Origin of the sequence: Staphylococcus sp. Y174-1, from assembly GCF_049897865.1 — a bacterium.
Lineage (GTDB): Bacteria > Bacillota > Bacilli > Staphylococcales > Staphylococcaceae > Staphylococcus > Staphylococcus saprophyticus.
On sequence record NZ_JAFCXB010000005.1, the window covers coordinates 1 to 56,732 of the forward strand.

Annotated in this window: 64 protein-coding genes, 4 pseudogenes and 2 riboswitches; of the genes and pseudogenes, 34 read left to right on the forward strand and 34 right to left on the reverse strand. The window is 32.1% G+C overall.

Going from position 1 to position 56,732, the window contains the following annotated elements:
- Window positions 1–124 (forward strand): annotated as a pseudogene (locus tag ACP7BT_RS11970) (IS6 family transposase); the annotation flags it as partial.
- A gap of 62 nt (window positions 125–186) precedes the next feature.
- On the opposite strand, the gene ACP7BT_RS11975 reads toward ACP7BT_RS11970, so the two are convergent.
- The gene (locus ACP7BT_RS11975; protein ID WP_002484378.1) at window positions 187–1,182 is read right to left on the reverse strand and encodes a YeiH family protein; all 996 of its coding nucleotides are present in this window, start codon (window positions 1,180–1,182) and stop codon (window positions 187–189) included.
- A 125-nt stretch (window positions 1,183–1,307) separates the two neighbouring features.
- On the opposite strand from ACP7BT_RS11975, the gene ACP7BT_RS11980 reads away from it, so the two are divergent.
- Window positions 1,308–2,129, forward strand: coding sequence for a LysR family transcriptional regulator (locus tag ACP7BT_RS11980; RefSeq protein WP_002484379.1), 822 nt, complete (start codon window positions 1,308–1,310; stop codon window positions 2,127–2,129).
- Between the two features lie 378 nt (window positions 2,130–2,507).
- Here the strand turns inward: ACP7BT_RS11980 and ACP7BT_RS11985 are convergent, their stop codons facing one another.
- The 4 genes from ACP7BT_RS11985 to ACP7BT_RS12000 form a co-directional block, all read right to left on the reverse strand.
- Window positions 2,508–2,600 carry a type I toxin-antitoxin system Fst family toxin gene (locus ACP7BT_RS11985; protein WP_152609413.1) on the reverse strand — a complete coding sequence of 31 codons (93 nt, stop codon included), beginning with the start codon at window positions 2,598–2,600 and terminating at the stop codon, window positions 2,508–2,510.
- Between the two features lie 179 nt (window positions 2,601–2,779).
- On the reverse strand, window positions 2,780–3,268 hold the full coding sequence (locus ACP7BT_RS11990) for a hypothetical protein (RefSeq protein WP_041079819.1): 489 nt from the start codon (window positions 3,266–3,268) through the stop codon (window positions 2,780–2,782).
- Window positions 3,269–3,622: 354 nt separating this feature from the next.
- Window positions 3,623–4,816, reverse strand: a complete 1,194-nt coding sequence (locus tag ACP7BT_RS11995) for a hypothetical protein (protein ID WP_041079820.1) — start codon at window positions 4,814–4,816, stop codon at window positions 3,623–3,625.
- Between the two features lie 990 nt (window positions 4,817–5,806).
- Complete coding sequence (locus ACP7BT_RS12000) at window positions 5,807–5,986, reverse strand: helix-turn-helix domain-containing protein (RefSeq protein ID WP_307877664.1); 180 nt, start codon at window positions 5,984–5,986, stop codon at window positions 5,807–5,809.
- Window positions 5,987–6,244: 258 nt separating this feature from the next.
- Between ACP7BT_RS12000 and ACP7BT_RS12005 the strand changes: the two genes are divergently transcribed.
- Window positions 6,245–6,682 (forward strand): GNAT family N-acetyltransferase, encoded by a 438-nt coding sequence (locus tag ACP7BT_RS12005; protein ID WP_041079821.1) that lies wholly within the window; start codon window positions 6,245–6,247, stop codon window positions 6,680–6,682.
- A gap of 453 nt (window positions 6,683–7,135) precedes the next feature.
- On the forward strand, window positions 7,136–7,357 hold the full coding sequence (locus ACP7BT_RS12010) for a hypothetical protein (protein WP_041079822.1): 222 nt from the start codon (window positions 7,136–7,138) through the stop codon (window positions 7,355–7,357).
- 300 nt (window positions 7,358–7,657) lie between these two features.
- Here the strand turns inward: ACP7BT_RS12010 and ACP7BT_RS12015 are convergent.
- Window positions 7,658–7,966: pseudogene (locus tag ACP7BT_RS12015) on the reverse strand (protein rep); the annotation flags it as partial.
- 10 nt (window positions 7,967–7,976) lie between these two features.
- Window positions 7,977–8,759 (reverse strand): annotated as a pseudogene (locus ACP7BT_RS12020) (replication initiator protein A); the annotation flags it as partial.
- A 715-nt stretch (window positions 8,760–9,474) separates the two neighbouring features.
- Between ACP7BT_RS12020 and ACP7BT_RS12025 the strand changes: the two are divergent.
- Both ACP7BT_RS12025 and ACP7BT_RS12030 read left to right on the forward strand, forming a co-directional pair.
- On the forward strand, window positions 9,475–9,675 hold the full coding sequence (locus ACP7BT_RS12025) for a hypothetical protein (protein ID WP_041079823.1): 201 nt from the start codon (window positions 9,475–9,477) through the stop codon (window positions 9,673–9,675).
- Window positions 9,676–9,829: 154 nt separating this feature from the next.
- Window positions 9,830–10,213 (forward strand): YxeA family protein, encoded by a 384-nt coding sequence (locus ACP7BT_RS12030; protein ID WP_041079824.1) that lies wholly within the window; start codon window positions 9,830–9,832, stop codon window positions 10,211–10,213.
- 98 nt (window positions 10,214–10,311) lie between these two features.
- On the opposite strand, the gene ACP7BT_RS12035 is transcribed toward ACP7BT_RS12030, so the two are convergent.
- From ACP7BT_RS12035 to ACP7BT_RS12045, 3 genes are all read right to left on the reverse strand, one after another.
- Window positions 10,312–10,476, reverse strand: coding sequence for a hypothetical protein (locus ACP7BT_RS12035; RefSeq protein WP_100217411.1), 165 nt, complete (start codon window positions 10,474–10,476; stop codon window positions 10,312–10,314).
- A gap of 196 nt (window positions 10,477–10,672) precedes the next feature.
- Window positions 10,673–11,086, reverse strand: a complete 414-nt coding sequence (locus ACP7BT_RS12040) for a YxeA family protein (RefSeq protein ID WP_041079825.1) — start codon at window positions 11,084–11,086, stop codon at window positions 10,673–10,675.
- Between the two features lie 54 nt (window positions 11,087–11,140).
- Entirely contained in the window at window positions 11,141–11,476 is a 336-nt protein-coding gene (locus ACP7BT_RS12045; protein WP_052463671.1) for a DUF4870 domain-containing protein, read from the reverse strand.
- A 203-nt stretch (window positions 11,477–11,679) separates the two neighbouring features.
- Between ACP7BT_RS12045 and ACP7BT_RS12050 the strand changes: the two are divergent.
- The 5 genes and pseudogenes from ACP7BT_RS12050 (at window position 11,680) to ACP7BT_RS12070 (ending at window position 15,004) form a co-directional block, all read left to right on the forward strand.
- Window positions 11,680–12,024 (forward strand): annotated as a pseudogene (locus tag ACP7BT_RS12050) (DUF4260 domain-containing protein).
- A gap of 40 nt (window positions 12,025–12,064) precedes the next feature.
- Window positions 12,065–12,463, forward strand: a complete 399-nt coding sequence (locus tag ACP7BT_RS12055) for a hypothetical protein (RefSeq protein ID WP_041079828.1) — start codon at window positions 12,065–12,067, stop codon at window positions 12,461–12,463.
- Window positions 12,464–12,504: 41 nt separating this feature from the next.
- Window positions 12,505–13,119, forward strand: coding sequence for an FMN-binding negative transcriptional regulator (locus ACP7BT_RS12060; protein ID WP_041079829.1), 615 nt, complete (start codon window positions 12,505–12,507; stop codon window positions 13,117–13,119).
- A gap of 200 nt (window positions 13,120–13,319) precedes the next feature.
- Complete coding sequence (locus ACP7BT_RS12065; protein ID WP_041079830.1) at window positions 13,320–13,508, forward strand: hypothetical protein; 189 nt, start codon at window positions 13,320–13,322, stop codon at window positions 13,506–13,508.
- A 197-nt stretch (window positions 13,509–13,705) separates the two neighbouring features.
- Complete coding sequence (locus tag ACP7BT_RS12070) at window positions 13,706–15,004, forward strand: peptidoglycan recognition protein family protein (protein WP_041079831.1); 1,299 nt, start codon at window positions 13,706–13,708, stop codon at window positions 15,002–15,004.
- 71 nt (window positions 15,005–15,075) lie between these two features.
- Here ACP7BT_RS12070 and ACP7BT_RS12075 read toward each other — a convergent pair whose 3' ends face one another.
- The 3 genes from ACP7BT_RS12075 to ACP7BT_RS12085 all read right to left on the reverse strand — a co-directional run bounded on the left by ACP7BT_RS12075 (window position 15,076) and on the right by ACP7BT_RS12085 (window position 16,892).
- Complete coding sequence (locus ACP7BT_RS12075) at window positions 15,076–15,489, reverse strand: GNAT family N-acetyltransferase (protein ID WP_041079832.1); 414 nt, start codon at window positions 15,487–15,489, stop codon at window positions 15,076–15,078.
- A 24-nt stretch (window positions 15,490–15,513) separates the two neighbouring features.
- On the reverse strand, window positions 15,514–16,023 hold the full coding sequence (locus ACP7BT_RS12080; protein ID WP_041079833.1) for a hypothetical protein: 510 nt from the start codon (window positions 16,021–16,023) through the stop codon (window positions 15,514–15,516).
- Between the two features lie 458 nt (window positions 16,024–16,481).
- Window positions 16,482–16,892, reverse strand: a complete 411-nt coding sequence (locus ACP7BT_RS12085) for an Lrp/AsnC family transcriptional regulator (RefSeq protein WP_041079834.1) — start codon at window positions 16,890–16,892, stop codon at window positions 16,482–16,484.
- Window positions 16,893–17,002: 110 nt separating this feature from the next.
- Between ACP7BT_RS12085 and ACP7BT_RS12090 the strand changes: the two genes are divergently transcribed.
- On the forward strand, window positions 17,003–17,410 hold the full coding sequence (locus ACP7BT_RS12090) for an alkylhydroperoxidase (RefSeq protein ID WP_041079835.1): 408 nt from the start codon (window positions 17,003–17,005) through the stop codon (window positions 17,408–17,410).
- 44 nt (window positions 17,411–17,454) lie between these two features.
- Here the strand turns inward: ACP7BT_RS12090 and ACP7BT_RS12095 are convergent, their stop codons facing one another.
- The 3 genes from ACP7BT_RS12095 to ACP7BT_RS12105 all read right to left on the reverse strand — a co-directional run bounded on the left by ACP7BT_RS12095 (window position 17,455) and on the right by ACP7BT_RS12105 (window position 20,386).
- The gene (locus ACP7BT_RS12095; RefSeq protein WP_041079836.1) at window positions 17,455–18,759 is read right to left on the reverse strand and encodes a TrkH family potassium uptake protein; all 1,305 of its coding nucleotides are present in this window, start codon (window positions 18,757–18,759) and stop codon (window positions 17,455–17,457) included.
- A gap of 139 nt (window positions 18,760–18,898) precedes the next feature.
- Window positions 18,899–19,645: a poly-gamma-glutamate hydrolase family protein gene (locus ACP7BT_RS12100; protein WP_011303947.1), complete on the reverse strand. Its 747-nt coding sequence runs from the start codon at window positions 19,643–19,645 to the stop codon at window positions 18,899–18,901.
- A gap of 366 nt (window positions 19,646–20,011) precedes the next feature.
- Window positions 20,012–20,386, reverse strand: coding sequence for a VOC family protein (locus ACP7BT_RS12105; RefSeq protein WP_041079837.1), 375 nt, complete (start codon window positions 20,384–20,386; stop codon window positions 20,012–20,014).
- 200 nt (window positions 20,387–20,586) lie between these two features.
- Here ACP7BT_RS12105 and ACP7BT_RS12110 point away from each other — a divergent pair, with 200 nt between their 5' ends.
- From ACP7BT_RS12110 to merA, 3 genes are all read left to right on the forward strand, one after another.
- Window positions 20,587–20,973: an SRPBCC domain-containing protein gene (locus ACP7BT_RS12110; RefSeq protein ID WP_241091753.1), complete on the forward strand. Its 387-nt coding sequence runs from the start codon at window positions 20,587–20,589 to the stop codon at window positions 20,971–20,973.
- Window positions 20,974–21,145: 172 nt separating this feature from the next.
- Window positions 21,146–21,580, forward strand: coding sequence for a redox-sensitive transcriptional regulator HypR (gene hypR / locus ACP7BT_RS12115; RefSeq protein WP_037539144.1), 435 nt, complete (start codon window positions 21,146–21,148; stop codon window positions 21,578–21,580).
- Window positions 21,567–22,889, forward strand: a complete 1,323-nt coding sequence (gene merA / locus ACP7BT_RS12120) for a hypothiocyanous acid reductase MerA (protein WP_037539143.1) — start codon at window positions 21,567–21,569, stop codon at window positions 22,887–22,889. The genes hypR and merA overlap by 14 nt, the downstream gene beginning before the upstream one ends.
- 79 nt (window positions 22,890–22,968) lie before the next feature.
- Here merA and ACP7BT_RS12125 read toward each other — a convergent pair whose 3' ends face one another.
- The gene (locus ACP7BT_RS12125) at window positions 22,969–23,148 is read right to left on the reverse strand and encodes a hypothetical protein (protein ID WP_002484285.1); all 180 of its coding nucleotides are present in this window, start codon (window positions 23,146–23,148) and stop codon (window positions 22,969–22,971) included.
- A gap of 306 nt (window positions 23,149–23,454) precedes the next feature.
- Between ACP7BT_RS12125 and ACP7BT_RS12130 the strand changes: the two genes are divergently transcribed.
- A complete protein-coding gene (locus ACP7BT_RS12130; protein WP_041079838.1) occupies window positions 23,455–23,874 on the forward strand; it encodes a GNAT family N-acetyltransferase in 420 nt (139 codons plus the stop codon).
- Between the two features lie 41 nt (window positions 23,875–23,915).
- Here the strand turns inward: ACP7BT_RS12130 and ACP7BT_RS12135 are convergent, their stop codons facing one another.
- Complete coding sequence (locus tag ACP7BT_RS12135; RefSeq protein ID WP_037539142.1) at window positions 23,916–24,140, reverse strand: hypothetical protein; 225 nt, start codon at window positions 24,138–24,140, stop codon at window positions 23,916–23,918.
- 293 nt (window positions 24,141–24,433) lie between these two features.
- Window positions 24,434–24,533: riboswitch (guanidine-I (ykkC/yxkD leader) on the forward strand.
- A 52-nt stretch (window positions 24,534–24,585) separates the two neighbouring features.
- Between ACP7BT_RS12135 and ACP7BT_RS12140 the strand changes: the two genes are divergently transcribed.
- The 4 genes from ACP7BT_RS12140 to ACP7BT_RS12155 all read left to right on the forward strand — a co-directional run bounded on the left by ACP7BT_RS12140 (window position 24,586) and on the right by ACP7BT_RS12155 (window position 27,777).
- Window positions 24,586–24,912, forward strand: a complete 327-nt coding sequence (locus ACP7BT_RS12140) for a DMT family transporter (protein ID WP_041079839.1) — start codon at window positions 24,586–24,588, stop codon at window positions 24,910–24,912.
- Complete coding sequence (locus tag ACP7BT_RS12145) at window positions 24,912–25,226, forward strand: DMT family transporter (protein WP_002484281.1); 315 nt, start codon at window positions 24,912–24,914, stop codon at window positions 25,224–25,226. The genes ACP7BT_RS12140 and ACP7BT_RS12145 overlap by 1 nt, the downstream gene beginning before the upstream one ends.
- 380 nt (window positions 25,227–25,606) lie before the next feature.
- Entirely contained in the window at window positions 25,607–26,233 is a 627-nt protein-coding gene (locus ACP7BT_RS12150; RefSeq protein WP_002484280.1) for a LysE family translocator, read from the forward strand.
- 212 nt (window positions 26,234–26,445) lie between these two features.
- A complete protein-coding gene (locus ACP7BT_RS12155; RefSeq protein WP_041079840.1) occupies window positions 26,446–27,777 on the forward strand; it encodes a PepSY-associated TM helix domain-containing protein in 1,332 nt (443 codons plus the stop codon).
- A 366-nt stretch (window positions 27,778–28,143) separates the two neighbouring features.
- Here the strand turns inward: ACP7BT_RS12155 and ACP7BT_RS12160 are convergent, their stop codons facing one another.
- Together ACP7BT_RS12160 and ACP7BT_RS12165 are read right to left on the reverse strand one after the other, a co-directional pair.
- Window positions 28,144–28,476, reverse strand: coding sequence for a DUF4889 domain-containing protein (locus tag ACP7BT_RS12160; protein WP_041079841.1), 333 nt, complete (start codon window positions 28,474–28,476; stop codon window positions 28,144–28,146).
- A gap of 103 nt (window positions 28,477–28,579) precedes the next feature.
- Window positions 28,580–28,945 (reverse strand): DUF4870 domain-containing protein, encoded by a 366-nt coding sequence (locus ACP7BT_RS12165; RefSeq protein WP_041079842.1) that lies wholly within the window; start codon window positions 28,943–28,945, stop codon window positions 28,580–28,582.
- A 139-nt stretch (window positions 28,946–29,084) separates the two neighbouring features.
- Here ACP7BT_RS12165 and ACP7BT_RS12170 point away from each other — a divergent pair, with 139 nt between their 5' ends.
- Entirely contained in the window at window positions 29,085–29,663 is a 579-nt protein-coding gene (locus ACP7BT_RS12170) for a histidine phosphatase family protein (protein WP_041079843.1), read from the forward strand.
- Window positions 29,664–29,706: 43 nt separating this feature from the next.
- Here ACP7BT_RS12170 and ACP7BT_RS12175 read toward each other — a convergent pair whose 3' ends face one another.
- The 5 genes from ACP7BT_RS12175 to ACP7BT_RS12195 form a co-directional block, all read right to left on the reverse strand.
- Entirely contained in the window at window positions 29,707–29,922 is a 216-nt protein-coding gene (locus tag ACP7BT_RS12175; RefSeq protein WP_011303933.1) for a hypothetical protein, read from the reverse strand.
- 310 nt (window positions 29,923–30,232) lie between these two features.
- The gene (locus ACP7BT_RS12180; protein WP_041079844.1) at window positions 30,233–30,853 is read right to left on the reverse strand and encodes an NDxxF motif lipoprotein; all 621 of its coding nucleotides are present in this window, start codon (window positions 30,851–30,853) and stop codon (window positions 30,233–30,235) included.
- A 605-nt stretch (window positions 30,854–31,458) separates the two neighbouring features.
- Entirely contained in the window at window positions 31,459–32,982 is a 1,524-nt protein-coding gene (gene ahpF / locus ACP7BT_RS12185; protein WP_002484275.1) for an alkyl hydroperoxide reductase subunit F, read from the reverse strand.
- A gap of 16 nt (window positions 32,983–32,998) precedes the next feature.
- Window positions 32,999–33,568, reverse strand: coding sequence for an alkyl hydroperoxide reductase subunit C (ahpC, locus tag ACP7BT_RS12190; RefSeq protein WP_002484274.1), 570 nt, complete (start codon window positions 33,566–33,568; stop codon window positions 32,999–33,001).
- Between the two features lie 480 nt (window positions 33,569–34,048).
- Window positions 34,049–34,378, reverse strand: a complete 330-nt coding sequence (locus tag ACP7BT_RS12195; protein ID WP_002484273.1) for a helix-turn-helix domain-containing protein — start codon at window positions 34,376–34,378, stop codon at window positions 34,049–34,051.
- Between the two features lie 402 nt (window positions 34,379–34,780).
- On the opposite strand from ACP7BT_RS12195, the gene nfsA reads away from it, so the two are divergent.
- The gene (nfsA, locus tag ACP7BT_RS12200) at window positions 34,781–35,536 is read left to right on the forward strand and encodes an oxygen-insensitive NADPH nitroreductase (protein WP_037539133.1); all 756 of its coding nucleotides are present in this window, start codon (window positions 34,781–34,783) and stop codon (window positions 35,534–35,536) included.
- 86 nt (window positions 35,537–35,622) lie between these two features.
- Window positions 35,623–36,198, forward strand: a complete 576-nt coding sequence (locus ACP7BT_RS12205) for a hypothetical protein (protein WP_002484271.1) — start codon at window positions 35,623–35,625, stop codon at window positions 36,196–36,198.
- Between the two features lie 174 nt (window positions 36,199–36,372).
- On the opposite strand, the gene ACP7BT_RS12210 is transcribed toward ACP7BT_RS12205, so the two are convergent.
- The 4 genes from ACP7BT_RS12210 to ACP7BT_RS12225 form a co-directional block, all read right to left on the reverse strand.
- A complete protein-coding gene (locus ACP7BT_RS12210) occupies window positions 36,373–37,752 on the reverse strand; it encodes an L-cystine transporter (protein WP_037539132.1) in 1,380 nt (459 codons plus the stop codon).
- A 264-nt stretch (window positions 37,753–38,016) separates the two neighbouring features.
- The gene (locus tag ACP7BT_RS12215; RefSeq protein ID WP_041079846.1) at window positions 38,017–39,054 is read right to left on the reverse strand and encodes a hypothetical protein; all 1,038 of its coding nucleotides are present in this window, start codon (window positions 39,052–39,054) and stop codon (window positions 38,017–38,019) included.
- A 121-nt stretch (window positions 39,055–39,175) separates the two neighbouring features.
- Entirely contained in the window at window positions 39,176–39,841 is a 666-nt protein-coding gene (locus ACP7BT_RS12220; protein ID WP_002484268.1) for a hypothetical protein, read from the reverse strand.
- 308 nt (window positions 39,842–40,149) lie between these two features.
- Window positions 40,150–40,566, reverse strand: coding sequence for a general stress protein (locus ACP7BT_RS12225; RefSeq protein WP_041079847.1), 417 nt, complete (start codon window positions 40,564–40,566; stop codon window positions 40,150–40,152).
- Between the two features lie 225 nt (window positions 40,567–40,791).
- Window positions 40,792–40,894: riboswitch (purine riboswitch) on the forward strand.
- A gap of 256 nt (window positions 40,895–41,150) precedes the next feature.
- On the opposite strand from ACP7BT_RS12225, the gene xpt reads away from it, so the two are divergent.
- The 4 genes from xpt to guaA are packed head-to-tail and all read left to right on the forward strand — an operon-like array spanning window position 41,151 to window position 46,065.
- Window positions 41,151–41,732: a xanthine phosphoribosyltransferase gene (xpt, locus tag ACP7BT_RS12230; protein WP_002484266.1), complete on the forward strand. Its 582-nt coding sequence runs from the start codon at window positions 41,151–41,153 to the stop codon at window positions 41,730–41,732.
- Window positions 41,729–42,997: a xanthine permease PbuX gene (gene pbuX, locus ACP7BT_RS12235; RefSeq protein ID WP_002484265.1), complete on the forward strand. Its 1,269-nt coding sequence runs from the start codon at window positions 41,729–41,731 to the stop codon at window positions 42,995–42,997. The genes xpt and pbuX overlap by 4 nt, the downstream gene beginning before the upstream one ends.
- Before the next feature lie 37 nt (window positions 42,998–43,034).
- Complete coding sequence (guaB, locus tag ACP7BT_RS12240) at window positions 43,035–44,501, forward strand: IMP dehydrogenase (protein WP_002484264.1); 1,467 nt, start codon at window positions 43,035–43,037, stop codon at window positions 44,499–44,501.
- A gap of 22 nt (window positions 44,502–44,523) precedes the next feature.
- On the forward strand, window positions 44,524–46,065 hold the full coding sequence (guaA, locus tag ACP7BT_RS12245) for a glutamine-hydrolyzing GMP synthase (RefSeq protein WP_002484263.1): 1,542 nt from the start codon (window positions 44,524–44,526) through the stop codon (window positions 46,063–46,065).
- Window positions 46,066–46,182: 117 nt separating this feature from the next.
- On the opposite strand, the gene ACP7BT_RS12250 is transcribed toward guaA, so the two are convergent.
- On the reverse strand, window positions 46,183–46,404 hold the full coding sequence (locus ACP7BT_RS12250) for a hypothetical protein (RefSeq protein WP_011303922.1): 222 nt from the start codon (window positions 46,402–46,404) through the stop codon (window positions 46,183–46,185).
- 226 nt (window positions 46,405–46,630) lie between these two features.
- Here ACP7BT_RS12250 and ACP7BT_RS12255 point away from each other — a divergent pair, with 226 nt between their 5' ends.
- Both ACP7BT_RS12255 and ACP7BT_RS12260 read left to right on the forward strand, forming a co-directional pair.
- Entirely contained in the window at window positions 46,631–47,308 is a 678-nt protein-coding gene (locus ACP7BT_RS12255; protein WP_037539130.1) for a hypothetical protein, read from the forward strand.
- Between the two features lie 135 nt (window positions 47,309–47,443).
- Entirely contained in the window at window positions 47,444–47,662 is a 219-nt protein-coding gene (locus ACP7BT_RS12260; protein ID WP_037539129.1) for a hypothetical protein, read from the forward strand.
- An 81-nt stretch (window positions 47,663–47,743) separates the two neighbouring features.
- On the opposite strand, the gene ACP7BT_RS12265 is transcribed toward ACP7BT_RS12260, so the two are convergent.
- Complete coding sequence (locus tag ACP7BT_RS12265) at window positions 47,744–48,082, reverse strand: hypothetical protein (protein ID WP_041079848.1); 339 nt, start codon at window positions 48,080–48,082, stop codon at window positions 47,744–47,746.
- Window positions 48,083–48,178: 96 nt separating this feature from the next.
- Window positions 48,179–48,553, reverse strand: a complete 375-nt coding sequence (locus tag ACP7BT_RS12270; RefSeq protein WP_041079849.1) for a hypothetical protein — start codon at window positions 48,551–48,553, stop codon at window positions 48,179–48,181.
- Window positions 48,554–49,016: 463 nt separating this feature from the next.
- Here ACP7BT_RS12270 and ACP7BT_RS12275 point away from each other — a divergent pair, with 463 nt between their 5' ends.
- From ACP7BT_RS12275 to cspD, 4 genes are all read left to right on the forward strand, one after another.
- Complete coding sequence (locus ACP7BT_RS12275; RefSeq protein WP_037539127.1) at window positions 49,017–50,291, forward strand: dicarboxylate/amino acid:cation symporter; 1,275 nt, start codon at window positions 49,017–49,019, stop codon at window positions 50,289–50,291.
- 144 nt (window positions 50,292–50,435) lie between these two features.
- Window positions 50,436–50,951, forward strand: a complete 516-nt coding sequence (locus tag ACP7BT_RS12280; RefSeq protein WP_041079869.1) for a VOC family protein — start codon at window positions 50,436–50,438, stop codon at window positions 50,949–50,951.
- 820 nt (window positions 50,952–51,771) lie between these two features.
- The gene (locus tag ACP7BT_RS12285) at window positions 51,772–52,215 is read left to right on the forward strand and encodes a VOC family protein (RefSeq protein WP_041079850.1); all 444 of its coding nucleotides are present in this window, start codon (window positions 51,772–51,774) and stop codon (window positions 52,213–52,215) included.
- 360 nt (window positions 52,216–52,575) lie between these two features.
- Window positions 52,576–52,776, forward strand: coding sequence for a cold-shock protein CspD (gene cspD / locus ACP7BT_RS12290; protein ID WP_011303913.1), 201 nt, complete (start codon window positions 52,576–52,578; stop codon window positions 52,774–52,776).
- Window positions 52,777–52,884: 108 nt separating this feature from the next.
- On the opposite strand, the gene ACP7BT_RS12295 is transcribed toward cspD, so the two are convergent.
- Entirely contained in the window at window positions 52,885–54,048 is a 1,164-nt protein-coding gene (locus ACP7BT_RS12295) for an MFS transporter (protein ID WP_041079851.1), read from the reverse strand.
- Window positions 54,049–54,164: 116 nt separating this feature from the next.
- Between ACP7BT_RS12295 and ACP7BT_RS12300 the strand changes: the two genes are divergently transcribed.
- Entirely contained in the window at window positions 54,165–55,055 is an 891-nt protein-coding gene (locus tag ACP7BT_RS12300; protein WP_041079852.1) for a LysR family transcriptional regulator, read from the forward strand.
- A gap of 62 nt (window positions 55,056–55,117) precedes the next feature.
- Here ACP7BT_RS12300 and ACP7BT_RS12305 read toward each other — a convergent pair whose 3' ends face one another.
- A complete protein-coding gene (locus ACP7BT_RS12305) occupies window positions 55,118–56,557 on the reverse strand; it encodes an MDR family MFS transporter (RefSeq protein ID WP_426303779.1) in 1,440 nt (479 codons plus the stop codon).
- Window positions 56,558–56,732 lie beyond the last annotated feature (175 nt).

Here is a 56,732-nt window from a genome sequence, read left to right on the forward strand (position 1 = left end):
TACAGCAAAGAATACTTTAAAAGGTATTGAATGTATTTACGCTCTATATAAAAAGAACCGCAGGTCTCTTCAGATCTACGGATTTTCGCCATGCCACGAAATTAGCATCATGCTAGCAAGTTAAGCGAACACTGACATGATAAATTAGTGGTTAGCTATATTTTTTACTTTGCAACAGAACCTAATCTAACCATAAAAACACTTCGCAACGATAAATGTTACAGTTGATAAACAAATAGATACAATAATGACAACTATTAATGGTTTGAAAGCACGATCTTTTAAGTCTTTAAAGGAAACATTTAATCCTAATGCAACCATTGCCATCAATAAGCATATAGTCGTGACATTATCGATAATTTGCATAACCATGTGTGGCAAGGGCACATAAGTATGGAATAGTGCCATCATGACAAAACCAAGTAAAAAGTAAGGTACATCAATATGTTTTTTTTCGGTCTCGCTATGCGATTTTATTCTCATAATTAGAATTAAAATAATACTCAGAGGTATTAATAAAAACACACGTCCCAGTTTTCCTAACAGTCCAATACTCAAAGCTTCTTGGCCTGAAAAATCCGAAGCAAGAATTACATGTGCAATTTCATGTAAACTTGTGCCTGACCAGACCCCAAATACTTCAGGAGATATTGTAAAAACAGAATATATCACAGTATATGCAAGTGAAAATATAGTGCCAATAAGTGCGACAATCCCGATACTAATCGCAGAATCTTTTTCTCGGGATTTTAATATTGGAGATATTGCTGCAATAGCCGCCGCGCCACATACCCCAGTGCCAATACCTAATAATAGCGTGAGGTGTTTATCCCCTTTAATGTATTTATTTAGTAACAACATTAATCCGATACTAAAAAGGATGACTCCAATATCGATTAATAACAAACCGCTACCTTTTCCAATCACATCATAAATATTTAACTTTAATCCATATAATATAATAGCTAATTTCAGTAACCGTTTAGATGAAAATTCGATGCCTGAACGATATGCTTCAGGGTAACCCTTAAAATGTCTATATAGAATCGCAATCAGTATAGCAATTGTTAAAGCGCCTATCTTATCTAAAAATGGTAGTTTTGAGCCTAATAAACTTATAACTGCGATGATAAATGTGAATAATAAACCATAAATAAATGCTTTACTTTTTAAGGACTTCACTTTTTAACTCCTCCTTTTATCAAAAGTTTAGCACCGCAAAGTTATAATGTGAAATAAATATTAAGTATATTACTCATAACGATTTTGTTATAATAGAGTGACTCAAATGTCAGGAGGCCTAGTTAATGGATTCATTAAAAGTTCTAACTGAAGTAGTTAAAACGCAAAGCTTTACTAAGGCTGCAGAAAATTTATATACTTCACAGCCATCAATAAGTCGTGATATTAAACGATTAGAACTGGAATACGATATAAAAATTTTCGAATTTAGACATTCTAAAATGTCTTTAACGAGTGATGGGGAGAAACTATTTCAATATGCTTTACAGCGTGAACATTTAGAACAAACCTTAAGACACGATTTGAAAATGCAGCCTGATACAATTTCGGGAGATTTAACGGTAGGGAGTAGTTACACGTATGGCGAATATCGATTGTCACAACATCTTACTGATTTAGCAAAAAAATATCCTGAATTATATATTCATGTGCATTTAAATAATTCTGACACAGTATTACAACATATTAAGAATAACATTATCGATTTAGGTATAATCGAAAAAGAGGTTCAAAGCAATATCATATACAGTAGACGTATTGCTCAAGATGAAATAGTATTAATTCGTAAAAAATCATCATATCCAAATAAAGCAATATGCTTTATCAGAGAACGTGGATCAGGTACAAGAGTCTATCAAGAAAATGCGTTATCACAAATGACTTCATCCTCTTATTTAGTAGAAATTAATAACACAAATCTAATTAAAAATATGGTCCATGCTGGTAACGGCTTTTCTATTATTTCTAAATCCACATTAACACCTTATGATTTAGAAAAACTAGAAGTAACAAACTTAGACATCACACGCTATTTCTATTTAGTCATGCATAAAGATAAGTATATTGATACGAAACTTAATGAAGTCATCAAAAATTTGGTTTCATAAATTTTGTTTTTTGTATTATTTATTCTAAATTTAATGGACGTTCCAATGACAATCTGTTTTATAAATGGCTAAATTTCTTTTTAGAGCGCATCCAAGAAAATATAAGCATCTAACTACATTTTTAAAATCTAATACTCAAAAAATAAATATAAAGTATAAACTCTCAATATATAACATTCATAATTTATCCTTTAAATTCTTGACAATTACGTCGAAAATATTAAAACGATACCTTGTAACTAATATCGTACATATGACTTTGCATTCCTCTACACTATGATGTTATAATACAATTAACGAATAGAAAGTCCATAGATATACACCGAGCCCCAACCTATTGCCGTAGGTTGGGGCTCTTTATGTGATATGGATAGTCGCCTATTTATTGTGCTGATTTAGCCAATAGGTAAAGCAAGCTACAATACATCCAGTTATCACAGGTGCAATAACCGTTACGAATAAAAAGTCCACAGATGCTCACCTCCTTCCATAGTAATTTCGCCTATGGAAGTTAAGGCGACTCCATTATTATACCATCTGTATCTTTTGAAGAATATGCACTTCCGATAAGTTATACTATGTAAAAATTCAATCTTACATTCTAGGATGGTCCTCACTTTATGCCTAATTTTAAGTACGTTTAGTATATTCTATATTTTATTTCTATTAATAAATTTTAATATTTTCATTCTGGCATTTTGCTTATTATATTTCTTCTCATTATCTTCTAATATTGATTCTATTAGTTGAATATATATTTTTCTAACGTTGCTTTTATTTTCTTGAGATACTTTTATACGTTGTGATTCGATAAAATCCCCTTTATATATTCCAAGTTTTTTAGCTTTTTCTGAAATATCACCAAACACATTTTTACTACGCATTGTATATTGTAATTGTTCTTTTCGACTTTCAATCAAACTTAGTTTATTCAGTCTTTCCTGAGTATCACCAGGGCGTTTAGGGACTAAATCAAAAACATTATTCAATTCTTTTATTTTCTTTTGTTCTGCATCATTTAAATCAATCATTTCGACAATATGGTACAAATCAGTCAATACCTTTTCATACATAGTAAGCTGTTTCTTACTAGATTCCTTTAAAAGCGTAAATAAATCAACAATTGCCAATGCCTTCATAAGATTTTCTCATAAGTCACTCTCATTAAGATTCAACAAATCGATATCTTTTAGATTATCCATAGATAAGTCATCCAAGTTAATTTTACTACTATAATTTTCATTTAAATTTTTAAGCATATCCGAAAATCTTTCATTAACCTCCAAGATATATCACTCCCACAACTAAATAAATTCCTTTAAATATTATTAAAGTTATTACTTCTCAAATAGATCAATAGATTAGTCTTTAATTTCCGGTCGTAAATCTAATTTTTCAGTTGTCTTCATTATTTTGTCTATATCTATATTATGAATTCGATTAATAATATGTGTTCGATCTTTATATCCATAATGCTCTACTCTATCAAGAACTCATTGTATTAAAAGTTTCACAGGTTCTTCAGGATAATAACTATTCCCCAAATATCGTTTAATTTCTTTTTCTGAATAATGGATAAAATTTTTCTTAGCAGTCAATCCTTCTAAGGAATAAAATAATAATTGTCTAGCTTTATTAAATTCATACCACTTGATAAAGAACTCTTTTGTAAATTGGAATGCTTTTTTTATACCAATTTCCTTTTGTGTCTTATTATCTAAATAGTAAAACATATAAGAATAACAATACTTAGGTATTAGTAGCATACTTTCTCTATCTGAGAAAAAATATAATTCAGATAACTCATTCAAATCATGAACTTCAGTATTATAAAGTATAAATTCCGCAACAGTTTGTGAATTCATATTATTCATTATTCTTAATGATCTATAAGATATTAAATCAATATTAATACTCAAACAGTCACATATTTTGGCAACACTTTCAATTTTAGGATTCTTGTTATTCATTTCCCATTGTAAATATTTATTACCTGGAACTGTTGTATACTTTTCAATATCTTGAATCTCTATGTTTTGTTGATTTCTATATTTACTTAGCAGCTGTAAACCTATTCTATTTTCATCATAATAGTCGTAATAATCATCTTCAAAAAGCTGCCTAATTTCACCTAACGACCCTTCAATGTTATGAATTAAATCCATCATATTAATAGGTTCTCTTTTATCATTAAAGTATGTGTGACCTGCTTGATCTTCCTCTAAAGTTATTGGTATTTCCCATTTACTTTTATGCTCAAATGAACTAAATAACTTTAACTTTTCTAAAAATTTTTCAGCTCTATAAATAATTGTATCGATACTTTCTTTACTTATATCTCTATATAAATAATCATAATACTCACGCATTATAAAATCATATTTCGGTAAAGAAACCCACTCATTACTTCGTACCAAATCAAAATATGGAATTATATCAGATAAATTTTGAAACGTCTTGGATATTCCCTTACTATGACCATGAAAATATTCCTCAATATTGAAATTAATGTTCTCAATCTCTTCTTTATTATAAGATTCCCATCCTTTGGATAGAAACTCTGAAATCGTAATATTAAAAAATGCGGCAAGATCATCAATGATATAAAAAGTAAATTCTTCCTGACCAGTTTCTAAACGCTCTATTTTCTTTTTTGAGTAATTAGTGAAAACGCTTTTTCTATTCAATGTCTTAGATAACTCTTTTTCGTTAGATTTCTATATTTTCTTTCTAAGTAAAGTTTCTTTCCTAAATCCATTTGAATACCTCCTATTATAGAAGAGTATAACTTAAATTTTTATAAAAATAAAATATTATATAAAAATCATGTTTTGACAACACGGTTTTACTAGATGACCTCTCATTCTCAAAAAATTTGATTACATTCTTTATATTTGAAAGGATCTTAAATCAGACTTTGTAAAACTCTTAATCAAAGCTTTTTATGATCTTAAAATATTCCTAAATTTAAGGAGTATTGGGAGTATTTTCTGTAAATCAGAGCAAAATTAAATACTCTATTATTTTATGAAAGGCTCTATAGAAGGATTTTAAATACTCTCTACTTAAGAAATGGTGGTACTAAATGAAAATATGGGAGTATCATTTTTGGATAAAGTATTTGCCCTTTTATAAAAACTTCTAAATCGTTTAAACATTGGCACATCAATGTTTAAAGTACTCCATTAATACACTTAAATAAAGTGAGTCATAAGTTCGAAACTCCAGCTATGCTGGATAACACCCTAGGTGGTACCGTTTCTCCTTATGCTCATTTCTCATAAAATTTTTAGAGAGTATAAAATAGAGGATATGTCTCAATAAAGAGTGTTTTTGAATTTGAATAACAACAATCTAAACATGTAACTTATTAAATAACAGGTGTGGTAACTCTTAAATCTTAGCGTAAAAATAACGTTTTCAATCTGATTTTAGCTACACCTAATCAAAAGATTTTTATAAGACTTCTAATCCTTTATGCTTTCCAAAATCGATTTCTTTTTCTTCGTAACGCCCTCCCTTTTTTTATAAAAATCATGAATTTTTTTCTTTAATTGATTTTTCTTTTTCCACTACTACCATCTCCAAATCTTCAATAATTTAATATCCTAAACGAATATAAACTATTATTTATTCTAGTTTAACTTTGTAGCTTTACATTCTTTTATATTATTTGATTATACAAATGAAATACGCAACTCTTTTCGTGTTACATCAGCAAGTAACCTCAGAAAAGACATTGTTGGAAGTACGTCTCCATTTTCAATAATTTCAATAATTGTTCGAGGTATGCTTAGTTTTTGAGCAAGTTGTATTTGTGACCATCCAATATTTTTCCTTAAATTAACAATAGCTATTGCTCAGTCTAATTTTTCTCCTTGCTCGTTGTATAACTTTTTTAATGTTGAATCGTTATTTATATCTGCTTGAATTAATTTAGAAATTAATTCCAATTAAGATCACTCCTTTTATCAATTATAATTAGACAAGAACGTTATTTCTATATAGTATCAAGACAAGAAGAAACTCGTTTTTAACTCGTTTCTAAAACCACAAAAAAACAGTAATAACAGAAAATATATATAATCAAAATACAATCAAAAAGGGGGATGTATATGAAATTTAGAAATATTCAAAATGAAGACTATACTGTTTGTGCTAAAAATTTAGTTTCAGCTTATGAGGGAGCTCCATGGTATAACAAATGGACTGAAAAAGAAGCATTACTTAGAATTGAAGCCACAATGAGCGGATTTAATTCTAAAGGATATGTAATCGAAGAAAATAATAAAGTAATCGCAATGTGTATCGGCAGAATAGATTATTATTTCAGTGGCATGAACCAATTTTGTATAGATGAATTTCATGTTATACCTGAATTTCAAAAAAATGGCGTAGGTAAAAAATTAATGAATTCTGTCTCTAATTCACTCAAACTTGATAAAATATATAAAATTTTTCTAATTACAGGTGGAGAACTAGCAGAAAATTTTTATAAAAAAAACGGCTTCATGAAATCAGAAGAAGGAAGCATGTTGGAACTCCAACTGTAGAATTATGACTAAAAATTAAAAAGTTGCTTTATTCCAATTGCTTTATTGACGTTGAGCCTCGGAACCCTTAACAATCCCAAAACTTGTCGAATGGTCGGCTTAATAGCTCACGCTATGCCGACATTCGTCTGCAAGTTTAGTTAAGGGTTCTTCTCAACATCAATAAATTTTCTCGGCATAAATGCGTGTTCTTTCTTTGTCTACTCGGTAGACCTAGTAGACCCGATTATTATTGCTAGTAGCTTTTTATTTTATATATCCAAGGGCGCACTTACATACCAAAATGGTATCGTGCTTAATTCAAAAATACGTGTGATATTCCAATACACTTTTAAATAAGTATATTTATAAACTTATTTAAAAGTGTACTTACAAATAGATTTTCTCGGCATAAATGCATGTTTACTGTAAAATTGATACTGATACAAATAAAAAATAAAAGGATAGTTGCAAATGGAAAATACATATATTAAAACACTAGAAACTTTAAAAGGTAAATGTAATTTAATAACAAATTCTGAATCTCTTTCAGACTTAAAAGACAGTGATATATTTTGGACTGACGCAATGTTATCTATGTTAGAAAATATGAAAAAAGAACAAGTAACAGTTGAAGAAGGAATTGCCTATTTAGAGAATATTATTCAAAAAAGTGGAAGTAATTATAAAAATTAAAAGTACAAAAATAAAATACCTTTATTTTGGATTTTAAGGGGGTATTTTGAAGATTAAAGGGTTATTTATATAGATTTATACCTAAAAGCTTATATACCTTCTTAAAACACAAATATGAGCTAAATAAATATATACTATTTTTAAAAACAAAAATTTGAGCAAAACCAGTGACTGATTTTTTTAGACACTGCCCAGTTACATGCAAATTTAAAAATTAACATGAAAATTGGGCAACCATGCCGGTTGAACGCTATAGTTCCCGCAGGGGTAAAAAGACATATAAAAACGCTAGCTTTTAAGCTAACGTTTCAAATCTTTTAAGTAATAATTTTGTTTTTCAAAATTCCAAATTGCCGTAATTGAATGTGCTTTTTCTTCTTCATCTGTTGTTTTATCTTCGTCACTTGTATTAATCAAATTTCCATCTTCGGCATCGTCTAAATTTAAAATTTTATGTTTTTGTTTAAGCAATCCACCATAACTCAACATACGTTTTCGGTATAAATCTTTTTCCAAGTCATTCACGATTTCTTGATTTCTTTCATCATCATCAGTTAAAAAATCAGATGACTTAACCGAATATTTAGAGGTTTCTTTGATTGCTATAAGATTATCTGAATTATTGGTTAAAGATATTATGTTGTTTCATGTTTTGACGACGCATATTAAGTGCGTGTATTTCTTCAAGTTCAGCTTTAATCGATTGCATCAAATAACCCTGCATAGCTTCAATCGTTTCATTTTTCTGTAGCAGCATCGCTTTAAAACGTTTCAACACACTTACAATTTCAAATTCAACATCTTCTAAACGATAATAGGTATCATGTGCATTATTAAATGATTTTTTTCCTTTGAGTAATACACTTTTAATAATTCGGATTTCTCTAATTTCAAATTTATTTAAATAATCTTGAAGTTGTTGTGGCAATTCTTCGAGAACTTGGAATTTAAGTGCATCATTATTAAATTCAGTTTGTTGATGATTTGTATGATTCGAATGATTGTGGTTTGTTGAATTGTTATATGTATCATTCATATCATGCGTATCATTATTCTCAGTCTCTATATAATCAGTGTTATTTAAATCAGTATCATTAGACTGTGAATTTGGAAGTTCCTTGGTACGACTGGCTTCAATATCATAATTTGGTTTTAATAAATATAATCTATTGGGTTTATTAAGGCCTACACGTTCTTGAGTTAGTAAATTAAAATTTACTAATTCTTTTTTCAATTTTATGATTTTTTGTTCTGCATAACCTAAGTACTCGCACAAATGTTTATTACTGAAAATAAAGTAAATGTTATTATTTTTATCTACCCATTCATTTTGGATGGATAATTCAAAACGATCTTTTAATAATGCATACATAATTTTGGCTTCTGCTGACATTTTAAAAAATTAATAGATGATGAATGGAGTTCGAGTATGTTTTATCCTGATACAATCATGCTAATCCTAACAATAATGGCATTATTATTTATATTGTATTGGTTTTCGGTTTAATACTTGATAAATCAGTTATTTATCTGTTTATTGCACTTTTCATTCATTCAATCCTTTTATTTAATATACGTTATTTTTGGAAAGGTCAATCTTTTGGAGATGCTTTTACATATTCTTTTGATTTTCTTACCATAATTGTAGTAATCATATTTGTTATCTATAAAATCAATAAAGGAAAAACTAATGAATAATTGGAAGAATATTAGTTGATTTTAAATATAGAAAATAATCAAAGGGGGCGTTTTGCAGTGAAATATAGAGTAATGAGTGGACTTAAAGATGGACTTTTTGTATTTATTGGTGTTGTACTCATTGCACTTTTCTTTAATTATACAGGGATACAATTTGGTCATAATAGGCTTTGAGGTAGTTTGGGCAATTTAAATGTGATTAATATATTTGAAGATAAATCATTAAATGGATTACTTATTTTAGGCGTAATATTAGGAATGATTGCCTTTATATTAGGGTTTGCTTCTCCAAAAATAATAAGTCTAAAGAATTTAAAGAGGAATAACAATTTCAAATAATGTTTATTTAACGAGCGTTGTAATTGATATTATAATTTACACGTAAAAATCGTGACTGATAAAAAGGTGAGGTGCTTTTTATGCCAAAATCACAACAATATTTATTGGGATTAACGTTGATCCTCTTTGTATTTAATATCATCATTCCTGTTGTGGGCGCAATGTTTAATGTAGATGCATTAGATTTTAGATCAATGTTAATCAAATGCACACAAGGGTTGTTTATCTTAGTTTTTGTAATTTTTACTTATAGACAAATTAAGCGTAAAGGCTTTAAATAATATTAAATTAGCCTGCTATCTTGCTATTAGATAGTGGGTTTTTTCTATAGATGACAACTTTGTCATATGATTTAGGATATATGTCATGTATATCAAACGAAACAGTATGCAATGAAGTGTTATGATTTCATTACATACAAAAGGAGGGTAAGTCATGAAAATCATATATACGATATTGTCGATCATTATAGTAATCTTTTTGGCGTTATTGGGGTGGAAATTTTACGCCGAATCACATACGGACAGTCAAAATGTCAGAGATTTAGCTGATTTTAATCCTTTAATTAAATCTGAAAAGTATTATGTTGAAACAAGTGCACCTAAAAGTGCTAAAGATTTAGGAGAAGGTACGCTTTATAAATATCAAGCAAAAGCATATGACGAAGATGGAAAAGAGAAAAATCTGGAATATACGGCTACTAAAAAATTAAAACAAGAGCGCTATTTAGAAATAAAATATAAAGTAGGAGAAGTGAAGAGTTTCGAGGAAGTCAGCTTCTCTGATATACCGAAAAAAGCGAGAGCACAACTGAAATAATTATATTGAATTAGAAACATAGGCTTCTATCAATTGAGTATAATAACCCTGTAGCTATTTAGCTATAGGGTTATTATTTACTTGTATATAGACATAAACTACTGTCTTTTCGTTTCGCTATATAAAATACCTACACCACAGCCGCTACTACCCAATTGATAATCAAATTGAACGATTTCAATATATGGATTTTCTTGTAAAAAATCATTCACCTTTTTGTTTAATCCCTTTTCAGTCATTGTATTAAAACAAATAAATTTCATAGTAAATCAGTCCTTTTCTAATTACTTTTGAATCTTTTCGTACAATGTCACTTTTAATCAATTGAAAGTATATGGCATTTTTTACTTATATTATAGTATACCCAGTAGAAAACAAAATTTAGCAACTTTATCTATTAATAAAATGAGGCTATCAATCATATCAAACCCAAGTAAGATTGATAACCTCATTCTATTATTACTGTTGCATTTCTAATTTTTTTAATGGCTTATGAGGGATTTTATCTTTAGATACTTCATTGTATGATTTCGCTTCTCCTAAGAATAAAGAAACTTTTAAATAAGCTCCTTTTTTTAGTTTCTTCATTCCATTAAAAGTAACTGTATGAGCTACTCCATCTTTATCGAAACCATCAGTCATATAAGTATATGCTCCGATTTGATTTTTACCATTTTTCTTAAGTGGATCACTTACTTGTACATAATAGTCCGTTTCTCTAATCAAAGGATTGAATTGAGCAGCCTCTCGTATATTAGTATTATGATAATTGCGTTCTGCATAAATTTTCCAAGCAAATAAAGCAAGGAAGATGAATGCAATGATAACAATGACTGTAGTGATCATAATGATGAATTTTTTAGAACGGGTCATAATAGAAACTCCTCTGAAATTCATTTTTGATATGTTTATTTGGATGCTTTGTAATTATTTTGATAAAAGCTTGATACCTCGAATTAAATTAAAGATAAATAGCATAACGACGATAATTGCAAAATGTAAACCTAGAGTGATAGAGGTATAGGAAATCGTCATAGGGTTATCAAAGGGTTTCTCATAGACTTCTTTAGAAAATATAAAAACGATACTACTTAAAAAATAAAAAATTGCCACACCTATATGGTTTAATAGTGCCTTTTTGGCATGTGTGGTTACTGGTTTTTGAGTGAATATCCAAACAATTATAGGAAATAAGATTGGCGCAAAAAATACACTAAAATAATTTAATGATGAAAGTACGTTTTGATTGTTATCATGATCCAAGATATTTCACCTCCGATAAAACAAGTAAAACACAAAAAAATAATGTAATAAACAATACATTGCTCAAGTGACAACATTGTAAGTCATATATAAATTTTATGTAAATTTATTAAAGATTATACATAGTTGTATATCTTTAGTTGTTGCCATAAACTATAATTATAAATTGATACGTATCAGTTTTTATGATTAGGAGATGTTACATGCGCAATTTAATAAAAGTGGAAAATGTCTTTGTTTTAATTCTAGTCATTAGTTTATATTTTATGTTTGATTTTTCTTTTTGGCTCTTTTTAATATTTTTATTAGCGCCAGATTTAACTGCCATTGGCTATGTATTTAATAAACGGATAGGTAGCACGGTCTATAATGTTGGACTTACGTATGTGTTGCCAAGTTTAGTAACGATATTATATTTATTGTTAAAATAACCCATATTACTCCAAATTGCGCTTATTTGGTTCGCGCATATAAGTATGGATCGGACGCTTGGTTATGGATTAAAGTACGCTTCAGATTTTAAAATAGCGACTATACAACAGCTTTGAAAATTCGTTTTCAATAATAAAAGATGGAGGCATAAGACATATGTTAGATAATCAATTATTAAAAACACAAATTGAAAATTTCTACCAAGATATCCTGATTAATTTGGATACTGAAAAAATAGAACATTATTTTGCAGCTGAGTATATCCAAGAAACAGAGCATGATACGTTAAATTTAACGGAATTTAAGTTGCATCTTCAAAAATTAAAAGAAGTGGTAAAGACTTTAACAATAGAGCAATTTAAAGATATGTTGATAGACGAACAACAACAAACTATATTTTTAAGATATGATGTTAGGGTAGAGAAAAAAGATAGTTCGAAAGGCAATATTGAAGTCTATGCGATATTTAAATTTAATGAGTCTGGTAAAGTCACTTCATGTCGTGAGTTGACTAAAGCATATCACCATGATGTACAAGGCTTAGCCAGTATATAAATTTTGCATTATTGTATTTACTGATTAAAGGGGTGGGAATGATGTATATTCCTAAATATTATGAAATGAAAGATTATGAGGAAATTAAACGTTTTATCAATGCGTATAATTTTGCGACAGTCGTTTCGATTGATGGGGAGCAACCTGTTGCCACGCATGTGCCAGTGAATATTTATGAGGATGATAAGCAGCTGTATGTTTCTGGACATCTGGCAAAAGGTAATCAGCAATGGCGAACATTGAATAACAATAAGTCAATCTTAGTCATTTTCCAAGGACCACATGGCTATGTCTCATCTACATGGTATGAAAATGAAGATGTCCCAACTTGGGATTATCAAAGTGTTCATATTTATGGAGAAGGACAGTTATTAACGCATGAAGCGCTTGAGGCAGATTTAGCAAAACTATTAGATCAATACCAGGGACATCGAGAAGATGGTGCAACTTGGAATAATTTGTTGGATAATACCAAACAGCAAATCAAGGGTATTGTTGGTTTCAAAATTAAAGTGAATGACATACAAGCTGCATATAAATTAAGTCAGAATAAATCTGAAAAAGATTACACAACGATTGTGGAACATTTAGCTGAAAGTGATGACGAATCTGAGCAACAACTGGCAGATGTTATAAAAGACCATAGACAATCTTAAAAGAAAGATGATCTAATGCTAAGTGAATTCTAGAATTTCGTTTCTGATTGTTATGAAAGGGGTATTTTAATACAAAGACTACGCGCAGACTAACCTTTATACGATGAAATTCATTATGCTTTTAAGTTAATAAGTTCATGAATGCTTAATTATAAACACTTGCGTTTGAATTTATATTGATCATATTAGGGGTGATGAACATGGCTACGTTTGTATTAATCTTCCACTTGATTTGTTTAGTGCTTGTAATAGTAGCAGGTATTGTGGCATTAAAAGAATTTAGGAAACAGCCTAAAAGTCGTAATCAAAAAAGAATTGATGCATTGCTCGTATTTGTATTAGTCATTGCATTAATCGCAATATTATCTAGTGTGTTCACTGATATATAATGAAGCCACCATCTTTGAAGATGGTGGTTTTTAATTTTCAAAATAAATTTATAGTGAAATCACCAAAAATAATAAGTAGTATAAAATAACAAAAATTTTTGTGAATGTTTGAATAATATTATAAAATAAAAATATAGGTGTTTGAATATACAGTGGCACTTCTAATATGGCTATGGTCAAAACAAAGGAGATATTTTATGAAATATAGGTTGAGTTTGTCAGTAGTATTGGCAACGAGTTTAATTTTAAGTACAACAGTCGCACAAGCGCAAGAAGGCAATCATAAGCAAACAACAGAAAAAAATGAAAAAGAGAATACAAGTAAACCGATTAATTTTGAAAAAGCTCAAAAGATGAGCCCACAAGCGCTGAAGGACCAATTAACACCAGAAGATTTAAAATTACATAATAAAGTAGCAGAACATAATACTGTTGAAGCACGTACGTTTGCGAATAGAGCATACCAAGACGTCAATACATATATTGCAAATAATAATATAAAGCCAGCCCAAATCGTCCAAGATGCTAGAATGAATAATTTACCTAAATATAATTATAAGTCTGGAAAATTTATAGGCGTAGTTATTCATGAAACGGCCAATCCAAGCAGTACGATTGATGGTGAAGTGAACTACATGTACAACAATTACAATAGTGCGTTCGTGCATGCCTATGCAAGCAGTGATAAAATTATTCAAACTGCGCCGAGTAACTATTTAGCATGGGGTGCTGGTGCAAATGCCAATCCGTATTTTTATCAAATTGAATTAACACGATCTAATACGTTTGATGGTTTTGCTAAATCTGTTAATAATCAGGCATACTTAGCTGCAAAAATGTTAAAAGAAAATGGTTTAACACCGTCACTTGCAGATAATAATCAAGGAACAGGCACAATTATTAGTCACAATGCCATCAGCCAATATTGGGGCGGCACAGATCACTCTGATCCAGTTGGTTATTTTAGTCAATGGGGATACAATATGAATCAGTTTTACAGTTTAGTTCAAAAACATTATAAAGTACTCTCGGGTGGGAACAATGACGCTATTACAGGTGCGACTTATAAAGTGGTTAAAGGCGATACATTGTATAGTATTTCTAAAAGAAGCGGTGTAACGATTGATAATATTAAAAAATGGAATAACTTGAAGAGTAATTCCTTATCAGTTGGTCAGACATTAAAGTTGAAAGCACCAAGTAATAATGGCGACATATCCGGCGATACTCATACAGTTGTCACTGGTGACACGTTATATAATATTTCAAAAAGAAGTGGCGTCAGTGTAGATAATATTAAAAAGTGGAATAATCTTAAATCTGATAGCATTAGTAAAGGTCAAACACTGTATTTAGTTAAAACATATACCGTAAAAAAAGGTGATACATTATACAGTATTGCTAAAAATCAAAAGACTACTGTAGATAAAATTAAAGCAGATAACAAATTGAATTCCAATAGTATTAAAGTCGGTCAAATACTGAAAATGAAATAGATTAATAAAGACACTTCATTTAATTGTTAAATTACAATAGTGAAGTGTCTCTTTTAATTTATATAAAGATCTTAAAGCGTATGTCTAAATAGCATAAATGCAACAGTATGATATTTATCATTTGAAAATAAACCGTATTTTTCATAAAAATGTCTTGTTTTATCAGTGTTATCCGTTAAAAGAACAACTTGCATCACATTTTGATATTTATTCAATATAGTAGTTAAAAGTTGACTACCTAGTCCTTTATTTTGAAATGGTTTTAATATCAGTATGTCTTGAATATAAATTATAGAAACACCATCACCCACGGTTCGAATAAGCCCGATAAGCGTTTCATTTTCCCATAGTGAAAGTACATGTAAGGAATTAATGATAGCTTCCTTTAGTTTGGTTGGATTAGTAGTATAGTTAGACCATCCAACATCATTATATAAATTAACTAATTGATTTAACGGTATGTTTGAATCTGTTGAAAAGTGCATAAGATTGTCACTCCTGTTTCGATATTAGTTCATTTCATTATTCATAATTTCTGAAACTTTGTCATTGTACTCTTCTTGAGGCAATCCCTCGAAGTCTTTTTGTTTTGTTAAATCTTGGATTTGTTGTTGTGCTTCCTCAGACATGCGATCTGTTGAAAAATCAGTCGCTGGCATACTATTTAAGTCGATTTGTTGTTTAGTTTGAGTAGGTTGTTGCACTTGATTATCTTCTGCAGTATCTGGTGTTACATTGGATGGAATTTCATTACTTGGTTCTTCTGTTGACACAGCTACTTCATTTTGTTCATTTTGTGTTGATGCAGGTTCTGAAGAAGGTTGCTCATCACTATTAGCATCTTCTGTTTTAGATTGGTTATTTGGTTGATCTTTATTTTCAATTTTTTTATTACTTTTTGTTTTTTGTGATTTATCTGAATGGCTTTCTTTCGTATTTTTCGAATGTTTTTCTTCAGAATGACTACATGCTGCTAAGACCAAAAAACAAGATAATAATAAAAATAGTAATTTTTTCATTTGAGATTCTCCTTAGTATAAGTAATTATTAATATTGTACTATATTTATTTGTGAATAAGATGGAAAATGTGACAAAATGTAAATATATTAAAAGAATTAGGTGATGCAAATGAAGTATTTTAATAATTTTTATTGCTTATTGTATATAGCATCGATAATTTGTATAACTATTATGGTATACGTATATTTTGGTTTTTCAGCATATAAGGGATATGGATTAATATTCTATATCATTTTTATATTGATAAGCATATCGGTAGGTATCATGAATAGAAAATACAATTTGAGTAAAGATTCAAAAAAGAGAAAATAGAGGAACTTGATTAGACTGAAGGTAAGATTTAGATATAAATTAAAAATGCTTGTTTTGTAAAAAATCCAAGCATAAGAACTACTAATTTTCATTAAATGAATCAGTAGTTCTAAAAATAGTAGCTGAAAGAAGGAACGTTTGATATCAAACCGTTTCTGAAAATATAAAATGTGTTTTTGTATGGCCATATTTTTGCAAAATATCTATAAACGTTTCTACATCTTGCATGGTTTTAAATCTTGCTTTAAATAAAAAGCAGCTATCTCCTGATATACGATAACAAAATGCGACGTGGCTCTGTTCTGCAATAAAGGTTTTGAAATCTTTATATAAATTGTTTTTAATAACGATTTCAATGATGATATCTATATCATAGCCTAAAGCACTGTAATCAATATCAATGGTATAGTTCTTTATAATTCCTGAATCTTTTAATTTATTAATGCGTTCACGAACAGCGGGGATGGAAAGATTTGTAATTTCACTAATATCGCTTAATGATCTGCTACTATCTTCATTTAAACTTTGTAAGATTTTTCTATTTGTTAAGTCCATTTATAAAAACTCCTTAAATAATAAAGCATTTAACTATTTTTACTTAAAAAATAGCATTTTAATATAGTTAATAATGCCATAAAATAATGGATAATCAAGGAGTGATTATAATGGCATTAATTCAATTATCGGAAAATGGTACTACGCCTTTTCAAAAGTTGCTTGGATATAACAAAGATATCATGTTAAGTTGGAGTAATTTAAGTGAATCTCTAGAAACAGATAACCAACTGTCTAGCGATTTAAAAGAAGAAATAAGAAGCATGCTTGCTCAAAATCACGGATGCGCGTATTGTAAAGCAAAAGGGCAACCATCGGGAAAATTTACTGATGAAAAATCTATGATATGTCTTGGTTTTGTTGATGTTTATATGAAATTAGGAACGGAGATTCCTGATTATATTTTACAGACTTTAAACGACCATTTGACTGAAGCAGAAATGAGTGAACTTATTGCTTTTATAACGTTTACAACATGTCAGCAATATTTCGGCGCAATAATGAAGCTAGAGGTATAAATTAAAAACAAGCACATGTCCAATTGAATTGGATATGTGCTTGTTTATAACTGTACATTGTCTTTTGCATAATGGAATAATTGTTTCTTTTCACCAATAAATAATTGCACAAAAGTGAGGATGCCAATTTTACCAATAAGCATCGTTACAATAATAATGATTTTAGTTACAGTACCATAGTCAGTTGTGAAATTCATGCTTAACCCTACAGTGCCGAACGCTGAAATCACTTCAAATAATACGGTCGTATAGGATGTATGTGGATTTAGCACACTCACAATAAACGATATACTTAATACAAAGATAGTTGCTAAAAGCGTGATGGTAACAGCAATTTTAAGTGTACGTTCAGGTATAGATTTTTTAAATATAGCTGGATGGCTCTCGTTTCTTAATGTACTTTTTATAAATAATAGCGTCAGTACTAAGCTGGTTATTTTGATACCACCAGCAGAACTGATGGGTGCACCACCGATAAACATAAATAACATCATCATCATTGATGTAGGTGTGGAAATTTGTCCGATATCAACGGTATTAAATCCAGCAGTACGTGTTGTGACGGATTGAAAAAATGAAGCTCCAATTTTTTCAATCAAAGATAAATGATTTAATGTGGATGGATATTCTAAAATGAAAAACGAAATGCTACCGACGATGATTAATATGAAAGTTGTACTCAAAACGATTTTGGAATGTAATTTAAGTTTAGTTAATTTTTGTGTTGTTACTAAATCAAGAAATACAAGTGGACCTATGCCACCCATAATAATTAATAAGGGCACGGTTATAGTGATAATAGGGTCGTTAACCGTACTGATTAGGTTATCTTTGAAAAGTGCAAAACCAGCATTATTAAAAGCAGACACAGAAGTGAATATACTTAAAAACACCCCTTGTCCTAAGCCATACTTTGGAATAAAGGATAACGCAATACATAACGCACCTACAAGTTCAGTTACCAAACTATACAAAACAAATTGTAAGATTAAGCGGATTATGCCCCCAGGCGTATCAATGTTCCACATTGCCATGACGAGGTAGCGACTTTTATTACTAATTCGCTTATTGATTAATATAAAGGTTAAAAGTGTCACAGTGACGATCCCTAATCCACCGATTTGTATGAGTGACATGATAATCGTATCGCCCAACCAATTGAATTGGGTAGAGACATCTATAGTAGCTAACCCAGTTACCGTAAATGCACTAGCAGCTATAAAAAAGGCGTCCACAAAATCAATAGGATGTTTACCTGTGATTGGCAAATATAATAGTAACGCGCCAATCAGTGTTGTTGTAATAAAAAGTAATAGGTAAAAGTATAAAGGCTTAGTTAATTGTTTCATGATTCATTTCCTTTACTATTTTAATCAATTGTATTTTATACCTATACTTTAAAAAAGCAAGTAAATTTTTTAGAAAACTTTTTGAATTTAAAAAACCAGAATCGTCATATAGTTTTAACGATTCTGGTTAAGTTGCCTATTAATTTTTATTTGTTTGTTCCTTAATACCTTTTGTTACAGCTTCAGCAAAATCGTATATTGATTGTTTATAATCATTGGGATTTTCACGTGTTTTTCTATCGAGACGCCCATGATCAAAAAAAGATTTACGATACTGAGTTGAGATTTCTAATTGAACGCCCGAGCCCGTATCATTTTTATTGATGATATTTTTACTGGAATCTCCATTAACATAGTTGGGGCTCTTCTCAACATTAAATCCTTCTTTTTCGAGTTCTTTAGTAATTGATTTGGCCATAGCTTTATCTTTACCACCGATATAGACAACTTTCTTCTGTTCTTGTATACCGTGTATCGAAATCGATTCATTTGATTGATTCGTTAATTTAATTAGTTTGGGGTCATCAAAACGGGTTGAGGTAATATGTAATTTTTGATTATTTGATTTCATTAAACCTTCAAAACTATATAAATTATAATCACCTTTTTTAGAAATAAGTTTAGCTAATTCTGAAGTGCCAGGCTCAATGCCTCCTCCATGAATCGCTGTAACGAGTATATCTTTGTTATTTGTTGTTTTGGCATTTGTTTGCCAATCACGATGTTCTTTAGTATCTGATTTAAGTTCAGTGAAATTTTTATAATGATCTTGATTTTGTGGTTGGTCATTTTTCCAAACATATAAGAAATAAAGTGTCGCCAGAATAATTCCCACAATAATCAACATGATTAAATAATATAAATAAGAATGGAATGCGTTTTTCATAATACTCCCTTGTTAAGTATGAGCCTGAGACAGAAATAGATGTCACAGGCTCTTTTTCATTTAGGCAGTAGATGACTGAATTGAAAATGTAAAGGCTCACTGATTAATTCATTAAGTTAGTGAGACTTATGCATGAGCTTTAGCTCAGGTAAACATTTCAATCCTAGTCATCCTTGCCGGGGTGGGACTACGAAATCTCTATTAGAAAATTTGATTTCTGTCCCACTCCCAGAAATCAAACATTAATCGTGTCATATATTTATTACAATCTTGTTACTTTGGTAATAAAGTGATGAATGATAGACAGTTAGCCCATTATCAATATCAATGACAAATAAAATAGAACGGCTCAAACTATGTTGGAATCTAAACTTCTTTTACTGCAAAATAGTTGTTTTCTTCATCAGCAAAATTAAAAACGCGTCCCATAGGTAATGTCATAATGTCGCCAACAGTTACTTGGCTATCTTTTAGACGATTAAATAGTTCATCGAATTGTGTAGTAGCAAAAATCAAAGAGGGTGTATCAGTGCTAACGCCCATATCCATTTCATCTACTTTAGCTTTGTCTTGTAGAACAATGGCAGTTTGCGCATCGTCATTGGGTGCTAATTTAACCACACCCATTTGCATTTCTTCAGTATCTTCTACTACTTTGAAATCTAAATTTTTAGTCCAAAAAGTAATTGCTTTATCATGATCATAAACATAAATCATTACTTCATCTAATCTTTGAATCATTATATCGCCCCCATAATTTTTGTATTACTTAAATTTAAGTATATAAAATAAAACAGGTAATACAAAATATTTAACTGTTCAAACTAAGTGAAGTTAAATCGTCATAAAATATCATGCTAAGTGCAAATTATGTCAAACATATGTAAAATTCATATTATACAAATAGGAAGGACGTGGTTGGGATAGATATCATAACAAAAATGCAAGTTGATGTACCAAGAGAAACTGTTTTTGAAGCATTTGTAGATCCAGAGAAAATTGGAGGATTCTGGTTCTCTTCTAGTTCTGAAAGATGGGAACAAGGTAAAGCCATTACACTCCGTTATGAAGAATATGATGCTGAGTTAAATATCAACATTGAGCGGGTGGAGGACAACCAGTTAATAGCATTTACTTGGGGTGCACATCCTGTAACCATTCAATTTGAAGAGGGTGAAGCGGGCACTGTTGTAACAACAACTGAAAAAGACTTCGACATGCAAGATGTGAAGCAATTATTAGGTCAAAAAGAAGGCTGGGTTTATATGCTCAGTTGTTTGAAAGCCTACTTAGAGCATGGCGTTACCATTAGAGCAGCCATTTTATAGTGAAAGTGATTGAGCGAGAAACAGAGATCTAAATTAATTAGATGACAATCTCGCTCTTTTTTTATAAATGTTAAAAAAGAGGGAGTACAAAAATATAAGCAAAATACTTTTCAAAATAAACGGCATATGTCTTAATGTAATTATAAAAGTTACAATTAAAAAGGTGATGTTCATGAATTTAGAGTTTAATATTGCTGTGCATCTTCTGACGTTTTTAGTGAAACATCCGGATGAACGGTATAGTAGTAGTGAATTAGCAGAACGCATTTGTGTTAATCCTGTACAGTTAAGAAGAGTCACGAGAAAATTGAATAATCAACAGTACTTGGACGCAAGCCGTGGTAAATACGGGGGGTATCAAGCGAATGATCAAACAAAGAAAGTGAATCTCGCTGAATTATTTGTTGCATTTAGTGAAGAAAGATCGGATGGACGATTGTTTACAGGTGATGAAGGTAGTGACTGTGAAATTTCCAGGGAAATAGGTCATACAATGTCTAAGTTTCATAAAAGAGAGCAAGCCTTACTAATTGATTATTATAAAAGTGTAACTATCCAAGACGTATTAAACGAAGTATTAAAGGAGGATTCTCATGAAACAGTATGATTTAGTGATTATAGGATTTGGTAAAGGTGGTAAAACACTAGCGAAATTTGCTTCAGCACAAGGTAAAAAAGTAGCTGTCGTTGAAAAATCTCAAGAGATGTATGGTGGTACTTGTATTAATATCGGTTGTATTCCTTCTAAAACACTTGTACATGAAGGCTTAGACCATGGTTCGTTTGACCGAGCATTTTCAAGAAAAACAGATGTTGTTAATGCATTAAATAGCAAGAACTATCATAATTTAGCAGATGAAGACAATATTGATGTATTAGATTACACAGCTAAATTTAAATCGAATCGCGAAGTCAATTTATTAAATGATCAAGGTGATGTGGTAGAAACATTATCTGCAGAGCATGTAGTCATTAATACAGGTGCAAAATCAGTTATTCCACCGATTAATGGTGTAGAAAGTTCAAAACATTTATATGATTCTACAGGTATTATGAATCTAGATTTCCAACCTAAAAAATTAGTTATTGTTGGTGGTGGCTATATTGCATTAGAATTTGCATCTATGTTTGCCAATTTTGGTACACAAGTCACTGTCCTAGAACGTGGCGATGATATCATGCCGAGAGAAGACGAAGATATCGTTAAAGAAGTTAAAAAAGACTTAGCAGATAAACAAGTCGATATCGTATTAAACGCGAATACAGAAAGATTTGAAGATGTTGAAGCAGGTACACTTGTTCATACGACAGATGGCACATACGAAGCGGATGCTGTACTATTAGCTACTGGTCGCAAACCCAATACAGATTTAAATCTTGAAAATACAGATATTGAATTGGGTGAACATGGTGAAATTAAAGTAAATGAACACCTCCAAACAACTGCAGCAAACGTTTATGCATTAGGCGACGTTAAAGGTGGTATGCAGTTCACATATATTTCATTAGATGACTTTAGAATCGTGAAAGATCAATTGTTTGGTAATGGTGAACGTTCTACTGAAAATCGTGGCGCTGTGCCATATACGGTATTTATTGATCCGCCATTAGCACGTGTTGGTTTAACTGGTAAAGAAGCCAAAGCACAAGGTTATCATATTATGGAAAATACGGTTCCAGTTAATACAATCCCTAGACACAAAGTAAACAATGATCCAAGAGGTTTATTTAAAGCAGTGGTTGATAAAGATAGCGAAACCATCTTAGGCGTGACGCTATATGGTAAAGAATCTGAAGAAATTATTAATTTAATAAAATTAGCCATTGATCAAAAATTATCATATAAAGTATTGAACACAAACATTTATACACACCCAACGATGGTAGAGTCATTTAACGATTTATTTAATATGTAAATAAATTTACACTCAACGTTCAATATAGGAAGTTAAAAAGCTCGGGTCTCATCATAGCCCCGAGCTTTTTTATATGACTTTAACTAACCAAGGCTTTAATAATCTGTCCGATAAGGTAAAAAGCACCAATAATGATACAAACAATGCCGATACTAATATAACTTTGTTTTTTGCTTACGCCTTCCTTTTTAGAAGTCTGCTGATTTATGATGAGTAACACAATACCGACAATGATGAGTATGATTGAACCAATCCACATGATAAGTCGCCTCCTAATAAATATTCAGTATTGATTGCGTTGCGTGACTATGTTATCGCCCCGTTTAATATATATTTACCCGTCAGTAGCTAATAATTAACGTGTACAATGTATATTTCTATTTAGACATCATGATCAGCGTTATACGTAATAATGAAATTAGTTATTATGTATTAAAATCAATAGATTGCTATGACATCCATTAATTTTTAAAGATTCATGTTAAAATATATATTATTTAATAATTCATATATAAAGAACGATGTGGTTTATAAATATTGAAAATTATTTTGGAAGGTGTGCTAAATGGATATAAAATATGAGTATCAATTTGATATGAATGATATAGATGAAATAGTGCGCATTTATCATGGGAACCATTGGAATGGCCATAATCAAGAAGAAGTGATTACACTATTTAATACTGCGACACATGTCGTGATTGCAAAAAGAGAGGGACAAGTGATTGGTTTCGCTAGAGCGATGTCAGATGGTGTGTTTAATGCCGCGATTTATGATGTTGTAGTAGATACCACTTATCAATCTAAAGGCGTTGGCAATAAAATTGTTCAAGAAATGGTTAATTATTTAGGGGAACTTTCTTGTATTCATCTTATCGCAACTACTGGGAATGAATCATTTTACGAAGCGCTTGGATTTCGAAAATTAAAAACTGGAATGGCTATTTATAATAATGAAAAATTAAAAGATGAGTATACTGTTTAATTCATAACAGATATACTCATCTTTTTGTTGTGTAAAGAAGATTATAAAAGATTGTGACTCACGTCCTCGTAGGCATAATTTTTAAGTAAAGAACAACCAAGTGGGTGTTGTCCATTGTCTACATAGTGATTTATTTCTTCAAGGACATCTAATATTTCATATTCTGGCGTCGTAATATCAAACGTATATTTAAATAATTGCTTTTTGTCGGAAAGTACAGTAGCGATTAGTTCATCATTGTGCATTTTATAATTTAGTAACTGCATCGTTATCCCTCGCTTATATTATATTTCAATACATATGAAGTATTGATTGATGTAAATGAGAATAAATTTCAACTCATCTTTATCTAGATTATAATAATTACAATCTATAACTGATTATACATTAAAATTTATAAAATGTAGAGGGTTTTGACTTAAAAAATCTTGGAAATTTGTAAAATTTCACATGTAAACGCATGCTTAAGCCTTTTCTTAATAATAAATAATTTAAACTGGATGAAATGAATGAGCATGCTTGTAATCGTTAGTGTAATTTGCTACGATATAATTAATCGAATAAAGCTTTCTAGGGTTCCGCAAGGTGATTACTTTGGTCTGGTCCGAGAGAAAGCCACATATTTTTATGTGACACGGAAGGATAAAAGCCTGGGAGATAGTAATTAACACTATCTCCCGGGCTTTTTTTATTTTAAAGGAGGACATAGGAATGAATTGGATCAAAATTATTATCGCAACATTTTTTGAAGTAGGATGGGTGATTGGTTTAACCCATGCGTCATCTTGGTGGGAATGGCTGTTTACGATGATTGCTATATTTGTAAGCTTTTATTTATTAGTAGATGCTTCAAAGGTTCTGCCTGTAGGCACAGCGTATGCCGTGTTTGTAGGTCTCGGAACAACATGGGTTACGTTGTTTGATTTCTTGTTTTTTGGCGAACCGTTTAATGTTATGAAAATAATGTTAATTGTCATTTTACTTGCAAGTGTCATTAGCCTGAAATTAGTAACTACAAATAAAGGAGGAGAAGCATAATGGCATGGATCTTATTAGTTTTTGCAGGTGTCTTTGAAATGTTAGGTATAAATTTTTTAAATGCATATGTGCATCATCGTCAAAAACGAGATGCAATGGGACTCATTTTCTTTTTTGCTGTGAGTTTCATGGCATTATCTACCGCAATGATGTACCTTCCGATGAGCACAGCGTACGCAATATGGACAGGTATTGGTGCAGTAGGTGCCGCAATTCTTGGGATGATCTTTTATAATGAATCTAAGGATATTAAAAGAGTAGTATGTATTTTAGTGATATTGGGAAGTACGATTGGTTTAAAATTAGTGAGTTAAAGTGAAGGACAATTTGGTAAATATTATACGGTCAAAAATGTGATGAGGGATTATTCAATTTTCAAGTTTATATAGGACGTGATGAATATCGAAACACAGTATTGCAGTGTAGACAATGTACGTTTATATAAAAAAAAGACGACACATCCGTGTCGCCTTAAGAGTAATATGTTCATGAATATAAAAGACTAGTAGTCGGTTTCCAACTACACCTTTAATATATCATATCTAGTAATCAGGCTTCAATAAAAATGTAATATTGTCACATAAGCATTCATTTTTCCTCAAATCATATGAGTTAAAATAAAAAACTGTTAATTACGATATTGCGGGGATATTTGGTAACTGATACCATGAAGTACAAAGGTGGGGTGTAGTCTATGGAAGGTTTGGCAGCATTTATTATCATAACATTAATGATTATTATTGTTCTGGGGCCGGATTTCTTTGTCGTAATGAAAAATTCGATTACCTCAGGAAAAGGTAATGGCGCTATGGCAGCCTTAGGTATTACGTCAGCTCATGTAGTTTATTCATTGTTAGCTGTGTTCGGTATTATTTTTATACTGGCTAATATGTATTATGTCTTTGTGACAATTAAGATTTTAGGTGCTATATATCTTATATATCTAGGAATTAGAAGTATCATCAGTGCAAGACAAAGTATGAACTTTTCAACATCTCAGATGAAAGCACAGCGTATTACTTATTTAAGTTCATATAGACAAGGTTTTTTTAGTACGATTTTAAATCCCAAAGCATTACTTTATTATATCAGTATATTGCCGCAATTTTTAAGTACTGGTGAAGCTGTTACATCTCAAATTGCTATATTAACTGCAATTGTGACCACAGTTATTTTGCTCTGGTTTATTTTCTGTGTTTATATTTTTCAATATATTAAGCTATTGTTTACGAATAGAAAAATAAAAGCAATTTTTGATTATACGGTTGGCGCAATATTGATTGGCTTATCACTTAATCTGCTATTGAGTAAAAGTAGTTAAATAGCATGTATGAACGGCTGAGACATTACTTGATGTGTTGGACGTTTTATTTTATCCCATTTTAAATTACAAGTTACCATAGTCATAAATAAACAAAATAATTTAAATTGTAGATAATTGTTTGTAAAACTCTTTTGAAATATTCACAATTTATCTCCATAATAATCTTGTTAGTTATTTATAATATTAAAAAAGAGAGGGGGAATAAACTTTTGAAAAATATATTTAATCCATTACAGAGGCTTCATTTCTATGCAGCGTTATTTATTACGCCGCTACTGATTACGTTAACAATTTCGGGCATTGGGTTTCTGTTTTTCCAAGAAGTAGAAAATAATATTTATAAGACAGAATTTTTCGGTGATAGTCCTGTAAAAGAACATCAATCACTTAATCAGGCAGTCGATCAAGTAGAAGATAAATTTGATGGTTTTTACATAAGTAAAGTTAGTATTTTAGAAGAGCCTTATAATAGTAGAATTACATTAGATGATATGGCAGGGAACCAACGTTATGTTTTTCTAGATCAAAATAATCAAATTGTTGCTGATCAAAATGCAAAACATACGTATGCGAACGTTGTACGAAATATACATAGCTCATTATTTACTGAAAATACTTTTATTAATTACTTGGTAGAACTGACAGCGTGTTGGACTATTTTCATGATATTGTCTGGAACGTATATGTTAATTAAGAAAAAATTAATTACAAATAAAAGTAAGCGATTAAGATTCCAAAAATGGCATGCTACACTTGGGATTATCATTGCCATACCGGTGTTTGTGCTTGTATTGACTGGCTTGCCATGGTCTGGATTTATGGGGGCTAAAATTGCGAGTGTTATGGATAATTCTGGAGAGTTGGGACAGTCAGAATTGGCAGTTAATCCACCTAAATCAGATGTGAATGAAATACCTTGGGCAACACGTAAAAATAAGCAACCAGAGTCTGAGAGCGGATCTGCCCATCATGGTAGTGGTGAAATGCCAAGAACAGATATTAAAAAACAAATTTCGATTGATAAAGTTGTTGCAGAAGCACAAAAAGATGGCATTACGAAGCCATTTTCAATTGTTTATCCAACGAGTGAAGAAGCGGCATTTACAGTTTCGAAAGGTAGTAATACAGGTGTGACAGGCTTAGACGTGTCACCTTACGATGAACAGACGTTATATATAGATCAATATAATGGTAAAGATTTAGGTAAGGTGAAATATCAAGAGTACGGCATAATTGGTAAATGGTTTACATGGGGTATTCCTCTGCATGAAGGTCATTTGTTCGGTATTGCCAATAAAGTGATTAACTTGCTTGTATGTATCGCATTACTTGCTGCGGTAGGACTGGGTCTAACGTCTTGGATTAAGAAAATGAAAGCAACGCAAATTAAAATACCAAAAAGAGTTAAAAAGCCAATGTCTATTCCATTGGTTATCATACTGGTTATATTAGGGATATTGATGCCATTATTTGGTTTTTCTCTTATTATCGTTTTCTTAATAGAGCTATTGCTTTATTTTAAGGATAAAAAGAATCAATAGTGTACGAACGGAATTTTACTGCTTTCAGACTGTCGACAAAGTCTCCGACTTTGTTGGCAGTTTTTTTATGCACACTTTCCGCGGCACTGCCTTAGCCTGTAGTCTTTGGCTAGTGCTATTCCCACAGGAGTCGACATAAATCACTGTCAATAAAATATTGACTTGATTGCATAGGTGAGCCTACGAGAACTCTATTAGAAAATTTGATTTCTGCCCCACTCTCATTCTGTATTAAAAATAAGACTAATAATTAAAATAGATAAACTCCGCGCATATACTTGCGCAGAATTTGTCTACATTCAAAAAGCAGGAAGGTCTCAATGAGCCTCCCTGCTTTTTGTGTAGTAATCACATTAAATGTATAGATTACATTTCCATTTCATGTATTTTCATCATTAAACCATGTGGAATATCGTCGTGTTTTACAACTTCTTGTTTATAGAATGTTTTGCCGTCATCTTTAGAAACTAATTTAACAAAGTCACCTTTTTTAGGTTTGAAATCGTCATTTTTATTGTCTATTTTAACGTTTTTAGTCACGAGACCATCTTTTTCACTGACTACTTTTTCAGCAGTTGTACTATCTGACATATAGCCATAATATGTGCTCTTTTGACTCGATGTAATCATAAAGATGGTGAAGACGACACCAATAATGACTAAAATACTAATGATAGAAATTGTTAATTTTTTATTCATATACTCTGTCTCCTTTTATGTTAAGCATAAAGGATTAAAGTAAATTCGTATATAACCTTTTAAAATGTTGCTAATTTTGTCAAAAAATAAATTGCTATTCAGTTTAGGGATGGAAATAAGCGTGTTCAGAGATCAATACTCTGACACCACGATAAATATTTTTGATCGTATACCAAACGGTTATGACGAATAAAATAATTGCCACTGTAATCATTATCACACTGGTAATGGTAGAACTATTATTGATTAAGACGCCACCAAATCCAATGCTGAGAATTAAAAGTATCGGTCCAATATACGTTATAATATGATAAGCTAACGATTTAGCTGCGTGGCTAGAAGTAGGTCTATCAGCAAAAATCCATATAAAAATAGGTAATATGATTGGTGCAAAAAAGATACTAAAATAACTCAGTGCTGCGAGAACGCGTTCTCCTTGTGTACTGTTTTGTATAACTCTGTCATTCATTTGTATCACCTCATTTAGTATACTAACAAGGTAGTTTCAAAAAATATAGAGTAAAAGCTTAACATGACAGTATTGTTAGTTAATTCAATTGATTATGGTAATCATGCGCATATGCATACGAAAAGAGAGGATGGTTAATATGAAAATATATTTGATAAGACATGGTGAGTCACAATCAAATTATGATAAGAAACAAGGGAAAAATTATTTCTGTGGACAATTAGATGTACCACTTACTGAGAGAGGCACATGGTCAGCTCAATTATTACAGAGCTATTTTGACAAAAAAGCAATAGATCATATTTATATTTCGGATTTATTACGTACACGTCAAACTTATAATGCGATATTTGATAAATCGATTCCGGCAAGCGTGACCCCTTTGTTAAGAGAACGTTCGCTTGGTATTTTCGAAGGTAAAATGGTTGAAGCGGTGGAACAAAATCCATCTTATACGCGCTATTTTGAAGATCAAAATTATCTTGAATTTCGTCACAGTTTTACGCAAAAGGCGCCAGAGGGAGAAAGTTATGCGGATGTTATGGAACGTGTTAAACAATTTTTTGAAAATGAAATTGATGATTCACTCGATTCCATTGCTATCGTAGCACATCAAGTTGTTATACGTTGTTGCTTCGTATATTTAGGATATGATTTGGAAGCTACAGTGATTGATAGAAAAATTGAAAACTGTGTACCTTATGAACTAGAAAAATAGCCATTAACATAAAAAACCTGAACTACGACATCGTCGGTTCAGGTTAATATCTTTTAGCCGCTGTTAAGCTATCATGAAATCCTTGGAATAGCGTGTTGAAATTGTCTAAAAAACTTCCGACAATTACGGCAAGTATGACGTAAGTTACACTAAGTGCGATTGTTTTATAAGAAACAACGCCATATTTTTCTTTCTTCTCAAAGAGATTAAAAGCTATGAAGATAGCAGCCATGGCACCTATTAAAATTGTTAATATCATAAAGGTCTTCCTCCTTAAAATTATTACTTGAGTGGCTGAGCTTCGATTCATTTGTTCTTTAACTTATAAATAAGCATAACAAATGTTACTTTGTGAAAAAAAGGGATATCATATTAAAAAACCTTACAATTAAGTAAGGTTTTTTACAGAAATAAGTCATAGACTATGGTTAATATGGATATAAATAGGCTTGAGCCCTTTATAAATATGAAAAGGTGACATGTAATCTCTTTGTAACTTAACCGAATATTTTGTAAATACATAAGTAGCGACAGAGTTGGAAAACATATCTAAACTATAAGTTTGTCACTTATTTGTCGACGGCGTCAGATTTAATACCTTTATCTTTTAAGAATTTTTTGATTTTATCTTGTTGTTTCCCGTTAACATCTCCAGCATATTTTGTTGGTACATCTGCAACATTAAGTTTGTTTTGTGGCTGGTAATCTAATTGCTCAATGTCTTCGTCAGCATTTTTGATTGTGCTATTTAAGGCTGTAAAGTAATTAACGATTCGATCGAGGTTTTCTTCATACCCATCTGGGAATTTGTTGTTTTTTACGAACTTTTTGAAACGCACATCATTTTTAACTGAGTTATGTGATAGTTCGGATAAACGTTTTGCTTGTTTATCGGTAATCTTTGTATCTGTACCTGTTTGCTTATCTAATTGGTATTGGATTAGATACTTATTGTCTATAATATCTGAGTTCACATCTAGATATTTTTTAATTGCTTTATTAGCTTCTGCTTCGCTTAGTGTTTCGCCACTTTTGTCTGAATTAAAGATGTCTTGTTCAGTAATTGTTTTAACATTTTTAGGTGCGTTTTTTCCACTATAACCTTTGTCATCATCGGATTCATCATTTGAACATGCTGCGAGTATCACAGTTAGCACTAAGACCAATGAGAGTAATATACTTTTTTTCATAAATAAAAACTGCTCCTTTAAAAATAATCATACGTATATAACAAACTAATGAATGTATAAACACGTTCTTAAAAATTATAACTTAAGCGTATCATGTAGTGCTATTTATTTGAATGATGTATTAAATAATAAAACGCACAATCTTTTGAACAAAATATAAAAGAAAAGAGATGAACTTAGTAATTTTAAAAATATTCATTAGATTTTCATAATAAAATGTTACTTAGATATGTGCTGTATTTCAATTAATAATCAAATAAGCTATATGATGTGAAAAAGCATATGGGAGATGAATACCTCTAGTTGACACGGTGATTCGTTTTACAATGAGATGACAGTTATTTCCTTATGTGAAAGAGTCTTAATTTTTGGGTATTCATATATTGTAGTGATTTTGTAATTTGCTGATGCCGTGGGGAAATAGTATGAGTGAGAGACTATAGATTTGAACCAGATTTTAAGCAAATATGGACGGTCTAAATAGTGAGATTTTAAATATAAAGAGGAGCCTGAAACATCTATTTATGTCTCAGACTCCTCTTATTTTGAGAATGGGGGGATTTATATCTCAAATTTTTAATTTTCAGTGACGATAATGGGTATTACTAATGTCTGATAATATAATCAAAAGCATTTAATGCTGCATTAGCACCTGCGCCCATTGAAATAATAATTTGTTTATTGCGATCATCAGTGACATCGCCTGCCGCAAATATACCTGGGATACTTGTCGCATTCGTGCGGTCTACTTTAATTTCTTTGGCATCATTTAGTTCTACATAATTGTTTAACCACTCTGTATTAGGTAGTAATCCAATTTGTACAAAGATACCTTCTAATTCTAGCGTATGTTCCTCGCCTTGTGCCTTATCCTGATATTTAATACCAGTCACTGCATCGTCTCCAAGTACTTCGGTTGTTTGAGCATTTTTAATAACTGTTACATTAGGTAGACTGTTTAAACGTTCCTGTAAAATATTGTCTGCTTTAAGGTTTGCGTTACGTTCAAGTAATGTAACATGTTCAACGATGCCAGCTAAGTCGATTGCAGCTTCGACGCCTGAATTTCCGCCACCTATAACAGCGACATTTTTATTTTCAAATAACGGGCCGTCACAGTGTGGACAGAATGCAACACCTTTATTGATTAATGCTTCTTCACCTGGGACTTCTAGTTTACGCCAACGCGCACCTGTTGAAATAATAACCGTCTTACTCGTCAATTGAGCACCATTATCTAATGTTACGACAATACCGTCATCCGTTTTTTCAATATCACTGGCACGAATACCTGTCATGACATCGACATCATATTGTTTAATATGATCTTCTAATGCAGATGAGAATTTAGGCCCATCTGTTTCTTTAACAGTGACAAAGTTCTCAATGGTAGCTGTATCGTTAACTTGACCACCGATACGGTCTGCGACGATACCAGTACGTAAACCTTTACGTGCAGTGTAGACTGCAGCGCTACCACTTGCAGGACCACCACCGACAATTAATACGTCGTATGGTGCTTTATCGTTAAATTCAGCTGGGTCTGCTTGACTACCAAGATTTGCTAAAATATCTTGGATCGTCATGCGTCCATTACCAAATTCTTCGCCATCTAAGAAAATAGCGGGTACTGCCATAATATTTTCAGATTCTTCTCTGAAAATAGAGCCATCTATCATTGTATGAGAAATATTTGGATTTAATAAACTCATCAAGTTTAATGCTTGAACTACGTCGGGACATTTTTGACACGTTAAGCTAATATACGTTTCAAAATGTAGTGGACGATCGATTGCTTTAATTTGATCTATAATGGCTTGTTCTTCTTTTGGTGGACGACCACTTACTTGTAACAAAGCAAGAACTAGAGAATTAAATTCATGACCCATTGGTAAACCAGCAAAAGTAATGCCTGATGTTTCATTAGGTTTATCTACTGAAAAGCTTGGTGTACGTTTCAAGTCAGATGCTTCTATAGTAATGTGATCGGACGCGACAGATACTTCATCTAAAAGTTCTTTCAGTTCTTTAGATTTATCATCTGAACCAAGGCTCGCTTTTAGAACTACGTCGCCTTCCATCAATTGAAGTAATTGTTGTAATTGTGATTTAAGCTGATCATTTAGCATTTAAATCAATGCCTCCTTAGATTTTACCTACTAAGTCAAGACCAGGTTGTAATGTTTCTGAACCTTCTTCCCATTTTGCTGGGCAAACTTCGCCTGGGTGTTGACGTACATATTGCGCTGCTTTGATTTTGTGTACTAATGTGCTAGCATCACGGCCGATACCGTCAGCGTTAACTTCTGCTGCTTGTACAACGCCATCTGGATCTACGATAAACGTACCACGTTGTGCAAGTCCTAGTTCTTCATCTAATACATCAAAATTGCGTGTGATTGTTTGAGAAGGGTCACCAATCATAGTGTATTGAATTTTACTAATTGCATCTGAATGATCATGCCAAGCTTTGTGTACGAAGTGTGTATCTGTTGATACAGAATATACGTTGACACCTAATTCTTGTAATTTATCATATTGACCTTGTAAGTCTTCTAATTCAGTAGGGCATACGAATGAAAAGTCTGCTGGGTAGAAGCAAACAACACTCCATGAACCTTTTAAGTTTTCATCTGAAACTTCGAAGAATTCATCCTTTTGTGGATCGTATGCGTTAGCTGTAAATGGTAAAATTTCTTTATTTATTAATGACATAAAAATATCCTCCTATTTAATAATGTATTTTCAATTAGAATTAAGTAAGGGTAGATTTTTCTGTTTCTTAATTATAATAATTCTAATCTTCGTATTCTATTATTGCATTTCCCTCATTATTCGTCAACACAGAAGAATTTTGAGAAAACGCTTAAAAAAACCACTTTGACTCTGTGTTTTAGTATACAATAAAAATGTATTTTTACATTAAAATCGAGCGTTATACTTTATAAAATAACGCTGTATAAATAATAAATATCCTTTAAATTCTCAACTAAAACATGAAAATGAGAAGAAAGGCTATTTAAAAAAAGTATATTATTGTTGGGTGCTGATTAAATTCATATAGATGAATATTTACGTGCTTATGGTCTGTTCATATTTTATAAGCTATATAACAATCAATGATTTCATTGTTTAGACGGATAGCAGACTGTCCTGAGCGGTGTTATTCAATTTGTTAAATAAAAGAACGCAACATTAAATCATGCCCGCGATCGGGAAGAATAGCCACCAGTGTCCAGCTAAAAATTCCCAACCATTCATGCCTCTTTTTTGATGATGATACGATACAGGATCTTGATATGTTTCAATGATTGTTTTTTTAAACTGTTTGTCGCCTTTGATTAGTTCGTCTAAAGAGATATCAAACAAATCACTCATTTTAATGAGCATATCAATACTTGGATAAACTTTGTTTAATTCCCATTTTGAAATACTTTGCCTTGAAATATTCAATATCTCTGCAAGTTCGTCTTGAGACCAGTGTTTTTGTTCGCGTTTTTCTTTTATTTTTGATCCGATTTCCATAATAATCACTCCCTTTACGAATAATTTAATATAGAGCCTTTAATGCGTCACGCACTAAATCATATATTTTAAAGCAACCTAAAGGTGCATCTGTGATTTGAAAGTATTTCATAAAAAAATATAGAAAAATTATGTATAACATATCGCAATTATTGATTGAATGATTTTAATTATATTAAACCCATTAATTGGATTTGTACCGTGATATAAAATAATTTAACTATTAATAAACCATGCATGGTGCGATTTTTTTTAATGATACGATTAATCTGTATTGCAATAAGTAAGTTATTTACCTCTAAGTCTTTTAATAGTAATGAAAACGGGTAAACATAATGTAAACAAAGCAGTCGCTGTTTTGTTATGCTATGAGTAACTTTATGTAAAGAGGAGCGGTTAACATTGTCTGAGCATGTATACAACTTATTGAAGAATCATCATTCGGTTAGAAAATTTAAAAAGGAACCAATATCAGAAGCGCATATAAAACAACTGGTAGAAGCTGGTCAAAGTGCATCAACTTCAAGTTATTTACAAGCCTATTCAATTATTGGTATCAATGATCCAAAAATTAAGGAAGAATTGAAAGAAGTATCTGGGCAACCTTATGTTGTTGAAAATGGCTATTTATTTGTTTTTGTAATGGATTATTATAGACATTCCATTATCAATGAGGAATCTAAACATGATATGCAAACATCATTTGAATCTGCTGAAGGATTACTTGTAGGCACTATTGATGCGACATTAGTAGCTCAAAATATTGCAGCGACAGCTGAAGATATGGGCTATGGCATGGTGTATTTAGGATCATTAAGAAACGATGTGGAAAGAGTAAGAGAAATTTTAGAATTACCTAAACATACTTTCCCACTTTTTGGTATGGCATTAGGTATTCCAGAAGATGATGAAAATGGTAGCCCTAAACCAAGATTGCCATTTGAACATGTATTTCATGCTAATAAATATGATAGTGATAAAGATAGCCAACGTGAAGCATTAAAAGCATATGATCAAACAGTGAGTGACTATTATAGTTCACGTACAAATGGCGAACGTACTGAATCATGGTCTAATCAAGTTGCTAACTTTATGAGCGCGAAGCAACGACTAGATATGTTAGAACAACTGAATAAATCAGGATTTATTAAAAAATAATTCATTGAAAAACTAAGATTTACTTATAATAATTTCAATATTTTTAATATCCTGAGATAACTCGAAAGGGGGGGATCAAGTTGAATATGTTTGATAAGATTTTTAGAAAAAAACCAGATGCTTCGGAGTCTCAGAATAAAAATGAAAACTATATTTATTCATCAAATAGTAAACTCACGCCCGATGAAGCCCAACACTATTGGGAAAAGATGGCTCAAAAATTAATTGTCGGTGTTATTAATTCAGTAGATTATACGGCAGAACGCATCTTCATCTTGATCTCCTTTGATGAAAAAGACCCTACGATTGATATATTCTTCCAAATGAATGGACAGTTAAGAATGTGGAATGATTTAGATAATGAAGCGCACAAAAAGGTCATTTCAAATAGTATCGTTACTCAGGCGCCTAATATGGTTAAACAAATAAACTGTATATATAATAGTGTGGATATGACGAGACTCGCGTATTCTCAAGTTCAATATGAATTTGAAAGTAAAGCGTGGTATCTTCACGACATTACCGAAGACAGTATAGAAGCACAATTAGAGAAAGCACCAGCATTTCTAAAGTGGTTTGATGATGTGTCAAAATCAATCGATACACTGTCGCTCGATGGAAAACACAAAATCACGTGGGGACCTTTTAAACCAGAGTATTAGATGTAATTAGTGATATTAAATAAGCGGTTGATAAAAATATAAAAAAGGTTGGAACACAACGTTCAACTCTCTCTTTTGAGACAGTGAAACGAGCAGTATGTGTTCCAACCTTTTTCCATTTACTTGAATTATGACTAAACTTGCTACTCGAATTTAGTGATTAATTCAAATATATTAGTTTGTAATCTCGGCATATTCATTGTCGTTATAAGTGTCTTTGTCTAGGTTGTTTGTTAATTTTGCTGTACCTGTACCTGCAAGCATAGAGTCATTAACATTCAATGCTGTACGACCCATATCAATTAATGGTTCAACAGAGATTAAGACACCTGCAAGTGCGACTGGTAAGTTTAATGTAGATAATACAATAATGGATGCAAATGTTGCACCGCCACCTACACCAGCGACACCAAATGAACTGATAATAACGACACCGATGACAGATAATATAAATTGTAAGTTAACTTCTACACCAGCTGCTGGCGCTACCATAACAGCAAGCATTGCTGGGTAAATACCCGCACAACCATTTTGACCGATTGATAAACCGAATGAAGCAGAGAAGTTAGCGATACCATCAGGGACACCTAAACGGTTCTTCTGAGTTTGCACATTCAGTGGTAATGATCCTGCACTTGAACGAGAAGTGAAGGCGAACATCAGCACTTCGCCAGTTTTCTTAACAAATGTGACAGGGTTGAGACCTAAACCTGAAACAATGATTAGGTGAATGATATACATAACAATGAGTGCTGCGTAAGATGCAATCACGAACTTACCTAATGTCCAAATAGCACCAAAATCACTTGTCGCAATGGTAGATGTCATAATTGCTAAAATACCATAAGGTGTTAAACGTAAAACAAATGTCACGATTGCCATTACTAAATTATATAATGCATCGATACCACGTTTAAGTAAGTGTCCACTTTCAGGTTGTTTACGCATAACACGTAAAAATGCAAAACCGATAAACGCTGCGAAAATAACGACCGCAATTGTTGACGTTGTACGTTGACCGGTGAAATCTAAGAATGGATTACTTGGTAATAATTCTAAGATTTGTTGTGGTAACGTATTAGCAGCCATATCTTTAGCTTGGCTTGCGATTTCGCTACCTCTTGAACTTTCGGCACTGCCTAAGTCAATAGATGAAGCATCTAGTCCGAATACGAGTGCTGAAATAATACCAATGATTGCTGCAATAGCAACGGTACCAATTAAGAAAATAAAAATATAAATTCCGATCTTAGCGAATTTGTCCCCAATTTTAATTTTAGTAAATGCTGAAACGATTGAAATGAAAATAAGTGGCATTACAATCATTTGTAATAATGCAATGTAGCCATCACCAACGATGCTAAACCAATCCATGGACTGTTTAGTTACTTGTGAATCCACGCCGTAAATTAAATGAATAACGACACCAAAAACAATCCCTAACCCTAAGGCAGAGAATACACGTTTAGGAAATGAAACATGTCTTTTAGCCATTACATATAATCCAACGAGGAAGGCCACAAAAATAATAATGTTAAGAATAGTTAATAACATAAAAAAAGACCTACACTTTCTTAATAATAATTTTTTGAAATCCGATACGTATACTAAGGATATTAGCAATTTCAATAATATTCAAGTCTATGACTCAAGAAATTCATGAATTTTAAATGACTTTATTTTCTGATAATTTAAAGGTAGCAAAACGATGATTTCACCGTTTAGAAAATGAAATAAAAAAACGAATCCTAAATCACATTTCTGTGATCTAGAATTCGTTTAGTTTGATAGTTAATTAGCACCATTTATTAAAATAGTTTATAGATTGAATAGGCGTGCGAAGAAACCTTTACGTTCTTCTTTTGGTGTGTCATTTGCAACTGATGAAGACTGCGCATGTGTATCTTCAGTTGGCTGCGTTTGTGTGTTCGGTTTCGTTATTTCTTCATTAATAGATGAATTATCAGTAGATGATGTAGAAGTTTCATCTGTTTTGTCATCTGCTTTGACTTGTTCAGCAGAAGCCATTTCTTTTTCAGTAGCTGATGTTGAAGCATCTGTATCAGCTGTTGTCGTTTCAGTTGGTTGTTCGCTGATTTGAGTGATTTCAGATTCTTCAGTCGCAACTTGCGCAGAGGATTTATCAGTTGGGTTAGAAGCAGTTGCATCAGTTGTATCAGCTACAGTTTCAGAAGTTGTAGAAGTAACTTTATCATCAGATTTTTCGTCATTGCTCTCACTCTCAGTTGAATGTTCTGTTAGCGCGTCGCTGTTATTCGTTGTTGTATTAGCAGTGCTAACATGTTCAGTTTCAACATTTGATTTAGCTAACTCAGATTGTTCTTTTTGAGAATCTTGGATAACGCTCTGTGTCGTTTTGATTTCATCTGTTGACGTTTGAATCGCTTTTAGAGATTCTGTATTTGCGTCTAATTTTGTAGTGATTTGGTTCTGCATTTCGTGTAATTCCTGTTGTTGTTGATGTACTTGGTTAATCATTTGACCAAGCATATGACGTTCATCACGCATTTTTTGAATTTCCGAACGTAAATCTTCAACAAGTTTAGAAACATTTTGATCTGTAGGTAAATGATTACCGTCATCTTTGACTAATACTTGTAAGAAGTCTTTTTCTTTTTCTAATTCTTCAAAAGCTAAATCATAACTATTTGTTTGTTTAACTTTATCGGCGATATCTTGGAATAGTTCGATATCCTCTTCTTGGAAATCTGTAGCTTCACGGCCACGGTATTCTGTTTTACTAAGTTGGTAACCGCGTTCTTCTAAATGCTGAACGATTTTACGGACTTGTTTTTCACTTAGCTCCACGCGTTGTGCAAATTCTTTGGTTAACATAGAAATAAGTCCTTTCATTAATTAATTTATGTATACCGACGTTTGTCTTCGGTCAGTGAAACGTCAGTCTTACCTCTATGCTAGTTTAAACTGTTTTAACAGTGATTTCAAGTGGTGATAACTATCGTTTGCGTAATTCCATTTGTTCAAGTAGCGGATAAATAACACTTCGAGAAATTCTGTTTGCAAAAACATACTTGAGAATATAATTTGATTTCACGCTTGGTCCATAGATATCTTTTGTTAATTCAATATTTGACTTTATAAATAAATCCATAGCTTCGCCGCTCGCATAATCTTGGATATTAGGGGCTAAATAATCAATTTCATATTGTTTTTCAAAACCATGTTCATATAAAAATTGGCGTCTGTTATCCATGATTTGAACTACATCTTCAGAAATGTCTTCGGGTTCTTTAGGCACTTCCAACATAATGAAATTGACATCATGTGCATGCAGTTGATTCGACAGAGTGTTTATTTCTTTTTGAATACGTTCAAGCGTTTTTGTTATAATTTCATCATGCTCGGGTTTATCTTTAGCAATTAAATAAATTAAAAAAGATGAATTTGTCGTAGCTTCATAATGCGCTGTGGCTAAACTCACTACTTCATCTGATTCAATGCCTACTAAAAAGATATAATCATCTTTTGTACGTTCGTTTCTTAAGGACTGTTTAAAAATTTGTTCGTCTTCAGATAGACCGATATCAAATTTAGCATCATATAACTTCAATGCGGATTTAAATAACGGATCATCGATTGATGTTATTGTCTTAAACTCCATAGGTACACCCCCAAATTATTGCGTTCATTATAACATAATAGAGAAAATATGAATCGAATTGCAATTTAATTTAATTTGCAGTTAAACATAAAAAGGGTCGAGACATCAATATGTGTGTCTCGACCGACTAAATTATAAGGGCGTTATTTGTTTACGTTAGTACGACTTATACAAATGTTGTAGTACTAATCAAACAGTATCTCAGTACTTAATTTAACGTCACAGATGCGTCTCAAAATGGTTTTGGTGAAATGAGAGTTTAAGCTAACGCCTCCAGTACCATCTTTGATTTACGTATAACGTTTGGATTATGATTTTGGTCCGTTTGTTTCTTCGGAGTAATGGCTATTACTTTTAGTTTGGTTCGTTTCGAAAGCAACGTTGGCTTTGTCGGCTTCTAGGTGTGAAGTCGTATCCTTTGTTGCAACAACGAGATAATTATCGTTTAATATTTCTTTCTTATAGCGTTCTAATTCTTCTTCAGGTAGCTTGTAGTGAGCCAATACGGCTTCTTCACCGTCTTCGCCAGTTAAAATTTTAGCCATTTTATCACTGAACGAACCACTTGTAGCAGTTAGATTGACTTCAGAATCATGTAACGCATCAATGTGTAATTTTGTTTTACTAATTACGGTCATTTCTGATTCTTTATAACCCTCTGATAGTTTAGATTTTATTGCATCGATAAGATCATCTTTGTTTTGTACAATAGTGAATTCTGACATTTAGTGTTCCTCCGTTCATTATTATATGAATTATTTTGTGTTTACCCTTAAGTTATTATATAAAACGAATACAATTACATTATATAATGAACTTACACAACTGACAAACGACATTTCATGCATATGTGAACGTTTTCTGAAAAAATATAAAAAAGAAGTAAAAGCTTTTGTGAAGCGTTTACAATCAATAAGTGTATTGAAAATATTGCCAAAATTTGCTATCATCAGTTAATAATTTATCTAACTCATATAATCTGAAGGATACGGCTTTAGAAGTTTCTACCATGTTGCCATTAACAACATGACTATGGGTAAACAATACAATACACTAGCGATTCAAATTGAGAAGTTATGAAAAGTTGTGAAAGAAACTAGACTTTTTAAAGCGCTCATACATACAAGCTTTGTTCATTAAGAATACTTTTTTTACATAGTTAAAGGGAAATGAATGTAAAAAAATTAATTTTAAGGACATATATTGTAATTGAAACGATGCTGCTTTGGTATTGCACGTTCACTCATAGATCCTGAAACTAAGTTAGTTTAGGATTTTTTTTGTACACAAAATGAGGAGGTTTTTTCGAGTGGATTTGTTGAAGCAGAAAGTTGAAGCAGATGGTGTTGTGATTGATGAAAAGATATTGAAAGTTGATGGTTTTTTAAATCATCAAATAGACGCAAGGTTAATGCACGACGTGGGACAAACATTTTATGAGCAATTTAAAGATGAAGGTATTACGAAGATATTAACGATAGAAGCTTCAGGTATTGCACCAGCAATTATGGCCGCGATGCACTTCGACGTACCTTGTCTTTTTGCTAAAAAAGCGAAGCCGAGTACATTGAAAAAAGGTGTTTATCAAGCAGAGATTCATTCTTTCACAAAAAATACGACAAGTACCGTTGTCGTGTCTGATGAGTTTTTAGGTGAAAATGATCGCGTACTAATCATCGATGATTTCTTAGCCAATGGTGATGCTTCACTTGGGCTAAATGAAATTGTGAAACAAGCTAAGGCTACAACGGTAGGTATAGGTATTGTCGTAGAGAAAAGCTTTCAACCAGGCAGAGAACGTTTAGAAGAAGCTGGTTTAACCGTTTCATCTTTATGTAAAGTGGCATCATTAAGTGGTAATAAAGTGACGTTTGTAGGAGACGAAGCATGAAAACGTTCATCTTAAGCTTACAACATTTATTAGCGATGTATGCAGGTGCGATACTGGTTCCTATTATTGTAGGTACTAGCTTAGATTTCACGCCAGAACAAATCGCTTTTTTAGTAACAGTTGATATTTTCATGTGTGGTGTAGCAACCTTCTTACAAGTATGGAAAGGCACAGGAACAGGACTACCAATCGTATTAGGCTGTACATTTACAGCTGTGGCACCGATGATTTTAATTGGACAAACAAAAGGTATTGGTGACTTATATGGTTCATTATTCTTATCGGGTATACTAGTAGTTCTTATCGCACCATTCTTTTCTTATTTAGTTAGGTTCTTTCCACCCGTAGTTACAGGAAGTGTCGTTACGATTATTGGTATCAATTTGATGCCAGTTGCGATGAACTACTTAGCAGGCGGTGAAGGTGATAAACATTACGGTGATCCTAAAAATATCATCTTAGGTGTCGTTACGCTGATCATCATTTTAATTGTACAGCGTTTTACTGCTGGATTTCTAAAATCTATTGCCATACTTATTGGACTGATTGTTGGCACAGTATTAGCTGCACTCTTTGGTATCGTGGATGTTAATCAAGTTGGCACAGCACATTGGTTCTCTTTACCACAACCATTTAGGTTCTCAACGTTTAGCTTTGACTTAGGTGCAACGCTCGTATTCTTTATTGTCGCATTAGTCAGCTTAATAGAATCAACTGGTGTATATCACGCATTGAGTGAAATTACAGGTAAAAAATTGGAACGTAAAGATTTCCGAAAAGGTTATACAGCAGAAGGTATTGCTATCATTTTAGGTTCAATCTTTAATGCGTTTCCGTATACCGCTTATTCACAGAATGTTGGGTTAGTGTCATTATCTGGTGCGAAAAAGAATAAAGTTATCTATGGCATGGTCATCTTGTTAATCATTTGTGGTTGTATTCCTAAATTGGGTGCACTTGCTAATATGATTCCTCTACCAGTATTAGGTGGAGCGATGATAGCAATGTTTGGCATGGTCATGGCATATGGTGTTAGTATATTAGGTAATATTAATTTTAAGAATCAAAATAATTTATTGATTATTGCTGTATCAGTTGGACTAGGAACGGGTATAAGTGCAGTACCGCAAGCGTTCAAAGCTTTGGGTGAGCAATTTGCATGGTTAACACAAAACGGTATTGTTCTTGGCGCAATTTCAGCAATTATTTTGAATTTCTTTTTTAATGGTATAAAACAGCAACAAGATACGGAAGTTATGAAATAATGATGTTATCAAACAAATATTAGGAGGCTGTAAGCGTATGTGGGAAAATAAATTTGAAAAAGAGTCTTTAACTTTTGACGATGTGTTACTGTTACCAGCAGAATCAGATGTGTTACCGAAAGAAGTGGATTTAAGTGTGCAATTATCAGAAGGTATTAAATTAAACATCCCTGTTATTTCAGCAGGTATGGACACAGTAACTGAATCAAAAATGGCAATCTCAATGGCACGACAAGGTGGACTTGGTGTTATTCATAAAAATATGAATATTGAAGATCAAGCTGATGAAGTACAAAAAGTAAAACGTTCAGAAAATGGCGTTATTTCAAATCCATTCTTTTTAACTCCAGAAGAAAGTGTTTTTGAAGCAGAAGCATTAATGGGTAAATATCGTATTTCAGGTGTGCCAATTGTGAATAATAAAGAAGACAGACAATTTGTCGGTATTATTACTAACCGTGATTTACGCTTTATTGAAGACTTCTCAATTAAAATTTCTGATGTGATGACAAAAGAGCAACTCGTTACAGCTCCAGTTGGTACGACATTAGATGAAGCAGAAAAGTTATTACAACAACATAAAATAGAAAAACTTCCATTAGTTAAAGAAGGCCGTTTAGAAGGTCTGATTACAATTAAAGATATTGAAAAAGTACTAGAATTCCCTAATTCTGCAAAAGATGAACACGGCCGCTTATTAGTTGGTGCTGCTATCGGTATTGCTAAAGATACAGACATCCGTGCTCAAAAATTAGTAGAAGCTGGTGTAGATGCATTAGTTATTGATACAGCTCATGGTCACTCTAAAGGTGTATTAGAGCAAGTTAAACATATTAAAGAAACATTCCCACAAGTTACATTAATCGCAGGTAACGTAGCTACAGCCGAAGGTACAAAAGCGTTATATGAAGCGGGTGCTGATGTAGTGAAAGTTGGTATTGGTCCTGGTTCTATTTGTACAACACGTGTCGTTGCTGGTGTTGGTGTACCGCAAATTACAGCAGTTTATGACTGTGCAACAGAAGCGCGCAAACATGGTAAAGCAATTATTGCTGATGGCGGGATTAAATTCTCTGGAGACATCATCAAAGCATTAGCGGCTGGTGGCCATGCAGTTATGTTAGGTAGTCTACTTGCTGGTACTGAAGAAAGCCCAGGAGCTACAGAAGTATTCCAAGGCAGACAGTACAAAGTATATAGAGGTATGGGCTCATTAGGCGCAATGGAAAGCGGCTCAAACGACCGTTATTTCCAAGAAGATAAAGCACCTAAAAAATTCGTGCCAGAAGGTATCGAAGGTCGTATTGCATATAAAGGTTCATTACAAGATACAATTTATCAACTTATGGGCGGCGTAAGATCTGGTATGGGTTATACAGGTTCTAGAAACTTAGAAGCATTAAGAGAAGAAGCACAATTTACGCGCATGGGACCTGCTGGACTAGCAGAAAGTCATCCACATGACGTTCAAATTACAAAAGAATCACCAAATTATTCATTCTAAGTTAAAAGGAGATAAAAAAGATATGGAAATGGCGAAAGAGCAAGAGCTCATACTTGTTTTAGACTTTGGTAGCCAATACAACCAATTAATTACACGACGCATTCGTGAAATGGGTGTATATAGTGAATTACATGACCACGAGATTAGCATGGAAGAAATTAAACGTTTAAATCCTAAAGGGATTATCCTTTCTGGTGGTCCTAACTCAGTTTATGAAGAAGATTCATTCACAATTGACCCAGAAATTTATAACTTGGGAGTACCTATTTTAGGTATTTGTTATGGTATGCAACTAACTACAAAACTTTTAGGTGGAAAAGTAGAGCGTGCCAATGAACGTGAATATGGTAAAGCCATTATTAATGCGAAGACTGATGAGTTATTCTTTGGTTTACCAGAAGAACAAAATGTTTGGATGAGCCACTCAGATAAAGTGATCGAAATTCCAGAAGGTTTCGAAGTGATTGCTGATAGCCCAAGTACCAACTATGCAGCAATTGAAGATAAATCTCGTCGCATCTATGGTGTGCAATTCCACCCAGAAGTACGTCACACAGAATACGGAAACGATTTACTTCGTAACTTTGTACGTCGTGTATGTGACTGTACAGGTGAATGGTCAATGGAAAACTTCATTGAGATTGAAATTGAAAAAATTCGTAATCAAGTTGGCGACCGTAAAGTCCTATGTGCGATGAGTGGTGGCGTTGACTCATCTGTAGTAGCTGTATTGTTACACAAAGCGATTGGCGACCAACTGACGTGTATCTTTGTAGACCATGGTTTATTACGTAAAGGCGAAGGCGACATGGTTATGGAACAATTTGGTGAAGGTTTCAACATGAATATTATTCGTGTCGATGCACAAGAACGATTCATGAGCAAATTACAAGGTGTTTCTGATCCAGAACAAAAACGTAAAATCATCGGTAATGAATTCATCTATGTATTTGATGATGAAGCATCTAAATTAAAAGGTGTGGATTTCTTAGCACAAGGTACATTATATACAGACGTTATCGAATCTGGTACGAAGACAGCACAAACAATCAAATCACACCACAATGTGGGTGGTTTACCAGAAGACATGGAGTTCCAATTAATCGAACCCATCAATACACTGTTTAAAGATGAAGTGCGTGAATTAGGTATCGAGTTAGGTATTCCTGAACATTTAGTATGGAGACAGCCGTTCCCAGGTCCTGGATTAGGTATCCGTGTACTTGGTGAAATCACAGAAGACAAACTTGAAATTGTACGTGAATCAGACGCCATTTTAAGACAGGTCATCCGTGAGGAAGGTCTTGAACGTGAGATTTGGCAGTATTTCACAGTGTTACCTGGCATCCAATCTGTAGGTGTTATGGGAGACTACCGTACATACGATCACACGGTAGGCATCCGTGCTGTTACATCCATTGATGGTATGACAAGTGACTTTGCACGTATCGACTGGGAAGTCTTACAGAAGATTTCTAGTCGTATTGTAAATGAAGTGGACCACGTTAACCGCGTTGTCTATGACATTACATCTAAGCCACCAAGCACAATTGAGTGGGAATAATCGTATAGAATGAAGTAACCCCTTAGGCATAGGCTTAAGGGGTCGTTTTTGTGGATTTGAAATTATAAAAACCAAATTAAAATTTTCTGACCACGTATATATTACAAAAGTCGCTATCTAGCTAAAATATCCTATGTAAATAAGTAGTGACACAAATGATATGCCAGCTAATACAAAGAAGAATGCTTCGACGTAGATGCGTAGTTTAGACATCGGTTCTACATTATAATGTTTTCTTTTATGATTATGGTGTTTAAGTGTTAATTTCATACCGATATAAGTATAAAGAATAACAAAAATAATTCCCAAGACAATCGCAATTGGTATTGGTAAATGCATGAATAGTCACCTTTTTTTCTAAGCGTAGTATAAAGATAATATGTTGTTAACAATACAATGAACATCTGTTTAAAAAGTGATTAAGTAAAATTGTTGAAAAATAACCATTAAAATAGCCGTTTTCAAAAAACTATTATGGATAGTTTTAATGTTGAGTACAATGTAAACGGATTAGAAATATGTTATTGTAAACTTAATAATTTGATAAGAGGGGTTGGCTGCTGTTATGAAAAAGACTATTATTGCTACATTTGCCGTGAGTCTATCAGTTCTATTAGCAAGTTGTAATAACGAAGCTTCAGAAAATAACGAACCTAAAGAAAAAAGTGAAAATACAGATAACACGAGCAACTCAGATAAAGACAAATCGGAAAAGAACAAAGACAACAGCAAACAAAATGAACAAAAAACAGAGCAACAAAATACCAATACAAACAATGATGGACGTAATCAGTCTGCTCAAGACAAGAATGAAACAACTGATGAAGACGAAGGTGCTTTAAATCAATACAATAATGAAGAAATTGAGTATGCTCGCGTGTGGAATCAACTAGGACCACTGAAAAATAATATGGATGGTATGGATTCATTAAATGTAGAAAAATTGCCAAAAGGTTCTAAAGTAAATCCACAAGCTGAGGACAGTGCTGTCTTTAAAGAAGACGTTGTAAAATTAAAAGCTCCTATGGGTGTAGGTGGTTCAGTGACATATAGTAGCAATGGTGATGGGTCAATCAATGTATATAAAAATGTTCCATATGATTGGCGTGATTCAAGGACTGATGCAAATATGAAAGAAGCAACAACAAAAGCGATTGAAGAGAATGTTGAAACGGTCACGATTAATCAAGGGGATGACCAGACAATCGCAGATTTAGCTGGAAAAATTAAGTACAGCAATTAATTTAAAATCGCTTTAGATGGGGTATACAGTTTTGTTTGGAAAAGTATAAATTTTAATGAGGTATGGCAAGAAAGCTTAACCATTAAGGTTATTAATTCAACGCGAGTGATTAATTAATAGTAAGTGGGTGTTTATATGAGTATATTAAAAATGATATTATACGTGGCATTGCTCGTTTCATTTTGTATTTTAATGTTCCAATCCATCTATTTTGTACTTGTATTTTGGAAATTGAAAAATAAGAAAATTAGCGAATATGATTATGAGCAATATAAACAAAAATATGAAAAACCAATGTTTATCAACTTAGGAGTTTTAATGGCTGTAACAGCGTTATTTAACTTATTAGAATGATGTACTTGGTGATTTCATTGAATGAGTAAAAAGCGTCTTTTCGAAATTAAAAAGCGCTTTTTGATTCATAGATTACAAGTGTTAATCAGTAGTCTTGTATTTTTTCTTAACAAACAAATAGTTCAAAACCCCAAGTATAATCAAGGCAATTAAGACCGTGATTAGGGGGTACTTAGATATTAAATCAAAGTTTGTGTTTGACGGCCCTAAATACCTTGTGAGAATTGAAATGACTAAAAAATAAATGAACCAAGTGCAAGTTCTAGACAATGTTTCTAAAATGATTAAACGCTGTTTTTCACTGTAACGTGTCTTATCACGTTTATTACCAGTTGCTGCATCCGGTAAATAGTTAATGATAATCATTGACCAAATCATTGAAAATACAAAAATTGTGACGAAGAATAATGCTGTTTTCAATATAAATACTCCTAAATATTTTATAAATGAAATTTAACGTATTTATATATAAAGTGTCAAACTGTGCAAAGGCATCATAATGAAGTGCGTCAAGAATCATTCAAGATCTATTTGTTTATTCACTTGATTAAAGATAGCAGATTTTATATCATCTGCAATTGGTTTGAGTTCTGGTAAATAATTATTAGCAAAGCCAATGATAATTTTATGTTTGATATGAAGTGATAAGTCTCGTGGCATCTTGTCTTCTATTAAAACTAGTAAATTCTTATATGAGATAGCTTCTCCTTTATGCCTGCTCACATATTGTATGAATGCTAGAAATAGTTTGTCAAAGTATTCATGTTCGATATCTAGATCTAAAAATATGAGATTAATAGATTTAGTTTCAAACTGATTATCTCCCATTTCTGCTGCAAGTTCACTAATAGCTTGATAGAGTAATGTAAAACTTTCTTTGTTTTCTATCAAGATACCCCTCCTTAAATATTTATACACTATATTTTAAAAATAACATATATTCAAAAGTAATTTAAATAACATCAAACCAACCATGTATATCATGAAATGAGGTAGCATGATTTTACAAAATCACGTTTATATTTATTCAATATTAGGCATTTAAATAAACAAATAAGCCTGAATTTTGATGATTATTTTATTACTGTTCACAAATTTGTTCACAATTAAAAAATGACCTTTAAAATACTTATATATGCGCAAATAACCTTTGGTGACAGGGTTTATCAGTTTATAATCCCTTTCAAAATAATTTATAAATTCTTAATTGAATGTCTGCATAAAATTAAAAATCATAAATAATTTTAAAAGCATGTAAATTTAATATATGAGTGGAATTTTGTTTATGATAAAATATATTTTGTAGAAAACTAGCATTTGGACAATGTTAGGTTGAAAAAGGGGATGAACAAGAGTGAAAGTTATCAAAAAAATAAACTTACCGACACAAATTATCATAGCATTAGTGCTAGGGATAATTTTAGGAAGTATATTACATGGAAATAAAGATGTAATTAATTATATACAACCTTTTGGCGATGTATTTATAAATTTAATTAAAATGTTAGTCGTACCTATCGTATTCTGTTCTTTAGCGTTATCGATCTCAAATGTAGGGGATACAAAAACGATTGGACGTTACGGTGGTAAGACATTATTATACTTTGTTATTATGACAAGTTTCGCGATATTTATGGGCTTGATTTTTGGTAATTTATTCAAACCAGGTGTTGGACTAAATCCTGATTTGCTTCCAAAAGGTGATATTTCTAAATATGAATCAACTGCAAAAGCTGCAGAACAATCTACATATGGCAATCACTTGATCGATACAATTGTAAATATTATACCAACGAATATCTTCGAGGCATTTGCTTCTGGAGAATTATTACCAGTTATATTCTTCTCAGTATTTTTTGGTTTAGCATTAGCGGCAATTGGACAAAAAGCACAACCGGTTAAAGACTTTTTAGGCGGTGCACTAGAAGCAGTATTCTGGATGATTGGAAAAGTATTATTATTAGCACCAATTGCAGTATTTGCATTTATTACTACAACGATTATTACTTTCGGATTATCTGCATTAATTCCATTGTTCAAATTGTGTTTAACTGTGGTAATTGCAATGCTATTCTTTATTTTCATTGTATTAGGCATTGTTTCAAGAGTTTGTGGTGTAAGAATTACACAAGTTATCAAACTATTAAAGAACGATTTAATGTTGGCATTCTCGACTGCAAGTTCAGAAGCAGTATTACCTACAGTAATGAAAAAAATGGAGCGTTTTGGTGTGCCGAGAGATATTGCATCTTTCGTACTACCAACCGGCTATTCATTTAACCTTGATGGTGCGGCCATGTACCAATCTATTGCGGCGCTATTTGTTGCTCAATTATATGGTGTTGATTTAAGTATTGGTGAACAGATCTTATTAATGATTACATTAATGTTAACGTCTAAAGGTATGGCGGGTGTACCAGGAGCCTCAATCGTAGTATTACTAACTACATTAGGATCTGTAGGATTAAATCCACAAGGTTTAGCATTGATTATCGGTGTAGATAGAATACTTGAAATGCTTAGAACATGTGTAAACGTATTAGGAAACTCAGTAGCTACAATCTTTATCGCTAAAACAGAAGGTGTTTATGATAAAAAACAAGGCGAAGAGTATCTGAAAACAATTTAACAAAATAATAAATCTACAAGCACGCCTTATAAATAAAAATAAGGTGTGCTTTTTTCTGTAAAAAATGGATGATATACTGCAATTATTAAACTCATTTTAAATAGGGTATACAATTAAAACGTTTATAAATTGGAGGAAGATAAAATAAGTAATATAAGAGGTATTAACCATATTGGCATGACAGTGCCTAATATTGAAGTAGCATTTAAATTTTTGAAAGATGCCTTTGATGCGAAATATGCATATGATGGCTTAACTTACGATGATGAACCTAGAAAAGGTCCAGAAGTAGAGCGCATGTTAGGCCTATCTAAGGGGTCTGCTATTGTTAAACAACGTATGATTGTGATTGGCAATGGTCCGAATATTGAGATGTTTGAGATAGAAAGTGACGATAAAAGGGAACCACTTGAGTTGGAAGATAATGGGTATCATCATATTTCGTTATTTGTCGACGATATGGATCGTGCAATTCAACAAGCTGTTGATGCAGGAGCGAGCCCTTTATCTGAGAAACATGATAACTCTAGATATGAAGACAGTGAAGGTAGCAGTAGTGTATATTTAAAATCGCCATGGCATAGTCTGATAGAGTTACAATCAATTCCAAATGGTTATTATTATCCTGAGGATAGTGAAAGTAATGTATTTATTCCATAATTTCGAGTTGTTGTATGTACTTAAGCACTGAATTTTATACTTTTAATTAAAAAAGGTATGAACCAAAAGTAAATAAAAACCAGTAGACATCGTCACATTTAGAAAAAACATGAAACGAAACTGTTCCCCTGTCATTGGTTCAGTGCGATGTTTTTCAGCTTTTTTATTAACCTTCTGTCGTGTAGAAATGGTGTTGTTCCAAGAACTGATACTGACGAAAAGTATACCTAAAAGGATTTTTAATAGTAAGTTGATTTTCGACACACCTTCCAGCATTTAATAACTTAAATAATATATGTTATTAAAAGTTATATTATGTTACTTTGTAAATAAGATAACATGCTGTTTTAAAATTGAAAAATGTTAAAATGAATGTCCTTGTACTGTAATAAGTGCGAGGATATTTTTAAATTAAGAAAACTAAAAGTATTAAATTAAGCACATAATTAAAATGATTTGGTATTGAGAAACATAATGTAACAACAATGAAAATGGAGTGGACTGAAATAATTATAGGGAGAGCAAATTAGTGAAACAAAAACTTAAGCATAACTTAAATAAATATGTAGAAAACGGTAAGTTAGAACAAGGCTAGTATAAAGTAAGTGATAAAATTAGAGACAAAAAAGGAAAAGATTATTCTAAGTATGTTAGCAAGATCATGAATTTTATAAGAAAAAAGTGTGATGATATAGGTTCTGGTTGTATCATTACAAATTAAACGAAAATAAATTGTGTAATTCGGAGTTAAAATACCACTATTTTATAGCTTATGTAATAATATGCAAAGCAAGTATAAATTAAACAATGGGGTGTCAGGATGACAACAATTTTTCCTTATTTGAATTTTGAAAATACAAAAGAAGCATTAGCATATTATGAAGAAGTATTTGGTGCTACAAATATTACAAGATTACCAGTTGGTAAAGATCAAGCAGCTCATTTTAATATGAGTGAAGCAGAAGCAGCTAATGCGACAATGCATGCGCGATTTGATATTGCTGGTACTACAGTGCTTGCATCTGATTCATTTGGTAGAGCAGAAAGAATTAACAATGGTATTTCATTATTAATAGACTATGATATTAATAATGAAGATGACACAAGAGAAGTTGAAGCGTTATATCGTCGTGTTAAAGAAGCGGTAGATGTTGAAATGCCTTTAGAAGAACAATTCTGGGGTGGTAAAATGGGCGCATTTACGGATAAGTACAATGTACGTTGGATGTTACACGGTCAGGATTATACAAAAATCAACAAATAGCGCTCAGGCGGTTACGGATTAAACTTAAGAAAGTGTGGACTTATAGATTAAGTTGCCTTTCTTTTTATATTGTGAACTCATAAATCATAAAAATTGTCTTGATCTTTAAATTAACTGAGAACAATGCATGAATCGTGTGAAAATTAAGTCGGTCAATACAATATAATGACGAGAATGATTAAATAATAAAAGTTATTTTCAATTAGGGGTGTACAAACGCAGAAGTAAACGCTATAATAGGTATTAAGTAATTTAGTTCGTGAAATTGATTTGTAGTTTTATTCTTTTGAATTTACTCCTTTTGATTTTTTAAGACAGATTACAAATATTCGTGCAAAAGCACATATGGAGGAATTTAATATGAATAACGGTACAGTTAAATGGTTTAATGCAGAAAAAGGTTTTGGTTTCATCGAAGTTGAAGGTGGAAACGACGTATTCGTACACTTCTCAGCAATCGCTCAAGAAGGCTACAAATCATTAGAAGAAGGACAAGCTGTTGAATTCGAAATCGTTGAAGGCGACCGCGGTCCTCAAGCAGCTAACGTTGTTAAACTATAATAACGGCTAAAAGACGAGTATAACTCGTCTTTTTTTTATGCCCAAAATACAAATATTGAATAATTAACCCCTTCATGTAGTGAAAACATATGAAGGGGTTTTTGCTTTTTATGAAGTTATTTCAAACTGCTTAAGCTCCCTGTTTCTTAAGTAGATAAATAAAATATTTATCATACAGGCCAGTATGCCAATAAAGATAACAAAATTCGATCCTAAACTTGCAATAAATATGCCGCCAAAAAATGTACCTATGGTTGTACCAGAATTCACAGCAGATAGAAAAATACCATTTGATAAATCAGGTGCATCGGGCGCAACTGAGATAATGACATATTGTGTAATATTTGCTGAAATACCTGCGAGTATACCCCAAAGTACTGAAATCATCATCATTGGAATTAAAAATGAGCCAATACCAAACATGGCCACATAAATAATTATCAATGAAAAAGGTAAAAGAAAAATTGCTTTTTTGTGAATCGTTGTTAATAGCTTACCTGCAATGACATTGCCTAAAATATTAGAGGCACCATATAAAAAGAGAATAATAGATACTGCATGACTTGGCGCGTTAGTTACAATATTTAAAAAATCGGTCAAATAACTATAGACACCAAAAACTGCAGCATTAAACAATATAGATACAATAATGGATAGCCAAGTTAAAGGGCGTTTAAGTACACGTAACTGTGTTCCATATGTTACTGCTTTTTTAGCGGGCATTTTAGGTATAAAGATTATAGTGAGAATCAATACAATCATATTAATTAATGCGAAAAATGCTAACGCAGCATATAAATTGAATTGATTTGCCAAGAAATTAACGATAGGCACACCCACGACCATGCCAGCAGAGACACCAATAAATACTCTAGCTACTGCTTTTGGAGCATCTTTTGAATTAACGGAATCAGAAGAAACAGAAAATGCTAACGCAATGTATACAGGATGAAATATGGCCGGGATGATTCTTGCAATGAGTAATATGCTGAAGCTTGTTGTGAATAATGAGACAATGTTACTGATAATAAAGATAACAAGTACAGCAATCATTACTTTTTTACGTTCTATTTTTGAAAGTAATAAAGGCGTAATAGGTCCAGATATCGCAATGCCTATAGCAAAAACGGAAACTAACCAACCAGCAGTAGATGTACTTACATTAAAATGTTCAGCAATCTGAGGGATTAATCCAATAAACCCCATTTCAGTATTTAATATACCGAAGACGCCAATAGTTAAGATGAATATGATTAATTTATTTCTTTTCATCATTTGTCCCTCCCAAACTTTAATAATTTTAGTTTAGGCGGTAGAATGAGATATGACAAATACTTATTTTAAAGTTTTAGTTATGCTTATTTTGAATAACTCAAAGGAGATGCCTTATGGAACTAAAGACACTTCAATATTTTGTGAGAATAGCGAGGGAAGAAAGTATTACGCGTGCTGCGAATGCGTTACATATCACGCAACCAACATTATCTAGACAAATAAAAGAATTAGAGAAAGAGCTAAATGTGAAACTTTTTAAAAGAAGTAATCATAATATTCAACTAACGGATGAAGGACAACTATTAAAAAATAGAGCTGAAGAATTACTTGAAATGTCTAATAAAATACAAGAAGAATTCAAAGTAATTGATAGGAGTATTAAAGGTAGTGTGTATATAGGATGTGGTGAAACAAAAGGTATGGAAGTTATCGCAAATATTTTTAAGGATATTCACAATGAACACCCTAATATTCAATTTCATATTTATAGTGGTAATGCGGACGATATCGCAAATAGGCTTGATAAGGGATTATTAGATTTTGGAATTCTGATTCAACCAGTAAGTTTAAATAAATATAAGACATTGTATTTACCTACTTCAGATCATTGGGGTGTTGTGGTTAAAAAAGGTGATCCATTGTCACAAAATAAATATATTACTAATAAGTATCTAGTAGATAAACCATTAATATGTTCAAGACAAGTATTAGATACAACATTGGATAAAAATGATTTTGCAGAATGGTTTGGTACACAATTTGACGATTTAAATATCGTTAGTACTTTTAATTTGGCTTACAATGCTGGGTGGATGGTAAAGGCTGGATTGGGTTATGCGATTACATTGGACAGTATTATTGATACGTCTACAGAAAGTGAACTTACTTTCATTCCATTGAAACCAAAATTAGTTTCGAAACATAATTTAGTATGGCGTAAGGATCATACATTTTCAAAAGCGGCACAATTATTTTTAGACAAAGCCAAAGCAACATGTCAGTAAATACATCATAGACCAAATCAAATGAATCCCCTCACATTACTGATGTGAGGGGATTTTTTATATTAAATTTCACGGCTATTGATTGTTTCTTTTTTAGTGCGAATCATTAAGGTTAAGACGAAACCGATGATCATTAAAATTGCCGTGAAGGCAAATGCAGCATTGATACCAAGCACTGTAGCATGTTGCATGATTTCTGTTTTACTTTGCGAACCACTAACATGTTCAGTGTAATTAGATCTAACAATCGTTAATATTGTAATCATAACTGCTGTACCAATAGCGCCTGCAATGATTCTTAAAGAATTAATAATGGCAGTGCCGTGGGAAATATTTTTTGCTTCTAATGCGTTAATACCAATCGTATTTAACGGCATAATAATGAGTGCTACTGCAAACATTCTGATAGCGTAAATAATGACAACATACCAATAAGGTGTGTCTGTAGTTAAGAAACAATGTAAAATTGTCATAATAATTAATATGATGAATCCAGGTACGGCTAATATTTTCAAACCATATTTATCATAAATTTTGCCGGTATAAACGGACATAAATGCATTGACAATGGCTCCGGGCAAGATGACGAGTCCGGATAAGATAGCCGACAATCCTAGACCAGTTTGAATATACATGGGTATTAATAAAGCCGGACCTACGATACCGATAAATAGTACCATAGATGCGAATGCAGATAGTGAAAAGGTTCTATTTGCAAATACACGCATATTTAATAATGGGTTATCGATTCTAATTTGTCTCATGACAAAGATACCTACGATGATAATACCAAGTATTAATGAAATGATAACAATGGGTGAAGAGAAACCAAGATTACCGGCACTACTAAAGCCGTAAAGCATTAATCCAAAACCAAATGTTGAATATATTACAGACATTTTATCTAGTTCTGTACGTTTTGTTTCGTTATTACTTTCGACAAATATAATACCAATAATAAAGGCAATGATAGCAATTGCTGCAACTACGATAAAAGGAGCTCTCCAACTAAAGTTGTCTATGAGAAATCCAGTTAATGTAGGGCCAATTGCAGGTGCTGATTGCGCAACAATTCCTGTAAGCCCCATGGCAAATCCTCGTTTTTCAGAAGGAAAGAGGGTGAAGACAGTGAATTGCATTAATGGTAGTAAAATACCTGCACCAATAGCCTGAATCACTCGAGCAAACATAAGTAAACCAAATGATGGTGAAAAAGCAGCTATAATGGAACCGATTAAGAATGCACTCATTGAAAAAATATAAAGTGATCTTGTATGAAACCGATCCATAAGGAATGCAGTCATAGGAATCATAATTCCGTTAACAAGCATGAATCCTGTAATGAGCCATTGAGCAGTTGTTTCAGTGATTTCAAGACCTGAAATAATGGCAGGAAGTGCAGTGTTGAGCAATGTTTGGTTGAGCATCGCGACAAAAGCACTGCTGAGCATAACTAAAATAATAGTGTTTCGTTTCTTATTTGATATTGTAATTTCCGACATTACGATTACCTCTCCTTTTATAACATCCCAACGATAAATTTTATGCCTTTTAAGTTAGCAAAGCAAACCATTAAGGTTAAAAATCTAATATTTTTTACAATTATTTTTTAAAAAATAAGGATGGTATCAAGTTGTTCGGAATATATTTAAAAGGATATAAAATATAACGGATTGG

Coding starts and splice junctions, on each gene's coding strand:
- ACP7BT_RS12285 (WP_041079850.1), top strand. CDS start 51,772: ATGACAACAATTTTTCCTTATTTGAATTTTGAAAATACAAAAGAAGCA.
- ACP7BT_RS12305 (WP_426303779.1), bottom strand. CDS start 56,557: ATGTCGGAAATTACAATATCAAATAAGAAACGAAACACTATTATTTTA.
- ACP7BT_RS12135 (WP_037539142.1), bottom strand. CDS start 24,140: ATGCAGTTACTAAATTATAAAATGCACAATGATGAACTAATCGCTACT.
- ACP7BT_RS11990 (WP_041079819.1), bottom strand. CDS start 3,268: ATGAAGGCATTGGCAATTGTTGATTTATTTACGCTTTTAAAGGAATCT.
- ACP7BT_RS12100 (WP_011303947.1), bottom strand. CDS start 19,645: ATGAAAAACGCATTCCATTCTTATTTATATTATTTAATCATGTTGATT.
- ACP7BT_RS12175 (WP_011303933.1), bottom strand. CDS start 29,922: ATGATATTAACAATTTTAATAGGTGCCATGGCTGCTATCTTCATAGCT.
- ACP7BT_RS12125 (WP_002484285.1), bottom strand. CDS start 23,148: ATGTGGATTGGTTCAATCATACTCATCATTGTCGGTATTGTGTTACTC.
- ACP7BT_RS12145 (WP_002484281.1), top strand. CDS start 24,912: ATGGCATGGATCTTATTAGTTTTTGCAGGTGTCTTTGAAATGTTAGGT.
- pbuX (WP_002484265.1), top strand. CDS start 41,729: ATGAAAACGTTCATCTTAAGCTTACAACATTTATTAGCGATGTATGCA.
- merA (WP_037539143.1), top strand. CDS start 21,567: ATGAAACAGTATGATTTAGTGATTATAGGATTTGGTAAAGGTGGTAAA.
- ACP7BT_RS12170 (WP_041079843.1), top strand. CDS start 29,085: ATGAAAATATATTTGATAAGACATGGTGAGTCACAATCAAATTATGAT.
- ACP7BT_RS12255 (WP_037539130.1), top strand. CDS start 46,631: ATGAAAAAGACTATTATTGCTACATTTGCCGTGAGTCTATCAGTTCTA.
- ACP7BT_RS12210 (WP_037539132.1), bottom strand. CDS start 37,752: ATGTTATTAACTATTCTTAACATTATTATTTTTGTGGCCTTCCTCGTT.
- ACP7BT_RS12295 (WP_041079851.1), bottom strand. CDS start 54,048: ATGAAAAGAAATAAATTAATCATATTCATCTTAACTATTGGCGTCTTC.
- guaB (WP_002484264.1), top strand. CDS start 43,035: ATGTGGGAAAATAAATTTGAAAAAGAGTCTTTAACTTTTGACGATGTG.
- ACP7BT_RS12030 (WP_041079824.1), top strand. CDS start 9,830: ATGAAAATCATATATACGATATTGTCGATCATTATAGTAATCTTTTTG.
- ACP7BT_RS12160 (WP_041079841.1), bottom strand. CDS start 28,476: ATGAATAAAAAATTAACAATTTCTATCATTAGTATTTTAGTCATTATT.
- ACP7BT_RS12195 (WP_002484273.1), bottom strand. CDS start 34,378: ATGGAAATCGGATCAAAAATAAAAGAAAAACGCGAACAAAAACACTGG.
- ahpF (WP_002484275.1), bottom strand. CDS start 32,982: ATGCTAAATGATCAGCTTAAATCACAATTACAACAATTACTTCAATTG.
- ACP7BT_RS11980 (WP_002484379.1), top strand. CDS start 1,308: ATGGATTCATTAAAAGTTCTAACTGAAGTAGTTAAAACGCAAAGCTTT.
- ACP7BT_RS12165 (WP_041079842.1), bottom strand. CDS start 28,945: ATGAATGACAGAGTTATACAAAACAGTACACAAGGAGAACGCGTTCTC.
- ACP7BT_RS12065 (WP_041079830.1), top strand. CDS start 13,320: ATGGCTACGTTTGTATTAATCTTCCACTTGATTTGTTTAGTGCTTGTA.
- ACP7BT_RS12225 (WP_041079847.1), bottom strand. CDS start 40,566: ATGTCAGAATTCACTATTGTACAAAACAAAGATGATCTTATCGATGCA.
- ACP7BT_RS12205 (WP_002484271.1), top strand. CDS start 35,623: ATGTTTGATAAGATTTTTAGAAAAAAACCAGATGCTTCGGAGTCTCAG.
- ACP7BT_RS12025 (WP_041079823.1), top strand. CDS start 9,475: ATGCCAAAATCACAACAATATTTATTGGGATTAACGTTGATCCTCTTT.
- ACP7BT_RS12060 (WP_041079829.1), top strand. CDS start 12,505: ATGTATATTCCTAAATATTATGAAATGAAAGATTATGAGGAAATTAAA.
- ACP7BT_RS12090 (WP_041079835.1), top strand. CDS start 17,003: ATGGCATTAATTCAATTATCGGAAAATGGTACTACGCCTTTTCAAAAG.
- ACP7BT_RS12130 (WP_041079838.1), top strand. CDS start 23,455: ATGGATATAAAATATGAGTATCAATTTGATATGAATGATATAGATGAA.
- ACP7BT_RS12040 (WP_041079825.1), bottom strand. CDS start 11,086: ATGACCCGTTCTAAAAAATTCATCATTATGATCACTACAGTCATTGTT.
- ACP7BT_RS12005 (WP_041079821.1), top strand. CDS start 6,245: ATGAAATTTAGAAATATTCAAAATGAAGACTATACTGTTTGTGCTAAA.
- ACP7BT_RS12150 (WP_002484280.1), top strand. CDS start 25,607: ATGGAAGGTTTGGCAGCATTTATTATCATAACATTAATGATTATTATT.
- ACP7BT_RS12215 (WP_041079846.1), bottom strand. CDS start 39,054: ATGTTAACCAAAGAATTTGCACAACGCGTGGAGCTAAGTGAAAAACAA.
- ACP7BT_RS12080 (WP_041079833.1), bottom strand. CDS start 16,023: ATGAAAAAATTACTATTTTTATTATTATCTTGTTTTTTGGTCTTAGCA.
- ACP7BT_RS12075 (WP_041079832.1), bottom strand. CDS start 15,489: ATGCACTTTTCAACAGATTCAAACATACCGTTAAATCAATTAGTTAAT.
- ahpC (WP_002484274.1), bottom strand. CDS start 33,568: ATGTCATTAATAAATAAAGAAATTTTACCATTTACAGCTAACGCATAC.
- ACP7BT_RS12035 (WP_100217411.1), bottom strand. CDS start 10,476: ATGAAATTTATTTGTTTTAATACAATGACTGAAAAGGGATTAAACAAA.
- ACP7BT_RS12220 (WP_002484268.1), bottom strand. CDS start 39,841: ATGGAGTTTAAGACAATAACATCAATCGATGATCCGTTATTTAAATCC.
- ACP7BT_RS12055 (WP_041079828.1), top strand. CDS start 12,065: ATGTTAGATAATCAATTATTAAAAACACAAATTGAAAATTTCTACCAA.
- ACP7BT_RS12110 (WP_241091753.1), top strand. CDS start 20,587: ATGCAAGTTGATGTACCAAGAGAAACTGTTTTTGAAGCATTTGTAGAT.
- ACP7BT_RS12180 (WP_041079844.1), bottom strand. CDS start 30,853: ATGAAAAAAAGTATATTACTCTCATTGGTCTTAGTGCTAACTGTGATA.
- hypR (WP_037539144.1), top strand. CDS start 21,146: ATGAATTTAGAGTTTAATATTGCTGTGCATCTTCTGACGTTTTTAGTG.
- ACP7BT_RS12010 (WP_041079822.1), top strand. CDS start 7,136: ATGGAAAATACATATATTAAAACACTAGAAACTTTAAAAGGTAAATGT.
- ACP7BT_RS12095 (WP_041079836.1), bottom strand. CDS start 18,759: ATGAAACAATTAACTAAGCCTTTATACTTTTACCTATTACTTTTTATT.
- ACP7BT_RS12085 (WP_041079834.1), bottom strand. CDS start 16,892: ATGGACTTAACAAATAGAAAAATCTTACAAAGTTTAAATGAAGATAGT.
- ACP7BT_RS12260 (WP_037539129.1), top strand. CDS start 47,444: ATGAGTATATTAAAAATGATATTATACGTGGCATTGCTCGTTTCATTT.
- cspD (WP_011303913.1), top strand. CDS start 52,576: ATGAATAACGGTACAGTTAAATGGTTTAATGCAGAAAAAGGTTTTGGT.
- ACP7BT_RS12140 (WP_041079839.1), top strand. CDS start 24,586: ATGAATTGGATCAAAATTATTATCGCAACATTTTTTGAAGTAGGATGG.
- ACP7BT_RS12250 (WP_011303922.1), bottom strand. CDS start 46,404: ATGCATTTACCAATACCAATTGCGATTGTCTTGGGAATTATTTTTGTT.
- ACP7BT_RS12070 (WP_041079831.1), top strand. CDS start 13,706: ATGAAATATAGGTTGAGTTTGTCAGTAGTATTGGCAACGAGTTTAATT.
- guaA (WP_002484263.1), top strand. CDS start 44,524: ATGGAAATGGCGAAAGAGCAAGAGCTCATACTTGTTTTAGACTTTGGT.
- ACP7BT_RS12300 (WP_041079852.1), top strand. CDS start 54,165: ATGGAACTAAAGACACTTCAATATTTTGTGAGAATAGCGAGGGAAGAA.
- ACP7BT_RS12105 (WP_041079837.1), bottom strand. CDS start 20,386: ATGATTCAAAGATTAGATGAAGTAATGATTTATGTTTATGATCATGAT.